At 63.3% G+C, this 56,325-nt stretch carries 57 protein-coding genes (2 of these 57 cut by a window edge); 39 read left to right on the top strand and 18 right to left on the bottom strand.

Annotated elements, in window-relative coordinates; genetic code table 11:
• A protein-coding gene (gene pyrC, locus SC1_RS12405; RefSeq protein WP_062182048.1) for a dihydroorotase crosses the window boundary here: on the bottom strand, window positions 1-140 show its 5' end (the start). 883 nt of this gene lie to the left of the window's left edge; the window shows 140 of its 1,023 coding nt (coding positions 1-140); its start codon is at window positions 138-140; the stop codon falls past the left edge of the window.
• A gap of 57 nt (window positions 141-197) precedes the next feature.
• Here pyrC and SC1_RS12400 point away from each other — a divergent pair, with 57 nt between their 5' ends.
• The 4 genes from SC1_RS12400 to SC1_RS12385 all read left to right on the top strand — a co-directional run bounded on the left by SC1_RS12400 (window position 198) and on the right by SC1_RS12385 (window position 3,045).
• Window positions 198-923: a folate-binding protein YgfZ gene (locus tag SC1_RS12400; protein ID WP_062182045.1), complete on the top strand. Its 726-nt coding sequence runs from the start codon at window positions 198-200 to the stop codon at window positions 921-923.
• Window positions 924-955: 32 nt separating this feature from the next.
• Window positions 956-1,543 (top strand): hypothetical protein, encoded by a 588-nt coding sequence (locus SC1_RS12395; RefSeq protein ID WP_152682383.1) that lies wholly within the window; start codon window positions 956-958, stop codon window positions 1,541-1,543.
• A gap of 35 nt (window positions 1,544-1,578) precedes the next feature.
• Window positions 1,579-2,145, top strand: a complete 567-nt coding sequence (locus SC1_RS12390; RefSeq protein WP_062182040.1) for a TIGR02281 family clan AA aspartic protease — start codon at window positions 1,579-1,581, stop codon at window positions 2,143-2,145.
• A gap of 228 nt (window positions 2,146-2,373) precedes the next feature.
• Window positions 2,374-3,045, top strand: coding sequence for an MBL fold metallo-hydrolase (locus tag SC1_RS12385; protein WP_062182038.1), 672 nt, complete (start codon window positions 2,374-2,376; stop codon window positions 3,043-3,045).
• A gap of 96 nt (window positions 3,046-3,141) precedes the next feature.
• On the opposite strand, the gene SC1_RS12380 is transcribed toward SC1_RS12385, so the two are convergent.
• Window positions 3,142-3,582 (bottom strand): MAPEG family protein, encoded by a 441-nt coding sequence (locus SC1_RS12380; RefSeq protein WP_083435818.1) that lies wholly within the window; start codon window positions 3,580-3,582, stop codon window positions 3,142-3,144.
• Between the two features lie 315 nt (window positions 3,583-3,897).
• Here SC1_RS12380 and rpmF point away from each other — a divergent pair, with 315 nt between their 5' ends.
• From rpmF to SC1_RS12355, 5 genes are all read left to right on the top strand, one after another.
• Window positions 3,898-4,077 carry a 50S ribosomal protein L32 gene (gene rpmF / locus SC1_RS12375; RefSeq protein ID WP_011541714.1) on the top strand — a complete coding sequence of 60 codons (180 nt, stop codon included), beginning with the start codon at window positions 3,898-3,900 and terminating at the stop codon, window positions 4,075-4,077.
• A gap of 22 nt (window positions 4,078-4,099) precedes the next feature.
• Window positions 4,100-5,134 carry a phosphate acyltransferase PlsX gene (plsX, locus tag SC1_RS12370; RefSeq protein ID WP_062182035.1) on the top strand — a complete coding sequence of 345 codons (1,035 nt, stop codon included), beginning with the start codon at window positions 4,100-4,102 and terminating at the stop codon, window positions 5,132-5,134.
• Entirely contained in the window at window positions 5,131-6,096 is a 966-nt protein-coding gene (locus SC1_RS12365; protein ID WP_062182032.1) for a beta-ketoacyl-ACP synthase III, read from the top strand. Before plsX ends, SC1_RS12365 begins: the two co-directional genes overlap by 4 nt.
• 154 nt (window positions 6,097-6,250) lie before the next feature.
• Entirely contained in the window at window positions 6,251-6,544 is a 294-nt protein-coding gene (locus SC1_RS12360; RefSeq protein ID WP_056373946.1) for an integration host factor subunit alpha, read from the top strand.
• Window positions 6,545-6,558: 14 nt separating this feature from the next.
• A complete protein-coding gene (locus SC1_RS12355) occupies window positions 6,559-6,960 on the top strand; it encodes a MerR family transcriptional regulator (protein ID WP_062182030.1) in 402 nt (133 codons plus the stop codon).
• A gap of 15 nt (window positions 6,961-6,975) precedes the next feature.
• Here the strand turns inward: SC1_RS12355 and SC1_RS12350 are convergent, their stop codons facing one another.
• Both SC1_RS12350 and SC1_RS12345 read right to left on the bottom strand, forming a co-directional pair.
• Window positions 6,976-7,527, bottom strand: a complete 552-nt coding sequence (locus SC1_RS12350) for a histidine phosphatase family protein (RefSeq protein WP_062182027.1) — start codon at window positions 7,525-7,527, stop codon at window positions 6,976-6,978.
• A 57-nt stretch (window positions 7,528-7,584) separates the two neighbouring features.
• Window positions 7,585-10,320 carry an ATP-dependent DNA helicase gene (locus SC1_RS12345; protein ID WP_062182024.1) on the bottom strand — a complete coding sequence of 912 codons (2,736 nt, stop codon included), beginning with the start codon at window positions 10,318-10,320 and terminating at the stop codon, window positions 7,585-7,587.
• Between the two features lie 295 nt (window positions 10,321-10,615).
• Between SC1_RS12345 and SC1_RS12340 the strand changes: the two genes are divergently transcribed.
• Window positions 10,616-11,050, top strand: a complete 435-nt coding sequence (locus SC1_RS12340; protein WP_062182022.1) for a hypothetical protein — start codon at window positions 10,616-10,618, stop codon at window positions 11,048-11,050.
• A 3-nt stretch (window positions 11,051-11,053) separates the two neighbouring features.
• Here SC1_RS12340 and SC1_RS12335 read toward each other — a convergent pair whose 3' ends face one another.
• Window positions 11,054-11,422 (bottom strand): PilZ domain-containing protein, encoded by a 369-nt coding sequence (locus tag SC1_RS12335; protein ID WP_062182019.1) that lies wholly within the window; start codon window positions 11,420-11,422, stop codon window positions 11,054-11,056.
• A 101-nt stretch (window positions 11,423-11,523) separates the two neighbouring features.
• Here SC1_RS12335 and SC1_RS12330 point away from each other — a divergent pair, with 101 nt between their 5' ends.
• Window positions 11,524-11,934, top strand: coding sequence for a response regulator transcription factor (locus SC1_RS12330; RefSeq protein WP_062184072.1), 411 nt, complete (start codon window positions 11,524-11,526; stop codon window positions 11,932-11,934).
• A gap of 138 nt (window positions 11,935-12,072) precedes the next feature.
• Here the strand turns inward: SC1_RS12330 and SC1_RS22265 are convergent, their stop codons facing one another.
• Entirely contained in the window at window positions 12,073-12,405 is a 333-nt protein-coding gene (locus tag SC1_RS22265; protein ID WP_238586673.1) for a hypothetical protein, read from the bottom strand.
• Here SC1_RS22265 and SC1_RS12325 point away from each other — a divergent pair.
• From SC1_RS12325 to SC1_RS12310, 4 genes are all read left to right on the top strand, one after another.
• Complete coding sequence (locus tag SC1_RS12325; protein ID WP_238586672.1) at window positions 12,373-12,852, top strand: DUF4199 domain-containing protein; 480 nt, start codon at window positions 12,373-12,375, stop codon at window positions 12,850-12,852. The genes SC1_RS22265 and SC1_RS12325 overlap by 33 nt on opposite strands.
• 261 nt (window positions 12,853-13,113) lie before the next feature.
• Window positions 13,114-14,715, top strand: coding sequence for a lysine--tRNA ligase (locus SC1_RS12320; protein WP_062182013.1), 1,602 nt, complete (start codon window positions 13,114-13,116; stop codon window positions 14,713-14,715).
• A 10-nt stretch (window positions 14,716-14,725) separates the two neighbouring features.
• A complete protein-coding gene (locus tag SC1_RS12315; protein WP_062184069.1) occupies window positions 14,726-15,211 on the top strand; it encodes a DUF3291 domain-containing protein in 486 nt (161 codons plus the stop codon).
• A 5-nt stretch (window positions 15,212-15,216) separates the two neighbouring features.
• Complete coding sequence (locus SC1_RS12310) at window positions 15,217-15,699, top strand: asparaginase domain-containing protein (protein WP_062182010.1); 483 nt, start codon at window positions 15,217-15,219, stop codon at window positions 15,697-15,699.
• On the opposite strand, the gene SC1_RS12305 is transcribed toward SC1_RS12310, so the two are convergent.
• A complete protein-coding gene (locus tag SC1_RS12305; protein WP_062182007.1) occupies window positions 15,700-16,731 on the bottom strand; it encodes a fatty acid desaturase family protein in 1,032 nt (343 codons plus the stop codon). It lies immediately after the preceding gene.
• 147 nt (window positions 16,732-16,878) lie between these two features.
• Here SC1_RS12305 and SC1_RS12300 point away from each other — a divergent pair, with 147 nt between their 5' ends.
• Window positions 16,879-19,518 (top strand): EAL domain-containing protein, encoded by a 2,640-nt coding sequence (locus SC1_RS12300; RefSeq protein ID WP_062182004.1) that lies wholly within the window; start codon window positions 16,879-16,881, stop codon window positions 19,516-19,518.
• Between the two features lie 9 nt (window positions 19,519-19,527).
• Here SC1_RS12300 and SC1_RS12295 read toward each other — a convergent pair whose 3' ends face one another.
• The 4 genes from SC1_RS12295 to SC1_RS12280 form a co-directional block, all read right to left on the bottom strand.
• Window positions 19,528-20,799 carry an amidohydrolase family protein gene (locus tag SC1_RS12295; protein WP_062182002.1) on the bottom strand — a complete coding sequence of 424 codons (1,272 nt, stop codon included), beginning with the start codon at window positions 20,797-20,799 and terminating at the stop codon, window positions 19,528-19,530.
• Window positions 20,800-21,284: 485 nt separating this feature from the next.
• The gene (locus SC1_RS21615; protein ID WP_238586671.1) at window positions 21,285-22,256 is read right to left on the bottom strand and encodes an RcnB family protein; all 972 of its coding nucleotides are present in this window, start codon (window positions 22,254-22,256) and stop codon (window positions 21,285-21,287) included.
• A 133-nt stretch (window positions 22,257-22,389) separates the two neighbouring features.
• Window positions 22,390-22,935 (bottom strand): (2Fe-2S)-binding protein, encoded by a 546-nt coding sequence (locus SC1_RS12285; protein WP_062181999.1) that lies wholly within the window; start codon window positions 22,933-22,935, stop codon window positions 22,390-22,392.
• Window positions 22,936-22,962: 27 nt separating this feature from the next.
• Window positions 22,963-23,727, bottom strand: coding sequence for a class II aldolase/adducin family protein (locus SC1_RS12280; protein ID WP_062181995.1), 765 nt, complete (start codon window positions 23,725-23,727; stop codon window positions 22,963-22,965).
• A 280-nt stretch (window positions 23,728-24,007) separates the two neighbouring features.
• Between SC1_RS12280 and rpsU the strand changes: the two genes are divergently transcribed.
• Both rpsU and SC1_RS12270 read left to right on the top strand, forming a co-directional pair.
• Window positions 24,008-24,214, top strand: coding sequence for a 30S ribosomal protein S21 (gene rpsU / locus SC1_RS12275; protein ID WP_037510267.1), 207 nt, complete (start codon window positions 24,008-24,010; stop codon window positions 24,212-24,214).
• A gap of 363 nt (window positions 24,215-24,577) precedes the next feature.
• Window positions 24,578-25,120, top strand: a complete 543-nt coding sequence (locus SC1_RS12270) for an FKBP-type peptidyl-prolyl cis-trans isomerase (RefSeq protein ID WP_062181992.1) — start codon at window positions 24,578-24,580, stop codon at window positions 25,118-25,120.
• Window positions 25,121-25,156: 36 nt separating this feature from the next.
• On the opposite strand, the gene SC1_RS12265 is transcribed toward SC1_RS12270, so the two are convergent.
• From SC1_RS12265 to pyrE, 5 genes are read right to left on the bottom strand one after another with little or no spacing between them, the layout of a single operon-like run.
• Entirely contained in the window at window positions 25,157-26,281 is a 1,125-nt protein-coding gene (locus SC1_RS12265; RefSeq protein ID WP_062181989.1) for an AI-2E family transporter, read from the bottom strand.
• A 17-nt stretch (window positions 26,282-26,298) separates the two neighbouring features.
• Window positions 26,299-27,135 (bottom strand): signal peptidase I, encoded by an 837-nt coding sequence (lepB, locus tag SC1_RS12260; protein ID WP_062181986.1) that lies wholly within the window; start codon window positions 27,133-27,135, stop codon window positions 26,299-26,301.
• Window positions 27,136-27,142: 7 nt separating this feature from the next.
• Window positions 27,143-27,544, bottom strand: a complete 402-nt coding sequence (gene acpS / locus SC1_RS12255; RefSeq protein ID WP_062181982.1) for a holo-ACP synthase — start codon at window positions 27,542-27,544, stop codon at window positions 27,143-27,145.
• Window positions 27,541-28,278, bottom strand: a complete 738-nt coding sequence (locus SC1_RS12250) for a pyridoxine 5'-phosphate synthase (protein ID WP_062181980.1) — start codon at window positions 28,276-28,278, stop codon at window positions 27,541-27,543. The genes acpS and SC1_RS12250 overlap by 4 nt, the downstream gene beginning before the upstream one ends.
• A gap of 23 nt (window positions 28,279-28,301) precedes the next feature.
• The gene (gene pyrE / locus SC1_RS12245; protein WP_062181977.1) at window positions 28,302-28,889 is read right to left on the bottom strand and encodes an orotate phosphoribosyltransferase; all 588 of its coding nucleotides are present in this window, start codon (window positions 28,887-28,889) and stop codon (window positions 28,302-28,304) included.
• A gap of 233 nt (window positions 28,890-29,122) precedes the next feature.
• Here pyrE and coxB point away from each other — a divergent pair, with 233 nt between their 5' ends.
• The 19 genes from coxB (at window position 29,123) to SC1_RS12155 (ending at window position 52,206) form a co-directional block, all read left to right on the top strand.
• Entirely contained in the window at window positions 29,123-30,223 is a 1,101-nt protein-coding gene (gene coxB / locus SC1_RS12240; RefSeq protein ID WP_062181974.1) for a cytochrome c oxidase subunit II, read from the top strand.
• A gap of 15 nt (window positions 30,224-30,238) precedes the next feature.
• A complete protein-coding gene (ctaD, locus tag SC1_RS12235) occupies window positions 30,239-31,909 on the top strand; it encodes a cytochrome c oxidase subunit I (RefSeq protein ID WP_062181971.1) in 1,671 nt (556 codons plus the stop codon).
• Window positions 31,910-31,981: 72 nt separating this feature from the next.
• On the top strand, window positions 31,982-32,893 hold the full coding sequence (locus SC1_RS12230; RefSeq protein ID WP_062181968.1) for a heme o synthase: 912 nt from the start codon (window positions 31,982-31,984) through the stop codon (window positions 32,891-32,893).
• Window positions 32,890-33,039 (top strand): hypothetical protein, encoded by a 150-nt coding sequence (locus SC1_RS22260; RefSeq protein ID WP_193749165.1) that lies wholly within the window; start codon window positions 32,890-32,892, stop codon window positions 33,037-33,039. Before SC1_RS12230 ends, SC1_RS22260 begins: the two co-directional genes overlap by 4 nt.
• Before the next feature lie 8 nt (window positions 33,040-33,047).
• On the top strand, window positions 33,048-33,596 hold the full coding sequence (locus SC1_RS12225) for a cytochrome c oxidase assembly protein (RefSeq protein ID WP_238586670.1): 549 nt from the start codon (window positions 33,048-33,050) through the stop codon (window positions 33,594-33,596).
• A gap of 80 nt (window positions 33,597-33,676) precedes the next feature.
• The gene (locus SC1_RS12220) at window positions 33,677-34,552 is read left to right on the top strand and encodes a cytochrome c oxidase subunit 3 (RefSeq protein ID WP_062181962.1); all 876 of its coding nucleotides are present in this window, start codon (window positions 33,677-33,679) and stop codon (window positions 34,550-34,552) included.
• Window positions 34,512-34,946, top strand: coding sequence for a DUF983 domain-containing protein (locus SC1_RS12215; RefSeq protein WP_062181960.1), 435 nt, complete (start codon window positions 34,512-34,514; stop codon window positions 34,944-34,946). The genes SC1_RS12220 and SC1_RS12215 overlap by 41 nt, the downstream gene beginning before the upstream one ends.
• On the top strand, window positions 34,939-35,583 hold the full coding sequence (locus SC1_RS12210; protein WP_062181957.1) for an SURF1 family protein: 645 nt from the start codon (window positions 34,939-34,941) through the stop codon (window positions 35,581-35,583). Before SC1_RS12215 ends, SC1_RS12210 begins: the two co-directional genes overlap by 8 nt.
• 27 nt (window positions 35,584-35,610) lie before the next feature.
• On the top strand, window positions 35,611-37,008 hold the full coding sequence (gene thrC / locus SC1_RS12205) for a threonine synthase (protein WP_062181954.1): 1,398 nt from the start codon (window positions 35,611-35,613) through the stop codon (window positions 37,006-37,008).
• A gap of 4 nt (window positions 37,009-37,012) precedes the next feature.
• Window positions 37,013-37,891, top strand: a complete 879-nt coding sequence (locus tag SC1_RS12200) for a class I SAM-dependent methyltransferase (RefSeq protein WP_062184065.1) — start codon at window positions 37,013-37,015, stop codon at window positions 37,889-37,891.
• A 168-nt stretch (window positions 37,892-38,059) separates the two neighbouring features.
• Window positions 38,060-41,044 (top strand): TonB-dependent receptor, encoded by a 2,985-nt coding sequence (locus SC1_RS12195; RefSeq protein WP_062184062.1) that lies wholly within the window; start codon window positions 38,060-38,062, stop codon window positions 41,042-41,044.
• A 105-nt stretch (window positions 41,045-41,149) separates the two neighbouring features.
• A complete protein-coding gene (locus SC1_RS12190; RefSeq protein WP_062181951.1) occupies window positions 41,150-42,679 on the top strand; it encodes a tryptophan halogenase family protein in 1,530 nt (509 codons plus the stop codon).
• A 12-nt stretch (window positions 42,680-42,691) separates the two neighbouring features.
• A complete protein-coding gene (locus SC1_RS12185; protein WP_062181948.1) occupies window positions 42,692-43,411 on the top strand; it encodes a SapC family protein in 720 nt (239 codons plus the stop codon).
• On the top strand, window positions 43,404-44,435 hold the full coding sequence (locus SC1_RS12180; RefSeq protein ID WP_062181945.1) for a cupin-like domain-containing protein: 1,032 nt from the start codon (window positions 43,404-43,406) through the stop codon (window positions 44,433-44,435). The genes SC1_RS12185 and SC1_RS12180 overlap by 8 nt, the downstream gene beginning before the upstream one ends.
• Complete coding sequence (locus SC1_RS12175; protein ID WP_062181942.1) at window positions 44,432-45,928, top strand: tryptophan halogenase family protein; 1,497 nt, start codon at window positions 44,432-44,434, stop codon at window positions 45,926-45,928. Before SC1_RS12180 ends, SC1_RS12175 begins: the two co-directional genes overlap by 4 nt.
• 112 nt (window positions 45,929-46,040) lie before the next feature.
• Complete coding sequence (locus tag SC1_RS12170) at window positions 46,041-47,105, top strand: LacI family DNA-binding transcriptional regulator (protein WP_062181939.1); 1,065 nt, start codon at window positions 46,041-46,043, stop codon at window positions 47,103-47,105.
• Window positions 47,098-48,291: an MFS transporter gene (locus SC1_RS12165; RefSeq protein ID WP_062181936.1), complete on the top strand. Its 1,194-nt coding sequence runs from the start codon at window positions 47,098-47,100 to the stop codon at window positions 48,289-48,291. The genes SC1_RS12170 and SC1_RS12165 overlap by 8 nt, the downstream gene beginning before the upstream one ends.
• Window positions 48,292-48,379: 88 nt before the next feature.
• Window positions 48,380-50,863, top strand: a complete 2,484-nt coding sequence (locus SC1_RS12160) for a glycoside hydrolase family 3 protein (protein ID WP_062184059.1) — start codon at window positions 48,380-48,382, stop codon at window positions 50,861-50,863.
• 47 nt (window positions 50,864-50,910) lie between these two features.
• Window positions 50,911-52,206, top strand: a complete 1,296-nt coding sequence (locus SC1_RS12155; RefSeq protein ID WP_062181935.1) for a sugar MFS transporter — start codon at window positions 50,911-50,913, stop codon at window positions 52,204-52,206.
• A gap of 73 nt (window positions 52,207-52,279) precedes the next feature.
• On the opposite strand, the gene SC1_RS12150 is transcribed toward SC1_RS12155, so the two are convergent.
• Window positions 52,280-53,413 (bottom strand): diguanylate cyclase, encoded by a 1,134-nt coding sequence (locus SC1_RS12150; RefSeq protein WP_083435816.1) that lies wholly within the window; start codon window positions 53,411-53,413, stop codon window positions 52,280-52,282.
• Window positions 53,414-53,617: 204 nt separating this feature from the next.
• Here SC1_RS12150 and SC1_RS12145 point away from each other — a divergent pair, with 204 nt between their 5' ends.
• Window positions 53,618-54,976, top strand: coding sequence for a RimK family alpha-L-glutamate ligase (locus SC1_RS12145; protein ID WP_062181933.1), 1,359 nt, complete (start codon window positions 53,618-53,620; stop codon window positions 54,974-54,976).
• Complete coding sequence (locus SC1_RS12140) at window positions 54,973-55,764, top strand: sulfite exporter TauE/SafE family protein (protein ID WP_062181930.1); 792 nt, start codon at window positions 54,973-54,975, stop codon at window positions 55,762-55,764. Before SC1_RS12145 ends, SC1_RS12140 begins: the two co-directional genes overlap by 4 nt.
• On the opposite strand, the gene SC1_RS12135 is transcribed toward SC1_RS12140, so the two are convergent.
• Window positions 55,761-56,325, bottom strand: the final stretch of a protein-coding gene (locus SC1_RS12135) for a S9 family peptidase (protein ID WP_202966797.1). Its footprint extends 1,568 nt past the window's final position; the window shows 565 of its 2,133 coding nt (coding positions 1,569-2,133); the start codon falls outside the window, past its right edge — the gene reads right to left on this strand; it ends in the stop codon at window positions 55,761-55,763. The two genes, SC1_RS12140 and SC1_RS12135, sit on opposite strands and share 4 nt — an antisense overlap.

The raw sequence follows: 56,325 nt of genomic DNA, 5'->3' as shown, positions 1-56,325 counted from the left end.
ACCGGCGGCGACAGGTTCGGCATGATGATCGCGCGCGCGAACTGACGCGCGGTATAGGGTGCGACATGTTGCAGCATCGCGCCGTCGCGCAGATGGACGTGCCAGTCGTCGGGGCGGCGGATCGTCAGGCGGTCGGTCATGCAGGGACTCATCAACTTGCGGGTTGGTTTTGGCTGCCGCGTCCCTAGATTATCGTCATGGCCAATACCACCCTGATCAATCGCGCCCTCATCCGTCTGTCGGGGGAGGATGTCCGCGGCTTCCTGCAAGGCCTTGTCACAAACGATACATCGGGCAGTCTTCCGGTATGGGCGGCGCTTTTGACGGCGCAGGGCAAGGCGCTGTTCGACTTCCTGATCTGGGGCGATGGCGATGATGTGCTGATCGACTGCGAACGCGAAGTGGCGGGCGACCTTGCCAAGCGGCTGACGCTCTATCGCCTGCGCCGCGCGATCACCATCGACCGCGAGGAGGAACTTTGTGTCCACTGGGCGCCGGAAGGCGACCTTGGCGTCGTCGATCCGCGACTGCCCGAACTTGGCCAGCGCTGGCTTGCGCCGGCTGACCCAGGCGATGGGGCCGATGCACGGTGGCAGGCGCACCGGCTGGCGCTCGGCGTTACCGAGGGGCGCGCCGAACTCGGCGACGGAACGACGCTATGGCTCGAATGCAATGCGGCCGAGCTGAACGGCGTCAGCTTCACCAAGGGCTGTTATGTCGGGCAGGAAAATACCGCGCGGATGAACTGGCGGCAAAAGGTCAATCGGCGGCTGGTCGTGGTGCCGATTGCCGAAGCTGACGAAAAGCGGCAGGTCGTCGGCTATCCCGACCTCGGCTGGTCGGTCGAGCATCGGCGGACCGAGAATGTCGACGCCGCCACCGCGCCCGCGTGGCTGCGCGAGGGGCTCGCCGCCGGTTCATGACAGGTGCAGCCTTTGCTGCTAGATTGTCGGCCATGCGCGCTATGCTGATTTCGTCGGCGCTTGTCGCCGTCCTCGCCGTGTCGGCTCCCGCATTTGCGATGCCGACATCGTTGCTGCCCATCGAACCCGAGGTGGCGGTGCCTGCTTCGGAACTCGCGCCGCTGGACGCCAACTCGGCGTGGGCGCCGCGCTTTGCGGCGGCAGCGGACGAGTTGGCGCGGGCGCTCCGCTCGCGCGACGAGGGGCAGTGGGCGCCGCTGCTCGGCGGGCAATGGCTATCCGCCGCGGACCGCGAACGGGTCGGCAATTTGCTCGTTGATCGGGACAGCCCGTTTCTGCCTGCGCTCTTTTCAAAGGCCTTTACCCATCGTGCAATCTTCGGCTGGACTGCGCCAGCCTCGCTCAGCGCCGAAGAACGCGCTGCGGTCGAGGGAGGCCAAGAGGCCGAGGCGCTTGTCTGTTGGTCAGCGGGAGGTGACGGGACGGGGCCTTGGCCGACGACGGCGATCGAGGCCGACAATCGGCCGGGCCTGCGCTATGCCTGCGCCCGGATCGCCTATAGCATTCGCGGCGGGACGCCGACTTGGCGCGCATTCATCGATCAGGGCGCGCCCGCTTAACCAATCTCCAACTTTCTTCTGCAAAAAAGCGGTTCATGTTGGGGCGCTTTCTTGGTTTGGCGGTGGTGATCGTGGTGGGTTCGGTCGGCTTGGCGGGTATCGCCAGCCGATCTTCTTCCAACGAGGTTGTCGAAACGCCTCCCGTCGTTTCGGGCAATCACGACAATTGGACGACGCACAAGCTACGCAAGGAGCGGTCTTTGGCTGCGGCCGAAGCCCGTGGCGACTCGGGCCGCCCGAGTGAAGTGTTGCTCGCTCGTTCGCGCGATTCGCATTTCTATGCCGACACCAGGATCGACGGGCGGAACGTTCGTATGCTCGTCGACAGCGGCGCGTCGGTTGTCGCGCTGACCCGCAGCGATGCCGAGGCGATCGGGATCAACGTCGACGATCTTCCGGTCGGCGGGACCGCAAGCACCGCGGGCGGCGACGTGCCGATGCGGATGATCACACTCGACAGTGTCGAGGTTGAAGGGATCAAGATACGGGATGTTCAGGCGGCCGTAATCGACTCCGACATGGGCATCTCGCTGCTCGGGCAGAGCTTCCTGTCGAAGCTCGCGGCGGTGAATGTCGAAGGCGATACGATGACGCTACGCTGAGGCTTGTGCGCCTCTACGGGGGCGACGCCCTGCTGTTTGTTGTGGTCGTTTCCTTCCGTCCGTCACCCCGGACTTGATCCTGGGTCCCGCTTGCTCTTGAAACCGGCGAGTGCGTCAAAAAAGCGGGATCCCGGGTCAAGCCCCGGATGACGAAGCATAGGGCCGCGTCCAGCCGCGACCCACAGCCCACACTTGCCATTCCCGCCACATTTCCCCACATCGGCCACCATGAACGCTCCCAATCCTCCGATGCGCGCGGCGATCGTGCCGGTTACCGCCTTTCAGCAGAATTGCACCTTGCTGTGGTGCACCGCGACCAACAAGGCGGCTTTCGTCGATCCCGGCGGTGACCTGCCCAAGCTGAAGGAAGCGGTGAAACAGACGGGAGTCGAGGTCGAGAAGATCCTCGTCACCCATGGCCATATGGATCACTGCGGACAGGCGGGAATGCTCGCGAAGGAACTTGGCGTGCCGATCGAGGGGCCGCACGAGGACGACCGCTTCTGGATCGAGGCTTTCGCCGAGGATGGCGCGCGCTTCGGCATGGTGGGCGAAGCGTTCGAGCCCGATCGCTGGCTCGTCGACGGCGACAAGGTCACCGTCGGTAATCTCGAGATCGACGTCATCCATTGTCCGGGCCACACGCCGGGGCATGTCGTCTTTCATCATGGACCGTCGAAGCTCGCGATCGTCGGCGACGTGATCTTCCAGGGTTCGATCGGGCGCACAGACTTTCCGCGCGGAAATCATCAGCAGCTTCTTGATTCTATCACGCAGAAACTGTGGCCGCTCGGCGGCGACACGACCTTCCTGCCCGGGCACGGGGCACACAGCAATTTTGCCCACGAACGGCGTACGAACCCGTTCGTGAGCGATATGGCGCTTGGAACTGCGGACTAGGTTTAGATCGTCATTGCGAGCAAAGCGAAGCAATCCAGAGCGGCTTGTCACACTCTGGATTGCTTCGCTTCGCTCGCAATGACGGAAGAAGGAGGCCTATCGTGGCGCCGCTGCTTCGGTTTCGACGACCTCGGTCGTGGTGAAGCTGGTCGGCGTCAGATAGACGACCGCGAGTGCGCCGATCGCCAGGCCGAGCTGAGTGAGCATGGTGATGATCGTGCCGACCATGCGGCCCCACATCATCCCGTCCATTCCCATCGCGTGCAGGATGCGCCCGACGAGATAGAGCGCGCCGACACCCCACAGCCAGAGCGAGGAGCCGAGGCCGAGTTCGACGAGTGCGAGCAGGATCAGGACGAAGGCGGTATTCTCGACGAAATTGCTATGCGCGCGCATACGGCGCGTCAGCAGGTCGTTGCCGCCGTCGCCGATAAAGACCTTTTCCTTCGTGCGGACGCGGCCAACACGGATTGAGAGCCACAGATTGAGCAGCGCCGCCCCCGCGGCGATCGTCAGGCTGATCGGCAAGATTATCATTTTGTGTCCCCCTCGTTTGCCGCCTCATTGTCATGATCGGACTGGTGTAGCTGTGGCATCCCCCGACCGGGGCGGCAAGTCTGCGCGACGATGGGCGCAATGGGCTTGCCTTTACGGGCAAAAACGCTATAGCCGCGCCCGATCCGGCACCCGACACCATCTGGCGTTGAGGCACCCTCCGGCGGAAGATTTTCCTGGCCTTTTTTGGCCGGGAACAGCCTTCGGCTTGGCGGGCGGGCCAGTTATTTCCGGCAACGGGAATGACAAATCCGGGTAGCCGATTCGTGACACACTATTTAGAATGCAGGAAATATCATGGCCGTTCCCAAGCGAAAAACCTCGCCCTCGAAGCGCGGCATGCGTCGCAGCCACGACAGCCTGAAGGTTGAAGCCTTTCAGGAATGCCCGAACTGCGGCGAGCTGAAGCGCCCGCACAACCTTTGCAACGCCTGCGGCCACTATAATGGCCGTGAAGTGGTGTCGGTCGGCGCATAAGCATTAGCCGGAGGGCGTCACGATGGCACTGACACCGCGAATCGCAATTGATGCGATGGGCGGTGACGTCGGCGTGCGCATGATGCTCGCCGGCGCCGCGATGGCGCGCCACAAGCACGACGGCCTCCGCTTCATCCTCGTCGGCGACGAGGTGCAGATCAAGGCTGCGCTCGAAAATCACCCGAATCTGCGCGCGGCGTCGGATATTCTCCACACCGATGGCGTGGTGTCGGGTGAGGACAAGCCGAGCCAGGCGCTGCGCAAGGCAAAGAGCACCTCGATGGGGCTTGCGATCGACGCGGTGAAGCGCGGCGATGCCGGCGGCGCCGTGTCGGCGGGAAACACCGGTGCGCTGATGGCGATGGCCAAGCTCGCGCTGCGTACGATGCCGGGAATCGACCGCCCCGCGCTTGCGGCGCTGTTGCCGACGCTCGGCGATAATGACGTCGTGATGCTCGACCTTGGCGCCAACACCGATTGCGACGCCAACAACCTGATCCAGTTCGCCGTGATGGGTGCGGCCTATGCGCGTACGGCGATGGGGCTCGAAAAACCCCGCGTTGCGCTGCTCAACATCGGTACCGAGGAACTGAAGGGCACCGACGAGATTCGCGATGCCGCGGCGCGCCTGCGTGAAGTGCAAGGCCTGCCGATGGAATTCACGGGCTTTATCGAGGGCGACAAATTGTCGCGCGGCAATGTCGATGTGATCGTGCACGACGGTTTTTCGGGCAATATCGCGCTGAAGACGATCGAAGGGACGGCGCGTTTCGTCACCGACCTCTTGCGCCGCGCCTTTACGTCGTCGGTTCGCTCAAAGATCGGCTTCCTGATCTCGCGCCCCGCGACCGAATTGCTCAAGCATCACCTCGACCCCAATAATCACAATGGCGCGGTGTTCCTCGGCCTGAACGGGGTGGTACTCAAAAGTCATGGCAGCGCCGATGCGAAGGGGGTCGCGAACTGCGTCCATCTTTGCGCCGAGCTGATCGAGAAGGATATCACGCGTCAGGTGACCGAAGATCTCGCGAATTTCCGCAGCGGCGCCGCAGCATGACGCTTCGTGCCATATTGGCCGGCACCGGTTCGGCCTTGCCGCGTACGCGCGTATCGAACGCCGAACTCGCCGAGCGTGTCGACACCAGCGACGAGTGGATCGTCGAGCGCACGGGCATCCGGTTTCGCCATATCGCCGAACCCGACGAGACGACCGCGACGCTGGGCGCCGACGCCGCAAAACAGGCATTGGCGGCGGCCGGGCTTGAGCCTGCCGACATCGGCCTGATCATCGTCGCCACGGCGACGCCCGACAATACGTTCCCGGCAAGCGCCACCAAGGTACAGGCGCTGCTCGACGTCCCCGATTGCATCGCATTCGACGTTGCGGCGGTCTGCTCCGGCTTCCTTTACGCGGTGTCGGTCGCCGATTCGATGCTGCGCACCGGTGCCGCCAAACATGCGCTGGTGATCGGTTCGGAAACCTTCAGCCGCATTCTCGACTGGGAAGATCGCACGACCTGCGTCCTGTTCGGTGACGGCGCGGGCGCCATCGTGCTGTCGGCGCAGGATGTCGACGACGATCAGGGCATCCTGGCGACGCGCCTGCATGCCGAGGGAAAATACGCAGGCATGCTGTATGTCGACGGCGGGCCGTCGACGACGGGGACCGTCGGCCACGTCCGGATGCAGGGCCGCGAAGTCTTTCGCCACGCGGTCACCAACCTCGCATCGGTGCTTGCCGAAGTGATGGAAGATGTCGGGCTGTCGGCCGAGTCGATCGACTGGGTCGTGCCGCATCAGGCGAACAAGCGGATCATCGACGCAACCGCGAAAAAGCTTGGTTTGCCGGCCGAACGCGTCGTGCTGACGGTCGACCAACACGCCAATACGTCGGCCGCCTCGGTGCCGCTGGCGCTGGACCTTGCGGTGCGCGACGGTCGGATCAAGCGCGGCGACCTTGTCGTGCTGGAGGCGATGGGTGGCGGTTTCACCTGGGGCGCTGCCGTTCTGCGCGTCTGACGTTTCGCTCCGGCGCGTCAACTTCTCGCTCCATCCGTTTCAGTTTGGCGGATTAATTAGCATTTGTTACATATGGCAACGGGACTCGTGACGGTGGGGGCTGTCAGGGACTCAATTGTCTATATTTCGCTTCAGTGAGGGGGAAGGGATCATCATGGCAGCAGGGACACTCACCCGGGCCGACATCGCGACGCGGATCAACCAGCAGATCGGCCTGTCGCGCAACGAATCGGCCGCAATCGTCGAATCGATTCTCGATCATATGTCGGACGCACTGGCGGTCGGGCAGAATGTGAAAATCTCCGGCTTTGGCACCTTCGTGCTGCGCGACAAGGCGCAGCGGATCGGTCGCAACCCAAAGACCGGCATCGAGGTGCCGATCCTGCCGCGACGCGTGATGACCTTTCGCGCCAGCCAAACAATGCGAGCCCGCGTTGCCGGCAAATAGGCCGGACCTGACTCATGTCGGGTTTTGACATGACCGACGATGGCGGCAAGGCGTCGGGCGCCATGCTCGCCATCGGCGAACTGGCGGAACGCATCGGCGTTCCGACACATGTCCTGCGCTATTGGGAAACGCGTTTCCCGCAGTTGAAGCCGCTCCAGCGGTCGGGGCGTCGCCGTTATTACCGCGCCGAGGATGTCGCGCTCGCCGAACGCATCCACGATCTGCTGCATGTCCAGGGCTTTACGGTCGAGGGCGCGCGCAAGGCGCTGTCCCAGCGGGGCGCCGCGGTGCCGACAGCGGCGCGGCCGCCGGTGGTCCGCGAGACGCCCGTCAGCAGCGCTCCGGCGCGAAGGGGCGGCATTCCGGTCGAGGCGCTGGTTGCGCTTCGCCAGCGGCTCGCAGCCGCGATCGGCTAAGACAGGTTTAGGGTTTCAGTCGTTGTCCATCGCCGGCGCGAGTGCCGGGTCGAGGTCGCGCGGACGGATGAAGTCCCTGAAGCGCGCGCTGTTCGTATCGAGGTCGTGCCAGTCGGTGATGTCGAGTTCCAGCCGGGCCAGCGCCGAGGTCGGCAGCTTTTCCTCGACCTTCGCCCGCAATTCGTCGCCTGCCGATTCGGGGACGAGCATCAGGATCAGGTCTTCCAGCCCCGGATTATGTCCCGAAATCAGCAGATGTTCGGAATTCTTGCCGGTGTCGCGGATGACATCGATCAGCGTCGCGGCAGAGGCGAGATAGATACGCCGGTCCCAATGGGGTTCGAGCGCGTCGAGGTCGGCGGCGGGCTGAAAGATGTCGAGCGTTTCGGTCACGCGAACCGCGGGCGAGGCGATTATGCGGTCGACCGGCAGCTTCTGCCGTTTCAGCCACTGGCCGATCAGTTCGGCACCGCGTGCGCCGCGCTTGTTGATCGGGCGGTCGAAATCGCGCTCGACCTGAACGTCCCAACCCGATTTGGCATGGCGCAGGATGGTCAAAGTCTTCAAAATTTCTCCCCGCGCCGCTGCGCTATCCCTCAATTTCGCAGGCCTTGTGCCGGAAACTTATGACGGTGAAAAGGCTGGAAAGGCGGTTTTTCTGCGTTCGACATTCGCCGCGGCCACGTGATTGACCGCTTCGTCGAGCGGCAGGCGGCGGATCGGGGTGCCCTGGGGGAAAGCGCTGAGCAGGCGCGAGGGGAAACTCGGCGAGAGCATCACGAACTGGCCGAAATCGTCGGCACGCCGGATAAGGCGGCCGAAGGCCTGCCCGATGCGGCCGCGGATGACCATATCGTCATAGGCGCTGCCGCCCTGCGCCGCGCGCCGCGCCGCGTGCAGGATCGTCGGGCGCGGCCAGGGCACGCCCTCCATCACCACGAGCCGCAGCGAATCGCCCGGAACGTCGACCCCGTCGCGCAGCGCATCGGTACCGAGCAGCGAAGCGTGCGGGTCGGCGCGAAAGATGTCGACGAGCGTTCCGGTGTCGAGCGGATCGACATGCTGCGCGAACAGCGGCAGCCCTGCGCGCGCCAGCCGGTCGGCGATGCGCGAATGGACGATGCGAAGCCGCCGGATCGCGCTGAACAGCCCCAGCGCGCCGCCGCCCGACGCTTCGATCAGCCGGCTATAGGCGCCGGCAAGGGCAGGGAGGTCGCCGCGCGCGATATCGGTAACGATCAGCACTTCCGACTGGCGCGCATAGTCGAAGGGGCTCGGCACCGCGAAATGCTGGACGCCGCTGTCCATGTGCCGCGCGCCCGTGCGGATATCGGCATCGGTCCAGCCGCCGCTGCCATGGCCGCCGTTGCGCAGGGTCGCGGACGTGACGAGCACGCCCTGCGCGGGGCGATAGACGACCTCGGCGATCGGTTTTGCCGGGTCGAGCCAGTGGCGATGCAATCCGGTGTCGAACTCGCGCCCGTCATAGCGGTCGACCGGGAGCCAGTCGACGAAATCGGGATCGGCGGGACCGCCCACGCGGCCGAGCAAGGACAGCCAGCCGCCGAGCGTATCGATGCGCGTGCCCAGACTGTGGCGCGCGCCGTCGACGCGTGCGCGGGCCTGGCCGTCGAGCCAGTCGGGCGGGTCGTCGATCAAGGCTTCAAGCCGTTTGCCGAGCGCCATCAGCGGGCGCAGCAGCGCCTCGACCGCGTCGCTTGCCCCGGCCGCCGCCGTGACGAGTGCGTGCTCGGGATCGGCAAGTTCGGTTTCGAGACCATAGCCTGCATCGGCGGTGCGCGTGTCGATGCTGCGCGCATAGACCATGGCGCGCACCGCGACGAGCAGCCGCTCGATCGCCCCCCATGGGTCGTTTTCGGACAGGCGGCCGAGCCAGCCGTCGCCGGGCAGTTCGGCGGCCGCGGTGATCGCGGCCTGGATCGCGCGATCGCCCGCCTCGTCATAGCTTGCGACATCGGCGAGGCGCGCGGCGAGCCCGCGGCGGCGCCCGCGCGACTTGCCTTCGGGGCCGAGCACCCAGCGGCGAATCTCGACGGCTTCCTGTCCGGTCAGCGCGGCCGCGAACATGCTGTCGGCCGCGTCCCACAGATGATGACCCTCGTCAAAGATCAGCCGCGTCGCGGGGGCTCCGCTATCGCGCGGGCGTGCGGCCTGAACCATCGTCAGCGCGTGATTGGCGATGACGATATCGGCCTGCGTCGCAGCGCGCGCCGAATGTTCGATGAAGCATTTCCTGAAATGCGGACAGCCCGCATAGATGCATTCGCCGCGGCGGTCGGTCAGCGCGGTTGTGCCGTTGCGGCGGAAGAGCGCGGGGAGCCAGCCGGGCAGGTCGCCGCCGATCATGTCGCCGTCGCGCGTATAGGCAGCCCAGCGCGCAACGAGCTGCGCAAGGATCGCCGCGCGCCCCGAAAATCCGCCCTGCAGCGCGTCTTCGAGGTTGAGGAGGCAGAGATAATTTTCGCGCCCCTTACGCACGACGACCTTTTCGCGGTGGGTCGCGGCGTCGGGGTAAAGCTTCTCGGTCTCGCGTGAGAGCTGGCGCTGCAGCGCCTTGGTGTAGGTCGAGATGCAGATGCTTCCCGCCGACTGGTCGATCCACTGCTTGGCCGGGGCAAGATAGCCCAGGGTCTTGCCGATGCCCGTTCCGGCCTCCGCCACCAGCATCTGCGGAGCGTCCTTGCGATCGCGCGGGGCAAAGATCGCCGCGGTTGCGCGCGCATAATCCTGCTGTCCCGGGCGGCGTTCGGCGCCGTCGCCGGTCAGGCGGTCGAGCCGCGCCGACACGTCGTCCTCGTTGATGGACACCTGACGCGGCGCACCGCGCGGCGGCTGTTCCTCCCACTCGGGCAGCCGCGCGAACAGCCAGCGTTCGTTCGCATCGGGCTGCGACAGCCGCGGCTGGACGAGCGGCGACCATGACCAACGCTGGCGCGACAAGGCTTGGACGCCATGCCACGCGCCTTCGCGTTCGGGCCAAAGGGGATCGTCGAGGCTGGCGAGCATCGCTGCCGCCGCCTTGGGCAAAAAGGCGGCGATATCCTCTTCGCCTTTCGGCGGGATCAGGCCGATGGCGGCCGCGATGCCGGCCGGCGTCGGCACCGCGAAACGGGCCGGATAGAGAAAGGCAAAGAGTTCGAGCAGGTCGAGTCCCGACAACTCGGGGTATCCCAGCCGATCGCCGGTCAGCGTTGCGTTGAGCAGCAGATGCGGAGTGGCCGCGACGGCGGCAATCGCCTCTCCACGCCCGACACGTTGTACGCGGCCGTGCGTGTCGGCGATCCAGATGCCGATATGGCTCGCATGGATCGCGGGCAGGGAAAGCGGGTCGGGAGCCATGACGGCAAACTAGGGACAAAAGGCGAACGCGGCAAGGTTGATGGCGGCCGTTTTGCTTTCCTCTCGCGATACTACGGAAATCGGGGATGGTTCGATCGATTGGAGCGAAGGGCGGATGATCGCCCTAAATCTACCCCTCATCCGTTCGTCCTGAGCTTGTCGAAGCCTGTCCCGAACGCCTGCAAGGCAGTTGAAGGGGACCGTTCTTCCCTTTTGCCAAAGCCGAATTCTTGTCCCAAGCTCAGGGCGAACGGAGGGGGCAAAGTTCCCTCCATGATGCGAAAGGAAAATCCGGATGAGCGAAGAGCACTCGATCGGCAGCGTGATCGATGAGATGTATGCGATGATTTCCGGGCCGAAGGGCCCGCGCGACTGGTCGCGGCAGGCCAATTGTTTTCATCCCGGCGCGCGGCAGATTCGCACATGGATCGGCGAAGACGGACGCGCGACCTTCCGGAGCATGGCGCTCGACGATTATGCGCGCGACACCACGCCCTTCTTTGCCGCGAATGATTTTTTCGAGATCGAGATCGGGCGGCGGATCGATGTGATGGGGAATATCGCGCATGTCTGGAGCGCCTATGAAGCGCGCAGTTCGCTGGGCGACGCCGTGCCCGAGCGGCGCGGGGTCAATTCGATTCAGCTATTCAAAGACCCGGACCTTGGCTGGCGGATCATGGCGATGATCTGGGACAATGAGCGCGAGGGTGTGGCCATCGCGCCGTTCTGAAGATCAGCTCAGGCCGCGACGCCCGAAGCTTGGCGCGCGATTCTTCAGGAAAATCTGCGCGGGCTCGACCATCGATGCATTCTGGGCGAGCTTCAACGCATTGAAGAGCGGCCCGTGCGTCAATTCATAGGGGAATCGAACGCCCATGCGGTCGAACTCGGACCACATCACGACGGCATAGGTCACCTGTCCGCCATAATGGATTTCACAGCGCGAGCGCGCCGGCATGCTCGCCCCGTCGATCCGCGCGCCGCCTTCCGACAGGTCGGTGATGCGCCCGTCGACAAAGTTCAGGACGCCGTTGACGGTGACGTCGATCGATACCGGAGTACGTTTGTGGCCGCGGGCGGTGGGGGTGCGAAAATTGTCCATGGCGGGGACGCTACGCCCGCATGGTAAATTTTCCGGTAACGATATTGGATCGCCTTGGGACAATGTTGCAAGCGGTCGCCGATAATGATCTATCATGGATCATGGCCCGCTCGGTCTTCCTTTATGGTATCGCGCTTGCGGCTGCGGCTTTTCTCCTCGAGTGGCTTAATTATAAACATGCCGTGCATCGCTGGTCGGGCGAGTTCTACATCATCTGTATTGCACTTGTTTGCGTTGCGCTCGGCATCTGGGTCGGCAACCGGCTTACTGCGAAACCGCGCCAGCCCTTCGTGCGCAACGACGCCGCGATTGCGGCTCTGGGGCTCAGTGGGCGCGAGTGCGAGGTTCTGGAAATGCTGGCGGCGGGGCATGCCAACAAGGTCATCGCGCGCCGGCTCGAAATCTCCCCCAACACGGTGAAGACGCATATCGCGCGCGTGTATGAAAAGCTGGCTGTCGCCAGCCGGACGCAGGCGGTGCAGAAAGCGCGGACGCTCGACATCCTGCCGTAAGATCGGGCTTGAGCGTGATGACGTCGAATGAACTCGTCATTGCGAGCGGCGAAGCCGCGCGGCAATCCAGAGCGTGCGCAAACCGCCCTGGATTGCTTCGCTCCGCTCGCAATGGCGAAGTGGGTCAATCCAAGGTTATCAGACTCTAGAGCGTGATCGTTTTTGGATGAAGCTGCCCTGTTCCCGCTTCGTCATCCCGGCGAAGGCCGGGATCTCATCCGTGCTCCATGTTGCAAGGTTGAGACCCCGGCCGTCGCCGGGATGACGATTCAAACAAGAAAGATCATGTTCTAAAACCGCCAAATCACCCGTTTGGGCGATGGATTCCGGCCGTTGTTTCTGCCCATCCCGCATGGCATTCACCATTTGGGGAGACAGGATATGGGCAGGATCATTGCAGTCTACGGCGCCATCGCGGGCGTCATCGTCGTCATCGGCATGTTCATCAATATCAGCTTTGTCGCCGATCATGGCGCGATGGGGATGGTCGCCGGCTATCTGTCGATGCTGGTCGCGCTGATCTTCGTCTTCGTCGGTGTCAAACGCTATCGCGACGTCAATCTCGGCGGGGTGATAGGCTTCTGGAAAGCGGTCGGGGTCGGCCTCTGCATCGGCCTTGTCGCATCGCTTTTTTATATATTCGGCTGGGAGCTCTATATGTGGCGCACCGGCGGGACCTTCATGGCCGAATATATCGCCAACAGCGTCGCGGACATGCGCGCGGCCGGCAAGCCGGCGGCCGAGATCGCGAAATTCTCGTCAGAGATGGGCGCGCTGGCTGAGCAATATAAAAATCCGCTCTTTCGCATGGCGCTTACGCTGACCGAGATATTGCCGGTCGCGCTGCTGGTATCGATCGTGTCGGCGGCGCTGCTGCGCCGAAGCAGCTTCATGCCCGCGACGCAGCCGCGCGGTTGAACAGAGAGGGGGCGGGAACGGCAGGAGCCTGCCGATATATGGGCTTTCCTACATTGCACCGGCATGCTTGATGATGTCCGATGCGATCGACCGCCGCCCCTCTCGCTAAAGCGACAAAGGACACAAAATGGATGCGCGTGTCCGTGTCCTTTGTCGCTTTAAGCGCGGAGGGCCGAAGCGCTATTCGTGATTTGCGAGTGAAGTTGCGCAGTTTTCCGGGTTTCTTTCCATCGGCGCCTCTTGCCGCTATGGGGCGCAGCTATGACTGACTTGCACCTTCACCCTTCGCTGCGCGAACCCGCGCAAACCTCCAAGGCCTGGCCGTTCGAGGAAGCGCGCAAGCTGGTGAAACGTTATCCGGACGGAAAGCCCGGCGGTGAGGCCGTGCTGTTCGAGACGGGCTATGGTCCGTCGGGCCTGCCGCATATCGGCACGTTCAACGAAGTGCTGCGCACGACGATGGTCCGCCGCGCCTATGAGGCGCTGACCGGCGGCGCGGCTACGCGGCTCGTTGCGTTCAGTGACGACATGGATGGGCTCCGCAAGGTTCCCGACAATGTGCCGAACGGCGACATGTTACGCGAATATCTGGGCAAGCCGCTGACTGCGATCCCCGATCCGTTCGAAAAATATGAGAGTTTTGCGCATCATAACAATGCGATGCTGCGCGAGTTTCTCGACCGTTTCGGTTTCGAATATGAATTCGTCAGTTCGACCGAGCGCTACAGGTCGGGCGCGTTCGACGATGCCTTGAAGAATGTCCTGCGCCACAATCAGGACATTCTTGACATCATGCTGCCGACGCTGCGTGCCGAGCGCGCCGCGACCTATTCGCCGATCCTGCCGGTCAGCCCGAAGTCGGGGATCGTGCTGCAGGTGCCGGTGACGGTGGTCGATGCCGACAAGGGCCTTGTTTCGTTCGAAGACGAAGGCGAGACGATTACTCACTCGGTCCTCGGCGGCGGCGCAAAGCTGCAATGGAAGGTCGACTGGGCGATGCGCTGGGTTGCGCTGGGTGTCGACTATGAAATGTACGGCAAGGATCTGACCGACAGCGGTATCCAGTCGGGCAAGATCGCCAAGGCGTTGGGCGGGCGCAAGCCCGAGGGGCTGATCTACGAAATGTTCCTCGACGAAAAGGGCGAGAAGATTTCGAAGTCGAAGGGCAACGGGCTGAGCCTCGAGCAGTGGCTCGACTATGGCAGCGAGGAAAGTCTGGCTTTTTTCGCGTACCGCGAGCCCAAGGCGGCGAAGCAGCTTCATATCGGCGTGATCCCGAAGGCGGTCGACGAATATCTGCAGATGCGCGGCAATTATGCGGCGCAGGAGCCCGACAAGAAGCTCGGTAATCCGGTGCACCACGTCCATGTGGCGCGCGGCGAGGATATGCCGAGTGCCGAACTGCCGGTGACCTTCGGGTTGCTACTGAACCTTGTCGGGGTGATGGGCGCCGATGCCTCGAAGGACCAGATCTGGCGCTACCTTGGCCAATATGTCGATGGCGCGAATGCGGAAAACTATCCCGAGCTCGACCGGCTGATCGACAATGCGATGGCGTATAACCGCGATTATGTCGCGCCCACGCTCAATCGCCGCAAGCCGCAAGGGGGTGAGGGCGCGGCGCTGAAGGAACTCGACGACAAGCTCGCCGCGCTCCCCGCCGACGCCTCGGCCGACGATATCCAGAATATCGTCTACGAGATCGGCAAGAACGAGGCCTATGGCTTTGAAAACCTGCGCGATTGGTTCAAGGCGCTGTACGAGACGCTGCTCGGATCGAGCGCCGGCCCGCGCATGGGCAGCTTTATCGCGCTGTTCGGGATCGACAATACGCGGCGGCTGATTGCCGAGGCACTTGCCTGAGGAGGCGCATATGGCGGACTATGAGCTGGCGCAGATCAACATCGGGCGCTTTCGCCTGCCGCCCGACCATGTCGCCAATCGCGACTTCATGGACGCGCTCGACCATGTGAATGCGGTGGCAGAGGCAGCCGACGGCTTTGTCTGGCGGCTGACGGGCGAGGGCAATAATGCGACCGACGTGCCGGTGACCGACGATCCGCACCTGATCGCGAACATGTCGGTGTGGCGCGATATCGATGCGCTCGCCGCTTATGTCTATCGCACGCCCGATCATCTGACGATCATGAAGCGGCGCAAGGAGTGGTTCGAGCATATGGCGCTCTATCAGGCGTTGTGGTGGGTGCCGGCGGGCCATCGTCCGACGGTCGCCGAGGGCATGGCGCGGATCGCGATGATCGAGGCGAGCGGGCCGACGGCCGAGGCCTTCACTTTCAAAAGCCCCTTCGCGGCTCCCGACGGGACTCCCGCGTCGCCGGTTCAGGACGAATGCGCGTGACAGACATGATCGACATTTTCACCACCGGCGGGACCATCGACAAAGTCTATTTCGATGCGCTTTCGGAATTCCAGATCGGCCCAGCGGCGATCCCCGACATGCTGCGCGAGAATAACGTCCATGTCCCGCACCGCGTCACGCAACTGATGCGCAAGGATAGCCTGGAACTCGACGACGCCGATCGCGAGACGATCCGCGCTGCGGTCGCCGCGAGCGATGCGCCGCGCATTCTCGTCACGCACGGGACCGACACGATGGTCGTTACCGGGCGCGTGCTGGCGGGCGTTGCGGGCAAGACGATCGTGATGACGGGCGCGATGCAGCCTGCGTCGGTGCGCGCGAGCGATGCCGAATTCAACGTCGGCTTTGCGCTGGCGGCGGTGCAGACGCTGCCGCCCGGGGTCTATGTCGCGATGAACGGGATGATCTTCGACCCCGAAAAGACGGTCAAGGACCGCGCCGGCGCGCGTTTCGTTCAGGAAGGCTGATCAGCCCGCCGCGGTGACCTGCCGCAGCACGGCGGCATAGTTCGGCGCGATCGTCATCGACTCGTGCCGACCCGCGCGTCCCAGGGCAGCATGAACCGCGGGCAGGCGATAGCAGGGCACGCCCATGAACAGATGATGCTCGGCGTGATAATTCACCCAATATGGAGCAACCGTCGCGCGGGCGAGCCAGCCGGCGTGGGTTGTCCGGGCATGGGTAAAGGGATCGTCGCTGCCCGTCGTCGTGCATGCATGTTCGGCGATGTTGCGGATGCGCAGATATAGCTGGAAAGTCGTGGCCAGACCCGCGAGCCAGAGCAGGTAGGGCGTCCAGCCATAGAGCGTCAGCGAGGCGGCGAGGAGCACCGCCTGGACGACGAGGAAGCGCCCGACGGCGCGCGCCACGGTCATTGCCCCGGCGATGTCGATCGTCGGTGACGTCATGCCGTCGTCGGACTGCTTGTTGAACGGCGTCCCGGCCTTGGTGCTAGCGCCACTTTTCTGACCTTGTTCGCCGCGCAACATCGCTCTCAGGCCGACAAAGGCAAAGCCGAATTGTGCCATGCGCTGCTTGAAGAAGGTCTGCCCGGTCATATCGCGCAGCACCTTGCGTCCCAGGCTGGCGCGGGTGGTGGGAAAGGGTTTCGACAACGACAGGTCTGGGTCTTCGGGCTGCTGCGTGAACTTGTGGTGCTGAAGATGATAGGTGCGATAGGCGATGAGGTCCGACCCGACTGCGGCGCCGGTCAGCCATTGGCCGAGGAAATTGTTGATTTTCCGGTTGGGGTGGAGCGCGCCGTGCGCGGCGTCGTGCATCAGGATCGCAAGCCCGAGTTGGCGGCCGCCGACAAAGATGATCGCGAGCAGCCATGCGAGCGGGTTCTGCGACCAGGCGGCGATGCCGACGAGTGCGATGCTGATGATCCATGCATGGGCAACCAGCCAGATGCCGCGCCAGGACGACGCGCGAGTGATCGCCGACCATTCGGCGCGGTCGAAAAAGCGGTCGGGCGGGAACAGGCGGACGGCGGGCATTGGTGCAATATAACAAGTTGCGAACCGAAACGTAACCCCTTCCGTTTTGGCACAATGTCGGCGGAAATCACGCGCTTGCGGTAAGGATTTGGTAACTCTTTCACGGCCAGTGACGACGGCGATCAGAAGAGCGGGAAGTTCAGGAAATTGGGGGTTCGGCGTAACATCATCCGACCGGGAGGCGGCGATCTTTCCGCAGGCGAATCGCTGTTCGATTCGCCGGAATTCGTCACGCATCTGATGCGCGTGGCGAAGCTGTGGCACTATGTTCTGATCGGCCGCGTCCTTGCATTTCTGACCTTCGTTTTCTTGCCTGGAGTTGCAGGCTTTCTCGATCAACCCTCGCTCTGGCTGGTCATGGCGGTAGGCTTGCCATGCGACGTCGCACTGACGGTGATCGGGCAGGCGATGCGCAAACCGCGCCTGATCGGGAACAGTCAAGTGCGGCTTATGGCGATGCTGTGTATGGCGCTGATCGTGCTTGGCACATTGCTCAACGCGGCAGCGATGTTCAATGCCATCGCAATCCCTGACGGCAGCCGCCACTTCGATGCCTTTACCGCGATTCATATTGGCTCGCTTCTCGTCGCGGCGGCGGCGGTCGCGGTCGTTCGTCCCGCCTTTTTCGCCTTCGCCGGTGCGACCGCGCTGGGCGGTGCTATCGGTGCGGCGTCTTGGCCTTTTGCTGTTGCCGGCCTCGTCTTTCTTGGCCTGTTGATCGTGATGATGCGCGAGGATGTCCGCCACCAGCGGCGTGCGACGCGTGCGGCGCGGCTCGGCGTCAGCGAACAGCAGCGTGCACTGAACCTGATGCGCGATTTCGAGCGTGCGGGGCGCGGCTGGTTCTGGGAAACCGATCGCGATGGCCATCTCGTCTATATTTCGCCGACCGTGGCGGCGCGGCTCGAACGGCCGCTGTCGGATCTGCTCGGTCATCCCTTTACCGACATCATCCGCAAGCGGATCGGCAAGGACGAGAGCGAGGAGCGTACGCTCGGTTTCAGCCTCTCGTCGCGTACGCCGTTCAAGGAGCTGACGGTACAGGCCTCGGTTCCGGGCGAGGAGCGCTGGTGGTCGATTTCGGGCCAGCCGATTAGCAACGAACTAGGCAATTTTCAGGGATTTCGCGGCAGCGGTACCGACCTGACCGACAAAAAGAGGTCGGAGCGTGAGATCAACCAGCTTGCGCGATACGACACGCTGACGGGGCTTGCGAACCGGCGCCATATCACCGACCTGCTCGAGCGCGCGCTCAAGAGCCATGGCGGCCAGCCGCAACCATGTGCCTTGCTGCTGATGGACCTCGACCGCTTCAAAGCGGTCAACGACACGCTCGGCCATCCGGTGGGCGACCAATTGTTGCAGCAGGTCGCAGGACGATTGACGCAGATCGTCGGCGACAAAGGACAGGTCGGGCGGCTTGGCGGCGACGAATTCCAGATCGTCGTGCCGCAGATGAGTCAGCCCGAAAAGCTGGCGGGTATTGCCAATGCGATCATCCTCAGCCTTGCCAAGCCCTTTGCGATCGAGGGCGAACAGGTCCGCATCGGATCGTCGATCGGTATTGCCGTTTCTGACGGAGAGGGTGCAACCGCATCCGCGCTCGTCCGCAATGCCGATCTTGCGCTTTACGCGGCGAAGGATGCCGGGCGCGGCGTCTATCGCTTCTATGCCGATGCGATGCACAATCAGGCGAGCGAGCGCAAGGCGATCGAAGATGCGCTGCGCGACGCGCTGGCGAGGGACGAACTCAAGCTTCTCTATCAGCCGATCGTCGATGTGGCGAGCGAACGGATCACCGGGTTCGAAGCGCTGATCCGCTGGCATCATGCGACCCGTGGGTTGATCAGCCCCTCGAAATTCATCCCCGTGGCCGAAGAGTCGAACCTGATCGTTCCGATCGGCGAGTGGATCATCCGGTCGGCCTGCGCGGCGATCGCGCGCCTCGGCCCAGGATACCGCGTCGCGGTCAATGTGTCGCCGCGCCAGTTCGCGAACGAAAAGCTGCCTGCGACGGTCTTGAGTGCGGTTTCGGCGGCGGGTATCCGCCCCGAGCAGCTCGAACTAGAGATCACCGAAGGCGTATTCCTCGACGAGAGTCCCGAGACTCTCGCGATGTTCCAGAAGTTGAAGCGGACTGGCGTGCGGCTGGCACTCGACGATTTCGGTACTGGCTATTCGGCACTGGGCTATCTGAAAAAAGCGCCGTTCGACAAGATCAAGATAGATCAGAGTTTCGTCCTCGGCGCCGCCGATCCCAGCAGCATGAATGCGGCGATCATCTCGTCGATCGTCGGCCTAGCGAGCGCGCTCGACATGGAAACGACCGCCGAGGGCGTTGAAACGCACGACGACCTTGCGCTGATCCGCGGACTCGGATGCAGCCATGTGCAGGGCTATATCTATGGCAAGCCGATGGATCTGGTCGAAGTGCTGGCATTGCTTCGCGAAGGCGGCGGACGCGCTGAGGCCAAGGGATACAAGAGCGTTCGCGAACCGCGGCTTACGACCTTCCGTACGATCCAGATCGGCAGCGGCGACCATCGATATGAGGCGATCATCCGCAACATGTCGTCGCGCGGGGCGCTGATCGAGGGGTTGTGGAATGTCCCGCCGGGCACCCTGCTGAGGCTCGAATTCGGTTCCGACCAGATACTCGACGCCGAAGCGCGTTGGTCGGCGGGCAACCGTGTCGGAGTCAAATTTGCCGAAGCGATTGAAGTCGAAGCGTTGATCGGTCCAAAGGCCGCCACGCCGGCGCGGGGACGGGTCCGCCGCGCCGCGTGACGACGCCGTTCAATCGGCGATGCGGCCGCGTGCCATCACCCAGTCGACCTTTTCCAACACTGTGACGTCGGTCAGCGGGTCGCCGCTGACCGCGATCATGTCGGCCGACATCCCGGGCGCGATCCGTCCAATCTCGTTTTCGAGCGACAGCAGCTTTGCGGCGACCGTCGTCGCGCTCGCCAGCGCCTCGCGCGGGGTCAGCCCATATTTGACGAGCAGCGCGAACTCGCCGCCGTTGCGGCCATGTTCGAACACGCCGGCATCGGTGCCGAAGGCGATCGGCACGCCCAGCGCCTTGGCGCGGGTTACCGCCTTGCCGACGTCGTTCAGCGTCATGCGCACCTTGTTTTCGACCGTCGGCGTGTAGATGCCCTTGCCGAGCCGTTCGCGAATACCCTCAAACGCCATCAACGTCGGGACGAGATAGGTGCCCTTGGCCTTCATGACCTGGAGCGTTGCGTCGTCGGCGAAGGTGCCATGTTCGATGCTGTCGATGCCGGCCACGGCCGAGGATTTGATCCCGCCCGCGCCGTGCGCATGCGCCATCACCTTGAGCCCCAGCGAATGGGCGGTGTCCGCGATGCTCTGCAGTTCGGGGCTAGTGAAATGCCCCTCGAGCCCGCGCGCCTGCTGCGACAGTACGCCGCCGGTCGCAGTGATCTTGATGACGTCGGCGCCGGCGCGAGAGGCCTTGCGGACCTTCTCGGCGCACTCGACCGCACCGGTGCAGGTATAGCCTTCATCGAGAACGGCATGAATGTCCTCGCGAAAGCCCGTGACGTCGCCATGCCCGCCGATGATCGACAGCGCCGGGCCGGCGGCGACGATGCGCGGGCCTTCGATGAAGCCGTTCGCGGTACCGCGGCGGAGAGAAAAAGCGGTATATTGCGCGGACCCCGCCTCGCGCACCGTGGTGAAGCCCGCGCGCAGCGTGATTGCGGCATTTTTAGCGCCGACGACGACGCCCCATTCGTCGGGATCGACCGCCGCGGCGCGATAATCGTCGCCGGGGTCGCCGGTCAGATGGACGTGAAGGTCGACAAGGCCGGGGAGCAACGTCTTGTCGCCGAGGTCGACGACTTCGGCGCCAGTCGGAGCTGCGGTGCGGCCGGGCGTGATCGAGGTGATGCGATCGTCGGTGATGGTGACCGTCGAGGGGCCTTGCGCGGGCTGGCCGGCGTCGGTGATGACGCGGCCGGCATAGATAACGGTGGTTTTCGCATATGCCGTCGTACCGAGCAGCGCGAGCGTCGCGGCTGCGACCATTCCCAATTTACGCATGAAGTCTCCCCTGTTTGTTTCAGCCACCGTGGCGCGGCGGGCGGGGGAGGGCAAGTGGCGAGTGGCGTAGCAAGAGGCCGTTGTTCGATTCGGTCATGCTTAAGGCGACAAAAGTTGCGGACATACGCGTCGAAAATGTCTCCTTTGTCGCTTTAAGACCGGTTTTGCGAAGCCGACGATTTCAAAGAGCGAACGCGAGGCTGGCACGGTGCGATGATGTAGGACAGCGGTATTTTGCTAATCGGGTGATGTCTGTTTTGGGGTGGTGAGCGGACGTTGCCCGATTTTCCTTCGTCATCCCGGACTTGATCCGGGATCCCGCTTTTTGAAGGCACCGGCACGCTTCACGAAATAGCGGGACCCCGGATCAAGTCCGGGGTGACGATGATGGAGAGGTCCGCTCCCGGTCGACTCCTGCCCCCGCACAAAAAAAGGGGGCCGGCGAACCGGCCCCTCAGTTTGTCATCTGATAACCGAAAGGAATATTACCAGAAGAAATCGTAGATCACGTCGATCACTTCACCCGAGTAGGTGTCGACCAGAAGCGCATCGTTGTAGTAGCGGATCCAGCGCGTGCCTCCGTAAGCCGGTGGCAGGCGGTAGTAGCCCGGATCGTTTATCCAGTAGCGCGAGCTGTAGAACAGCGAGTTCAGCGAGAAACCGATGCTGAAGCGCGTGTAGCCATAGCCGCGATACGGGTTGTAATAGCGGGGCATCCGGTAATGGCTGCGGTTCCGCTCACGATAGCTGCGCCAGTCGTAACGGCGGTCGCTGCGCCAATCGCGGTTCCACCGGTTGTTACGGTCGCCCCGGTCCCAGCGGTCGTTTCGGCCGTCGCGATAGCGGCGATCGACATAGCCGTTGCGATTATTGTCCCAGCGACGGTCGACGCGGTTGTTGTCGTTCCGGTCCCAGCGGCGGTCGAGATCACCGTTGCGATTGCGGTCGTAGCGGCGATCAACCTGGCCGTTGCGGTTGCGGTCCCACTGGCGATCGACCTGACCGTCACGATTGCGGTCCCACTGGCGGTCGGTGCGACCGTCGCGGTTGCGGTCATAGGTGCCGCCGCGCTGACGCTGTTCGGCCTGCCGCTGCTGCCATTGCTGGCGCTGCGCCTGCCGCTGCTGATCGTTGCCGCGCTGCTGCTGCCATTGCTGACGCTGCGCGTCGTTGCCACGCTGCTGGCGCCACTGCTCGCGCTGGGCCTGTCGTTGCTGATCATTGCCGCGTTGCTGCCACTGCTGCTGGCGCATTTCGCCGCGCTGCTGGCGTTCAGGTCGTGCCTGGCCATCGCCGTTACCACCACCGCGGCGCACTTCGGGTCCGCGTGGCCCGCGGTCTCCACGGTCGCCGCGCTGTGCGATCTGCACCCGTTCACCTGACGCCTGTGCGGCGGCCGGGGCGATGGGTGTCAGGATCGTCGCAGCGATCAGCAACCCTCCGAACATCTTTTTCATCTCGCCATTCTCCAACTCATGTCCCGTGTGCTGGAGACGCCAGCCGGGATGATGAATCGATTCTTACCAGTGGCAAGATGATCGATGGCTGACCGCGCTGTTGCCTGCGGTTCAGCTAGATGAACGGCCCCGTTCAGCTTCCCGGCGGCAGACGTAGCGCCGGGACGGCCTGTGCCGCGTCCTCGGGACGGATACCGGGCGGCGGCGCGGCCGCGATGCGTTCCTCGCCGCGGATCACGCGCCCGGCGAGGCGGATCGCGGTCCGGATGCGGGGGTAGGTGCCGCAGCGGCAGATATTGGTCATCGCCGCGTCGATTTCGGCATCGCTTGGGTTGCTGTTCGATCGGAGGAGCGCGGCGGCGGCCATGATCATCCCCGACTGGCAGAAACCGCATTGCGGTACCTGCTCGGCGACCCACGCCTGCTGAACCGCATGGCTGCGGTCACGCGCCAGGCCCTCGATCGTCGTAACGAAGCGGCCCTCGCATTCGGCGATCGTGACCATGCAACTGCGAATCGCCTCGCCATCGATATCGACGGTGCACGCGCCGCACTCGCCGGTGCCGCAGCCATATTTGGTGCCCGTCAGGTTCGACGCGTCGCGAAGCGCCCACAGCAGGGGCGTTTCGGGTTCCATGCGATATTCGACCGGGCGGTCGTTGACCGAGAATCGCGTCATGCGGTTCCTGTTAGCGCAACGGCCGGATTAGTCACGCCAGCTCGTGTCGATCTTGTCGACCTTGCGCACCATCGCGTCGAATTCGGCCTTGCCCGCCTGGCCGGGGATCGAAGCCATGAAAAGGTCGCGCTGATGAACGGCGATCACTTCCTGCGGGACGGTGATCGGCTTGCCCATGCTCATCGTCGCCATCTGGATTTCGCATGCGCGCTGAAGCGCCCAATATTTGATGAAGGCTTCGGTCAGCGTCTTGCCCATCACGACGGGGCCGTGGTTCTTGAGCATCAGGATACGCTTGTCGCCGAGGTTCTGGACGAGGCGTTCGCCTTCCTCCTCGCGCACCGTCACACCTTCGAAATCATGATAGGCGAGCTGGCCGGCGAAGTTGCAGGCATAGAAGTTCACCGGCTGCAGGCCGCCCTCGAGCGCGCAGACCGCGACCGTCGCGGTGGTATGCGTGTGGATGATCGCATGCGCGTCAGGGAGGACGCGGTGGAACAGGCTGTGCTGGACGAAACCCGCCTTGTTGACGTGCCAGGGATTGTCTTCGTCGACCTTGTTGCCGTCGATGTCGATCTTGATGAGGGTAGAGGCGGTCACCTCGCTGAAATGCATGCCATAGGGGTTGATGAGGTAGCTGCCTTCCTCGTCGGGGACCTTCACCGTGATGTGGTTGAAGATCATCTCGTCCCAGCCCATCATTGCGAAGATGCGGTAGCATGCGGCGAGCTCCTGCCGCGCTGTCCATTCGGCTTCACTATATTTGCTGTTGCGCTTGAGCTGGGTCGCCATGGCCTGTCCCTCATTATGATGTTAGTTTCGTCCTGCTACCTATGCCATAAGGATAGGGCGCGGCACAATCCCGGCAGAGGGCAGGGCGGTCTCGCGGCGTGGCGGGCGCGGTTCGCCGCGTTGGGGCTTGCATTTCGGCGCGAATCTCTCTAGTTGGCGCTTCATCGGAACGTCGCGTGATCGCGGCGCTCTTTTTATTGCCCGAATATCGGCGATTTACGGCAAACCGGGTTGCCCGGTGGCCCCAAATCGTTTTGACGAACAGGAGACGACACGGCGTATGCAGATCATCGTTCGCGACAATAATGTCGACCAGGCCCTTCGCGCGCTCAAGAAGAAGCTGCAGCGTGAGGGCGTGTATCGCGAAATGAAGCTGCGCCGTCACTACGAGAAGCCCAGCGAAAAGCGTGCGCGCGAGCATGCTGCCGCTGTCCGCCGCGCCCGCAAGATGGAGCGCAAGCGGATGGAGCGTGACGGTATCAAGTAAGACCGTCTCCCGTTCGGGATCCTGATCGAGAAAAGGGCGCCGCGGCAACGCGGCGCCCTTTTTCGTCTGTGTGGAACGGGGCGGGCGCTTTCGACCGGAAACTGCCCTGCGTTTCATCGTCACCCCGGACTTGATCCGGGGTCCCGCTTGAAGTCGAATCCGGTGAGTGCCTTCAAAAAGCGGGATCCCGGGTCAAGCCCGGGATGACGGAAGTTGGGGACGGGATGTCCGCTCCCCAACCCAAAGCGGACTCGGCAGATAAGCGTCGGCGTGCATATTGCCTCTGGACCGCTCCGCGCCGCTCCGCCTATAGGCCTCGCCAGCATTTTCGCCCCGGCCGGGGCAGCGGAAGGATTAGCCAAGATGAGCGTAACGACGGTTCCATTGCGTCCGGTGAGCAAGGGCGGGCTGTGGCTGATGTGGTTCGGCCTTGCCGCATTGCTGGTCGCCGGGGCGGCCTTTGCCTGGCATATGACCCCGCGCATCGGGTTCGAGGTCGTCAAGGAAGGCACCGGGCCGAGCCCGACCAAGGCCGATGTCGTGCTCGTGAAATATGAGGGCAAGCTGGACGACGGCACTGTCTTCGACGCCAATGAACAGGCGCCGATGCAGGTCGCGCAGGTCGTTCCGGGCTTTTCGGAAGCGCTGACCCGCATGAAGAAGGGCGGCGAGTACAAGATCACCATTCCCGCGCAGCTCGGCTATGGCGACCGCGCCGTCGGGCCGATCCCCGCCGGCAGCACGCTCCACTTCGCCGTCACGCTGCTCGACTTCCGCTCGGAAGCCGAAGTTCGCGCGATGCAGCAGCAGATGCAGCAACAACAACAGATGATGCAGCAGCAACAGATGCAGGGTGGCGCTCCCGGCGGCCCGGCCGGTCCTCCGCCCGGTGCGCCGCAGCCGTAAGGCCGGCAAGCCGACGAGACAGAAGCGGCGGCGGGCTTAGGTGCCCGCCGCCGTTTTCGTATTGGCGGCGCCGGCGTTGCGCTCGGCCTCGCGTTCCAGCGCGACCTTGATCATCGCGACGATCGGGTCGGCGAGGAACAGGCCCATCAGGCCCAGGAGCGCGCCGAAGAGGATTTGCGCGCCGAGGACAAGGGCGGGGGCGAGGTCGACGGTCTTTTTGGCGACCATCGGAACGATCAGATAGCCGTCGACCGTCTGCACGATGAAATAGATGGCGATCGCCCAGAGCCCGGTATCTGTCCCCGCCGAAAAGCCGACGAGGACGAGCAGTACGCCCGACACGATCGCGCCAATGTTGGGAATGAAGGCGAGCAGGCCGGTGAGCAGGCCCATCAGCGCCGCCATCGGAATGCCGACGGCAAGGCAGGCGAGCCAGGTGCCAATCCCTTCGACGAGCATGCCGAGCAAACGTCCCGCCATCAGGCGGCGCAGCGTGAAGCCCATGCGCGCGGTCGTGATGTAGAAATTTTCGCGGCTCTTCATCGGCAGCATCCATGCGACGCCGCGTTCATACAGGCGCGGCTCGATCGCGATGAAGATACCGAGGACGAGAATCATGACGAGGCTGGTGAGGCCGCCGAGCACTGTGCCGACGGCAGCGGTGACGCGGCCCACGGTACCAGCGATATTATCGGTGATCGTCTTGGTATCGAGCTGGAAATTGCCCATGCCATGATCGCTCGCCCACTCGGCGATGCGTTCGATCTGCGCCATCACGACGGTCTGCAAGGTCGCGGCCTGGTCGGCGATCTGCGAACCCGCGAACATGATGGTCCAAATCAGAAAGGCGAGGAGCGACAGGCAGACGATCAAAAGCCGCCAGCCGCGCGCGATCGGAAGCACGCGGCCGAGCAGGCGCGTTCCGCCATCGAGCATCGACGCCATGACAATCCCTGCGAAGATCAGCAGGATCGGCTGGATCAGGACAATGCATACGCCGATGAGCAGCGCGAGGCCGATCCAGACACCGGCCTTCAGCAGTTCGGTGCGGACAAGCTGGCTGCGAATCTCGGTCGGCCCGGGGGCTTCCTTGTGCGCCTCGGCCTTGGCGGCGGCGGAGGCAGCGGTTCGCGTTGCTGCCGGTTTTCGTGTCGCCGCCATATTTGTTTCCTGTTCTACTAGTTGCCCTGACGCTGCGGTCGCAGGTCGGTTCCCGCGCGCCCGGACCGCAGAGCGTTAAACCAGCTCAATGGGTTATACCACTCGGCAGTTCCATCAGTCGAAAAGCTGATGATCTCTGCTCGCCCTGCAATCGCGTCGAATGGAACGGGGCCGCCGAGGCCTTTCTGGCTGGTGTCGACGCGGCTGTCGGCGCTGCCGTCGCGATTGTCGCCCATCAGGAAGACATGATCGGCGGGTACGGTGACAGGGCCGTAATCGTCCGTCGTGTAGCCCGGGCCCATATCGATCGTGTCGAAGGTCGCGCCGCCAGGCAGCGTTTCGCGAACGATCGGCAGTTCGAGCACTTCCTTGCCCTTTGCATCGCGGTTCACGAAACGGAACAGGCTGCTGTCAGGGCCGGGCAGGTTGGGATCGACGGGGATCGACAGCATCGGCTGGACTTCGCGCTTCACCGGCTTGCCGTTGATGCTGAGTTCGCCATTGGTGAGCTGGATCGTGTCGCCGGGCAGGCCGATCACGCGCTTGATATAGTCGATGCGCGTCACCGGATGCTCGAGCACGACGATATCGCCGCGTTCGGGAAGCTTGCCGAACAGCCGGCCTGCGACCTTGGGTGCGAGGTGGAAGCTCACTGACGAATAGGACCAGCCATAAGGATATTTGCTGACGATCAGCCGATCGCCGTTGCGCAGCACCGGCATCATCGAATCGGACGGGATATAGAATGGCTTGGCGACGCAGCTATGGATACCGAGCACAAGCAGCAGGATGACCACGATATCGCGGATCAGCTTACCCCAGCCTTCGTCACCCTTCGTCCTGTCCTTCGGCATGTTTTTGTCAGTCCTTGATTGCTTCGATGATGACGAAAGCCTGCGCCCAGGGGTGGTCGTCGGTCAGCGTCAGATGGATATGCGCGGTATGGCCGGGCGGGATCATCTGCGCGAGCCGTTCGGCCGCCCCTCCGGTGAGGGCGAGCGTCGGGGCGCCCGAGGGCGCGTTGACGACGCCGATGTCTTTCATGAAGACGCCGCGCTTGAAACCGGTGCCGACGGCTTTGGAGAAGGCCTCCTTGGCGGCGAAGCGTTTCGCGTAGGTGCCGGCGCGGGTGAACGGCCGCCGTGCCGCCTTGGCCTTTTCGACATCGGTAAAGACGCGATTTTCGAAGCGCTCGCCGAAGCGGTCGAGCGATGCCTGGATGCGCTCTATGTTACAAAGGTCGGAGCCGAGCCCGATGATCACAGCGCGCCTCGCGCCTCGTCCATCAGCGCGCGCATCCGGCGCACCGCCGGGTCGAGCCCGGTGAAAATCGCCTCGCCGATCAGGTAATGGCCGATGTTCAGTTCGGCGAGTTGCGGAATCGCTGCCACCGGAACGACATTGTCATAGGTGAGGCCGTGACCGGCGTGGGGTTCGATCCCGTTCTTCCACGCGAGCGCCGCTGCGTCGGCGAGGCGGCGGAGTTCCGCGGCGCGTTCCTCACCCTCGACATGCGCATAACGCCCGGTGTGGAATTCGACGACGGGCGCGCGAAGGCGCATTGCCGCCTCGATCTGCCGCGCGTCGGGTTCGATGAACAGGCTGACGCGGATACCAGCATCGTTCAGCCGCGCGACGATGGGCGCGAGGTGATTATGCTGTCCCGCGGCATCGAGGCCGCCTTCAGTCGTGCGCTCTTCGCGCTTTTCGGGAACGATGCACGCGGCGTGCGGTTTGTGCCGCAGCGCGATCTCAAGCATCTCGTCGGTCGCCGCCATTTCCAGATTGAGCGGCAGGTCGGTCGCGGCCTGGATGCGCGCCAGGTCGTCGTCGCGGATATGACGCCGGTCTTCACGCAGATGTGCGGTGATGCCGTCGCCGCCGACCGCGGCGACGATTTCGGCCGCGCGCACCGGGTCGGGATGCTCGCCTCCACGAGCGTTGCGGATCGTCGCGACATGGTCGATGTTGACGCCGAGCCGCAGGCGCGAAGCCAAGGGGAGGGAAGACGTCGGACCGGTCAAGCCGCTTTGCTCCGGCTGCCGGGCTTCACTGCTTCGGTCGCGGCGAGTTCGGGCGGCAGTTCATTATCGGCATAGGTCGGGAAGTTGATCGCCACGAGCGGATAGAAGGGCACGCCGAGTTCGACATTGCCCGCCGAGCGGTCGACGAGCGCGGCCTCCGCGATTACATCGCCGCCCGCGGCGCGCACCGCATCCATCGCTTCGCGCGATGACAAGCCGGTGGTCACGACATCCTCGACCATCAGCACTTTCGCGCCGGGCTCGATCGTAAAGCCGCGGCGCAGTTCGAAGGTGCCGGTCGGGCGCTCGACGAAAATTGCCGGCTTGCCGAGCGCGCGGCCCATTTCATGGCCGATGATGACGCCGCCCATGGCCGGCGACACAACGATGTCGATCGCCTGTTTCAGGTCGCGCGGCAGTTTGGCAGCGAGCGCCACGGCGAGCCGGCCGGCGCGCTCTGTGTCCATCAGCACCCGCGCGCACTGCAGATAATATTCGCTGTGACGGCCTGAGGAGAGCAGGAAATGGCCCTGCAGCAGGGCGTCGGCAGCGCGGAACTCGGCCAGGATTTCGTCATCGGTCATGGGAGATTTATTCTTTTGTCCTGTGCTTCGCCCATGATGGGCGAGCGGGTTTGAGCGGCGAAGATTATCCAGCCGCAAAATAGTGTTAGAGATGCTTGAGGCAAGCGGCAAGCGGGTCTATAGCGCCCGCGAGATTCAGCCTGTCCGATGGCTGCGTGGACCTGTGTCCAGCAGTGGGGAAAGGCCGGCTGGGGCATCAATAAGAACAACAGGCAACGGGCGGCACTATCCTTATGAAGAGCTTGAAAACCCTTGTAATTGCGGCGGCTTTGTCGCTCGGCGCGGTGGGCGCCGGTCATGCGCAGGCACCTGCTGCGGCTCCGGCCGAAGCACCCGCCGCGACGGCTCCGGCGAATCCGGCTCCGGCCACCGCCGATGCGGCTGCTCCGGCAGCGACGCCGGTCGCGACGACCGCCGCGGCACCGGCTGGCGATGCGACTTATGTCCCGATGAAGCCGACCCCCGGGGTTGGTCAACCGGTCGACGCGGGCATCGATTTCCAGCCGCAGGTCAGCCCGGTCGGCGAACAGGCTTACTGGTTCAACCATGTCATCCTGCTGCCCGTCATCACGGTGATCACGCTGATCGTCCTCGGGCTTCTGCTCTGGGTGATGTTCCGCTTTCGCGCCAAGGCGAACCCGGTGCCGTCGAAGACGACGCACAACACCTTCATCGAAATCATCTGGACCGCAATTCCGGTGCTGATCCTCGCGGTGATCGCGGTGCCGTCGATCCGGCTGCTGGCCCAGCAATATGAGCCGCCGAAGAAGGACGCGCTGACGATCAAGGTCACGGGTTACCAATGGTATTGGGGCTATGCCTATCCCGACCAGGGTATTGGCGAATATGTCTCGAAGATCCTGCCCGAGAAGGATGCCGTCGCGCGCGGCGAGCCCTATCACCTCGCCGTCGACAACCGTATGGTCGTCCCCGTCGGTCGTCAGGTGAAGCTGATCATCACGGGCGCCGATGTGATCCACAGCTTCGCGGTCCCGGCCTTCTGGACCAAGATGGATGCGGTCCCCGGCCGCGCCAACGAAACGACGTTCACCGCGAACAAGGTCGGCGTTTACTACGGTCAGTGTTCGGAACTGTGCGGCGTCGATCATGGCTATATGCCGATCGCTGTCGAGGTGCTTCCGGTCGACAAGTGGGAAGCCTGGGTCCGCTCGAAGGGCGGCAATCCCAAGGGCCCTGAAGCCGCCGCGCCTGCCGCTGCTGCTCCGGCACCCGCCGCCGCTCCGGCTGCTGCGCCTGCCGCGGCCCCTGCTGCCGCCACGACCGAAGCTGCACCGGCAGCGGCGCCCGCCGCCGCGCCGGCCGCAAAGAATTAACAAGGGGTCCGACAGATGACCGATATCGCAGCGACTGCACCCGCGCACGGCCACGACCATGCGCATGACGACCACGATCACGACACGCCCAGCTTTTTTGTCCGCTGGTTCATGTCGACGAACCACAAGGACATCGGCACGCTCTATCTGATCTTCGCGATTATCGCGGGAATCGTGGGCGGCGCGCTTTCGGGCATGATGCGCCTCGAACTCGCGCATCCCGGTATCCAGTATCTCGGTACCTGGGCACAGGCGCTCGGCGGCGCGCAGGACCTGACGGCCGCGAAGCATTTCTGGAACGTGATGATCACCGCGCACGGCCTGATCATGGTGTTCTTCATGGTCATGCCCGCCATGATCGGCGGCTTCGGCAACTGGTTCGTTCCGCTGATGATCGGCGCGCCTGACATGGCGTTCCCGCGCATGAACAACGTCAGCTTCTGGCTCACCGCCGTTGCTTTCGTGATGCTCGTTGGATCGATGTTCGTTCCGGGCGGTAGCGGCAATGGCGCCGGCACCGGTTGGACGGTCTATGCGCCGCTGTCGACCAGCGGTTCGGTTGGACCGGCCGTCGATATGGCGATCTTCTCGCTCCACCTTGCGGGCGCGGCATCGATCCTCGGTGCGATCAACTTCATCACCACCATCTTCAACATGCGCGCGCCGGGCATGACCCTGCACAAGATGCCGCTGTTCGTGTGGTCGGTGCTCGTTACCGCCTTCCTGCTGCTGCTCGCGCTGCCGGTTCTTGCCGCGGCGATCACGATGCTGCTGACCGATCGCAACTTCGGCACCACCTTCTATGATGCGGCAGGCGGCGGCGACCCCGTCCTCTATCAGCATCTCTTCTGGTTCTTTGGTCACCCCGAAGTGTACATCATGATTCTGCCGGGCTTCGGCATCGTCAGCCAGATCATCTCGACCTTCAGCAAGAAGCCGGTGTTCGGTTACCTGGGCATGGCTTACGCGATGGTCGCGATCGGCGTCGTCGGCTTCATCGTGTGGGCGCACCACATGTTCACGGTCGGCATGAGCGTGAACCTCAAGATGTACTTCACCGCTGCGACGATGGTCATCGCGGTCCCGACGGGCATCAAGATCTTCAGCTGGATCGCCACCATGTGGGGCGGCTCGATGACGTTCAAGACGCCGATGATGTGGTCGCTCGGCTTCATCTTCATGTTCACCGTTGGCGGCGTGACCGGCGTCGTGCTCGCCAATGGCGGCGTCGACACCAACCTGCACGACACTTATTATGTCGTCGCGCACTTCCACTATGTGCTGTCGCTGGGCGCGGTCTTCTCGCTCTTCGCCGGCTTCTATTACTGGTTCCCGAAGATGTCGGGCCGGATGTACAGCGAAGCGCTTGGCCAGCTGCACTTCTGGGTCTTCTTCATCGGCGTGAACGTCATGTTCTTCCCCCAGCACTTCCTGGGTCAGCAGGGCATGCCGCGCCGTTACCCCGACTATGCGGAAGCCTATGCGCATTGGCACCTGATCTCGTCGTACGGCTATGTGATCATGGGCGTCGGCATGCTCTTCTTCTTCGCGAACATTCTTTACTCGCTGTTCGCCGGCAAGAAGGCCGCCGACAATCCGTGGGGCGAAGGCGCAACGACGCTCGAATGGACGTTGTCGAGCCCGCCGCCGTTCCACCAGTTCAACGAACTGCCCCGGATCGCGTAACGTTATCGCCTGATCGGTTTCGCCCCCTGCTGACATTCGGCAGGGGGCGTAGCCTTTCCGGCTGGAGTAAATATGGCGCAGAGCCTGACCCATGGCGAAACGGCGCTTCCCGCCGATTGGCGCGACCTGTTCGCGCTGACGAAGCCGCGCGTGATGTCGCTGGTCGTGTTCACCGCGCTGTGCGGTCTGCTCGCGGCGCCGGTCGACGTGCCGCCGGTGCTCGCTTTCTCTTCCATCCTCGCGATTGCGTTGGGGGCAGGGGCTTCGGGCGCGCTCAATCAATGGTATGAAGCCGGGCTCGACGCCAAGATGAAGCGGACGGCGGGACGGCCGCTTCCGGCCGGGCGCCTCGATCCGCAGACCGCGTTGCAGTTCGGGGTGGGGCTTGCCGCCTTCTCCTTGTTCCTGATGCTGTTCGCGTCGAACTGGCAGGCGACTTTGCTGCTCGCCGTCTCGATCCTGTTCTACGTCTTCGTCTATACGATGTGGCTGAAGCCGCGGACGCCCCAGAATATCGTCATTGGCGGTGCTGCGGGCGCCTTTCCGCCGCTGATCGGCTGGGTCGCCGCGACGGGTTCGGTCGCGCCGCTGCCGGTGCTGCTGTTCCTGCTGATTTTCCTGTGGACGCCGCCGCATTTCTGGGCGCTCGCGCTGTTCGTCCGTTCGGACTATGCCGCCGCGGGCATCCCGATGATGCCCGTCGTTGCTGGCGAGAAATCGACGCGGCGCCAGATTCTGTTTTATGCCATCATCATGGCGGTTGGCGCCATTGCGCCCTGGCCGCTCGGTTACACCGGCGCGCTCTACGGCTGGACGGCGGCAGTGCTGTCGGCGATCTTTGTGCTGTTTTCGGTTCAGGTCGGCACGCGCTCGACGGGTGAGGGCGATACGATGCGTCCCGAAAAACGCCTGTTCGCTTATTCAATCGCCTATCTTTTCATTCTGTTCGGCGCGGTTGTCGCCGACCATTGGTGGCCGCTATGACCGACGAACCGACGCAGGAACCCTTTGACGAGGCCGAATATCGCCGTCGTCAGCGCAGCCGCGCGAACCTGATGGCCTGGATGCTCGGTGGTCTCGCGGTCCTGTTCTTCTTCATCACCATCGCCAAGATGCAGATTTTCTCATGATCCGGCGCATGTCCCCGAACGCGAAGACCGCGAGCCTCGCCGCCTTGATGGCGCTCGCGATGACCGCTCTCGGGTTCGCGGCCGTGCCGCTCTATGATCTTTTCTGCCGCGTCACCGGTTTTGGCGGAACGACCCAGCGTTACGATCCGGTCGCGGCGGCAGCCGAGCCGGAGATTCTGTCGAACACGATCTCGGTTCGTTTCGACGCCAATGTTTCGCCGAATCTGCCTTGGAAATTCTATCCCGAGCATCCGACCGATACGGTGAGCATCGGCGCACGCGACATGGCGATCTTCATCGCCGAGAATAATTCGACCCATCCCGTCGTGGGGACCGCCAGCTTCAACGTCACGCCGGATCAGGCGGGCAAATATTTCACCAAGATCCAATGTTTCTGCTTCACCCAACAACGGTTGGAGCCGGGGCAGCAGATGCGCATGCCGGTGTTGTTCTTCGTCGATCCGAAGATCATGGACGACCCCGATGCGCGCGACGTGCAGGAAATCACCTTGAGCTACACCTTCCACCCTGTAGACGAGGGTAAAAAGGCGAGCTAAGGCCGCGAACAAGAGTCTAACAAGACCGGCAGATGATGGGGAATCATCATGCTGGGGCTGCTAAAAACGGGAAACACGCCATGTCCGGTGCGAAACATCATGACTACCACCTCGTAAACCCCAGCGTCTGGCCGCTCATCGGCTCGGTCGCTGCGCTCGTGATGTTCTTCGGTCTGGTGATGGCGATGCACGCCGACCATTTCGGCGGCATCGGCAAGTGGGTCCTCGGCCTCGGTTTCATGGGCGTGATCGCCACCTTCTTTAGCTGGTGGTCGGACGTCATCAACGAAGCGCATGCCGGCGACCATACTCCGGTCGTCCAATTGCACCTGCGTTACGGCATGATCCTGTTCATCGCGTCGGAAGTCATGTTCTTCGTCGGCTGGTTCTGGGCTTGGTTCGACTTCTCGCTCTTCCCGGTTCCGATCGAATATGCCGAAGGCGCGGTAACCTCGCTGTTCGGCCAGGATGGCGCCGCGGCGATCACCATGTGGCCGCCGAAGGGCATCGAAGTCATCGATCCCTTTTCGCTGCCGCTTCTCAACACGCTGATCCTGCTCTGCTCGGGCACGACGATCACCTGGGCGCACCATGCGCTTATCCACGGCGATCGCGAAGGTCTGAAAAAGGGCCTGTGGCTGACGATCATCCTTGGTGCGGTCTTCTCGACCATCCAGGCCTATGAATATATGCACGCGCCGTGGGGCTTCGGTCAGAGCAACTATAGCTCGGCTTTCTACATGGCGACCGGCTTTCACGGTTTCCACGTCCTCGTGGGCACGATCTTCCTGATCGTTTGCCTTGTCCGTACCTACAAGGGTCACTTCACCCCGACGCAGCATTTCGGTTTCGAAGCGGCGGCCTGGTACTGGCACTTCGTCGACGTCGTGTGGCTGTTCCTCTTCATCATCGTCTATGTCTGGGGCGGCTGGGGCGCGCCGATCGCCGCGCACTAAATTGCCGGCTGGCGACAACATTCAAAAGGGGCAGCCGCCGGTCTGGCGCGCTGCCCTTTTTGGTCTCTGCCCCGATTGCGGCGCGAAGACGCTGTTCGACGGGCCGGTGAGGTTTCGCGCGAAATGCGCGAGCTGCGGGCTCGACTATGGCCGCTATAATGTCGGCGATGGTCCTGCGGCCTTCCTGACCTTGATCATCGGCGCGCTGCTGATCGCGATTGCGTTGACGCTCGATGCCATGGTGCGGCCGCCCTTATGGGTGCATGTCATCCTATGGGTGCCGGTCACGGCCGCGGCAGTCGTTTATGGCCTGCGCGTCGGCAAGGGCGCATTGCTGGCGAGCGAGCACCAGCGTCAGGCAGCCGAAGGCCGCAAGGTGGACAAGAATGACTGAACCTGTCGAACAGCCAACGCAGCGCTGGCCTGTGATTCCCACGATCCTCGTGCTCGTCGCGGTCGCGGTAATGATCGCGCTCGGCGTATGGCAACTTCAGCGTAAGAGCGAGAAGGAAGCGCTGATCGCGCTTTACCAGCGCAACACGGCGATGTCGTCGATGGTCGCCTATCCGGAGTTGCCGCCTGTTCCCGACGAGTTGCTGTATCGCAAGAGCAGCGTCGTATGCCTCGAACCGGTGCGTTGGGATCCGCGCAGCGGTACCGACCGCAGGGGCAAGTCGGGCATCCGAATGATCGCCGACTGCCGGACCGGCGCCGAAGGGCCGGGCGTGCTTGTCGACGTCGGCATCGGCGATGATTTTGCGCCACCCAAATGGACCGGTGGAACGGTGCAGGGAACGATCGTTCCGGGCCCCGAGCAGCCGACGGTGATGGAGCGCGCGATGGGCAAGGCCACGCCCGCGCGAGCGATGCTGATCGCGGATGCGCCCGTGGCCGGATTGCGTGCCAGCGCAGTGCCGTCGGCCGACGACACGCCGAACAATCATCTTGCCTATGCAGGGCAATGGTTCCTGTTTGCGGCCGCGGCGCTCATCATCTATATATTGGCCGTTCGTCGCCGCTTGCGGCCTTGAGCCTCCACCGCTAGGCGCATTTGCGTCATGGAATATATCAGCACCCGCGGCTCTGCGCCGACCCTCGACTTTCGTGCCGCGACGCTTGCCGGCCTTGCCAGCGACGGCGGCCTTTATGTGCCGGCGAAATGGCCGCAGATGTCGGTCGAGGATATTCGCGCGCTTGCAGGTCTTGATTATGCCGAGACCGCAGTGCGCGTCATGCGGCCTTTTATTGAGGGCGTGCTCACCGAGGACGAACTGCGCGAACTTTGCCGTGCCGCTTACGGGCGCTTCAGCCATGATGCGGTGACGCCGCTTGTCCAGCTCGATCATCGCCATTGGCTGCTCGAACTGTTCCACGGCCCGACGCTCGCGTTCAAGGATGTCGCGCTGCAATTGCTCGGCCAATTGTTCGAGAAGTTCCTCGCGGGTGGCGACACCGACATCACGATCGTCGGCGCGACCTCCGGCGATACCGGGTCGGCAGCGATCGAAGCTGTCGCAGGCCGCGAGCATATTCAGATATTCATGCTGCACCCCGAAGGCCGCGTCAGCGACGTCCAGCGGCGTCAGATGACGACGGTGCTCGCCCCCAACGTCCACAACATCGCGATCGACGGCAGTTTCGATGACGCGCAGGCGATGGTGAAGCGGTTGTTCGGCGACGAAGAGGCGCGCGCCCGGGTGACGCTGTCGGCGGTGAACAGCATCAATTGGGCGCGGCTGATGGCGCAGGTCGTCTATTATTTCTACGCGGCCGTCCGGCTCGGCGGTCCTGACCGTCCGGTGGCGTTCAGCGTACCCACGGGCAATTTCGGCGATGTGTTCGCAGGCTATGTCGCGGCGCAGATGGGGCTGCCGATCGCGAAGCTTGTCGTCGCGACGAACGTCAACGACATCCTCCACCGCGCGTTGACCAGCGGCGATTACAGCGCGGGCACGGTGACGCCGACCGCAACGCCAAGCATGGATATTCAGGTCAGCAGCAATTTCGAACGGCTGCTGTTCGACCTTGCCGGCCGCGACGGCGCGGCAATCACCGGAATGATGGGCGAGTTCGACAAGAATCGCGCGATGACGATTCCCGCAGATATGCTTGCGGGCGCGCGCGGCCTCTTCTCGAGCGCCAGCATCGATGGCGATGCGATGGCGCTGGCCCTCCGCTGGGCGCAGGAGCATGGCGGGCAGATCATAGATCCGCACAGTGCCGTCGGCCTTGCCGCCGCACGCGCGCTTGAGATCGATGCCGATATTCCCGTCGTCACGCTGGCGACCGCGCATCCGGCTAAGTTCCGCGAAGCCGTCGAGCGCGCGACCGGCGTGCGCCCGCCGCTGCCCGCGCGGCTCGGCAATCTCTTCGATCGCGAGGAACGATATACGCGCCTGCCCGGCGACTATGACGCGGTAAAGGCCTTCGTGCTCGCGGAAGCGGCGCGTGGCTGAGCTTTTGCCCCTCGTCACGCTCGTGGGTGAGGCGTGGGACGATTATGGGCTGATCGATAGCGGGGGCGGGCGCAAGCTCGAACGCTATGGCAAATATCGCTTCATCCGTCCCGAGCCGCAGGCGATGTGGGCGCCGGCGCTGCCCGCCAGCGAGTGGGATAAGGCCGATGGCGAATTCATCCCCGCGTCTGACGACGATGGTGGTGGACGCTGGTACTATAATAAGCCTGTACCTGCCGAAGGCTGGCCGCTCGCCTGGCGCGAAACGCGCTTCACCGCGTCGTGCACACCCTTTCGTCACCTAGGCTTTTTCCCCGACATGGCACCGGTGTGGGATTGGCTGCGCGACCGCGTTGCCGACAAGCCCGACCCCGCCTTTCTGAACCTGTTCGGCTATACCGGCGTCGGCAGCCAGGCGCTCGCCGCGGTGGGCGCATCCGTGACCCATGTCGATGCGTCGAAGAAATCGGTAGGGCAGGCGCGTGAAAATGCCGCGCTTGCCGGAATGGCCGACAAGCCGGTGCGCTGGATCCTGGACGATGCGGGCAAATTTACCGCGCGCGAAGTCCGCCGCGAAAAGCGTTATGACGCGATCCTCCTCGATCCGCCCAAATTCGGTCGGGGCCCGACAGGCGAGCGCTGGCAGCTTGAGGAGGGGCTTGCGCCATTGCTCACCGATTGCCGCCAATTGCTCGACGAGGAAAGTCGCGCGTTGTTTCTCACGGTCTACGCCGTGCGCATGTCGGCGCTCGCGATCGGGGAATTGCTCGCACAACTTTTCGCCGACCTGCCCGGCACCGTCGAATGCGGAGAGCTTGCCGTGCGCGAAGAGACGAGGGGATTGCTGCTACCCACCGCGATTTTCGCGCGCTGGAGCCGCTAAGACTGCTTTTCAGGCTTTTGCTGCATACGTTTGCTGCGCAAAATACCGCAATATTGTGACCCAAATGCAACGGTCGGCGCGTTGACAATGATAACGTTCCCATTTAGATAACGTTCACATTAAGCGAATGCCGCCATAAAAAGAGCGGTTGATCTGGGAGGAATGGGGATGCGGGCGTCTCAAAAGCAATGGCTTGCGAAATTTCTGGTCGGTACGTCGGCACTGTCCTTGATGGGCGTTGCGCAAGCGGCGGTCGCACAGGAAGCGCCAGCCGAGGGTGAGGTGAATGGCGACGAGATCGTCGTGACCGGCATTCGCGCCAGCCTTGCCGCATCGGCCGATATCAAGCGCGAGGCGCAGGGCGTCGTCGATGCGATTTCGGCCGAAGACATCGGCAAATTCCCTGACACCAACCTTGCTGAATCGCTGCAGCGTATTACCGGCGTGTCGATCGACCGTTCGAACGGCGAAGGCTCGCTCGTGACCGTCCGCGGCTTCGGTCCCGAATTCAACCTGGTTACCCTGAACGGTCGCCAGATGCCGACCGCGCTGATCGGCGATGGCGGCAGCGCGCCGTCGTCGCGCTCGTTCGACTTCGACAATATTGCGTCCGAAGGCATCGCGGGAGTCGAAGTCTATAAGAGCGGTCGCGTCACGATGGAATCGGGCGGGATCGGTTCGGTCATCAATCTCCGGACGCCGCGTCCGCTCGACAGGCCGGGGCTGCGCGGTAGCCTGGCGGTCAAGGGTGTGTATGATTCGTCGCGCAACCAAGGCAATCCGATCACGCCCGAAGTTTCGGGCATTCTCAGCACCACCTTTGCGAACGACACGATCGGCATTCTGATCACCGGTTCGTACCAGAAGCGCAAATCGAGCGAGAATAACGCCAATGTCGGCTGGCGTGACGGCTATCTGGGCAGCGAGAATAATTGGGGTTCGCTGGCGCAGCCGGGTACGCCGCGTGCGGCGAATATTACAAATCGGCCCGATCCGACCGATGTTTACCAGGTCCCGCAGAACGCGTCCTACGACCTCAACGACGTCAATCGCGAGCGCATCAACGGACAGGCAGTTCTGCAATTCCGACCCAGCGACGCATTTACCGCGACGATCGATTATACCTATGCACGCAACACCGTGGAAACGCGAAACAGCAATGTTGGCGTCTGGTTCAACCACGAAGATACGTCGAGTGCATGGACCGATGGACCCGTGGCTGGCCCGCTCTTCTACACCGAGCGGTTCGCCGCGCCGACCGGCGTTCCCGGACCGAACGCGCTCTATGGCGGCAAGGATCTGTCGTACAGCGGAGCGCTGACCGAGAATCGGGCGGAAAATAAGTCGCTCGGCGTGAACCTGGAATGGAACGGGCCCGGCGGCGTTACCTTCGAACTCGACGGCCACCATTCGACGGCGGCCGTCAATCCGGTCAATCGCTTCGGGTCGAGCATGTCGCTGGGCAATGCGGTATTCGGCGTCCAGAATCAGACGATCAATTTTGAGAACGACCTGCCGGTTATTTCTTACGGGATGTACCCGGGCATCGATCCGCTGAATGCCTCGCTGATTACGCCGACAGGCAATGCCTTCCGCAATGCCATTTTCCGCAACCGCATCAACCAGGTGCAGTTGCGCGGCAAATATGATCATGACGGCGGCTTCCTCGACAGCATCGATTTCGGCGTGTCCTATGTGGACAGCAAAGTGCGTTCGGCATTTGGTACAATCCAGAACGACGACACTTGGGGAGGCGCAGGTCCGGCATCGAGCATTCCGGACGATATTTTCTCCCTGGTGACGCTGCCGGACAAATTCCCTGGGCTTGCTCAGCCGGGGATGATCGGAAGTTTCTATACTTTCGATTTCGAGCGGATGGCCGATCTCGTCGAGCAGAATTTCCAGACGTGCAGCAACCCCGCGACGGGTTCGGCGCAGCCGGGCACATGTCTGGCGAACTTCAACACCGATCGGCGCATTTCCGAAAGGACGCTGGCGCCCTATCTGCAGGTCGCAACGGTATTCGACCTTTTCGAGAATCCGGCGCACCTCGTTGCAGGCATTCGTTACGAAACGACGGATATTTCCTCGTCAGCGCTGGTGCCGGTTCCCGTCACCACCACCTGGGTGGGCGACAATGAGTTCAACGTCGTATTTTCGGGCGACAGCGATTTCACCCGCTTCAAGGGATCCTATGATAATTGGCTGCCCGCAGTCGACTTCGACATCTCGCCTATGGAAGATGTCAAACTGCGTGCGTCGTACAGTCACACCATTGCACGCCCCAGCTATGACCTGATGCAGGGCGGGCGCACGATCGACACTTTGTTCCGCGTTGGCGGCGGTGGCGGCGCGCAGGGTAATCCAGGGCTGATCCCGTACAAGTCGAAGAATATCGACCTGTCTGCCGAATGGTATTATGCGCCCGACAGCTATATTTCGGCGGGCTATTTCCACAAGGATGTGAGCAACTTCATATCCTCGACCCGCATCGACAGCAGTGCGTTCGGATTGACCACGCCGGTGGAAGGACCGCGATGGAACGCCGCTTTGGCAGCATTGGGTGCGAATGCGACTGTGGCGCAAATCCGCCAATATATCATCACCAACTTCCCCAGCACGGTGACGGGCAATATCATCAACGCCGCGCCGGGCGATCCGCTGGTCAATTTCGAAATCACCACGCCGGTCAACAGCGATCAGACCGCCTCGCTCAACGGATGGGAGTTCGCGCTCCAACACAGCTTCTGGGAAACCGGTTTTGGTGTGATCCTGAACTATACCATCGTCAACGGCGATGCGACTTACGACAATACGCAGCCCTCTACGGTGGCGCAGTTCGCGCTGGTGGGTCTTAGCGATACGGCCAACGCCGTTGCCTTCTACGACAAGGGACCGATCCAGGCGCGCGTGGCGTGGAACTGGCGCGACAAGTTCCTTTCGGGAACGGGCCCCAATCCGACCTATACCGAGGCGTATTGGCAGATCGATGCAAGTGCGAGCTATGAATTCATCCCCGGGCTCACAGCGTTTGTCGAGGCGATCAACTTGACCGGCGAAGGGCAGCGTAAGCACCTGAGGCATGAAAATAACGTCACCTTCGTATCGCCCGGCTTCGCCCGCTATGCGGCAGGGGTCAGGTTCAGCTTCTAAGGCGGGTGGGCCATTTCCGCCGGGTCGCAGGCAAGAGGGTCGCGCCTTTCGGGGTGCGGCTCTTTTGCGTGACGGCGACGGCAAGCTGGCTTAGGATCGACGGTAATGAATAGCGCGATCGAGAGGGTTGTCATCGTGGGCGGCGGCACCGCCGGCTGGCTCGCGGCTTGCCGCCTCGCCAGTGCGCGACGTTCCGCAAAGATCGAAGTCACACTGATCGAGGCGCCCGACATTCCGACGATCGGCGTTGGGGAGGGGACCTGGCCGACGATGCGCGCGACGCTGTCGGCGATCGGAATCGGCGAGGCCGAGTTTCTCGCCGCCTGCGACGGATCGTTCAAGCAGGGATCGCGGTTCGACCGCTGGGTTACCGGGGCCGAGGGCGATAGCTATCTGCACCCGTTCACATCCCCGCCCGCCGCGCCTGTTGCCGAATTGCTCGCGGCGTGGCAGGCAGGCGCGCCGGACCTGCCGTTCGCGGCGGCAATGACGGCGCAGGCGCATGTGTGCGACCTGCACCTCGCGCCGCGTCAGCGCGCGATGCCCGACTATCAGGGCGCGGCGAATTACGCCTATCATCTCGATGCCGGAAAATTTGCGGCGCTGCTCGCGGCGCATGCGGTGCAGCGGCTTGGCGTGCGGCACATATCGGACCATGTCGTCGATGTGGCGCGCGACGATGATGGCGGCATCGCTTCGGTCGCGACGCGTCAGAACGGCGATATCGCTGGCGACCTGTTTATCGATTGCAGCGGGCATGCTGCGCTGCTGATCGGGGGGCATCTGGGCGTCGAGTGGATCGACCGCGGCGACACATTGTTCAACGATCGCGCGCTCGCGGCGCAGGTCCCGGTGGCCGCCGGCAGTCCGATCGCGTCGCAGACGGTTTCGACCGCCCATGCTGCAGGTTGGATCTGGGACATCGGTCTGCCGGGACGCCGCGGCGTAGGCTGCGTCTATTCCAGTCGCTTTATGACTGACGATGCGGCGGAGGCGACGTTGCGCGCCTATATCGCCCGCGTCCTGCCGGATGCGCCTGCGGTGCCGGCGCGGAGGCTAAGCTTTCCGACCGGGCATCGGGCGCGGTTCTGGGAGGGAAATTGCATTGCCGTCGGCCTGTCGGCGGGCTTTATCGAACCGCTCGAGGCATCCGCGATCGTGATGATCGAATTGTCGCTGAACGCGCTGATCGACAATTTCCCGGTACGCCGCGGCGCCATGCCGATTCACGCCGAACGCTTCAATGAATTATTCTGCTATCGCTGGGATCGCATCGTTGAATTCCTCAAGCTTCATTATGCGCTGAGCCGGCGCGAAGAACCCTATTGGCTCGCGCAGCGCGACCCGGCCCATATGCCGCCGAGCCTTTCCGCGATGCTGGAGCTGTGGCGCGACCAGCCACCGTCGCTATGGGATTTTCCGCGCGTTGACGAGATTTTCTCGGCCGAAAGTCACCAATATATTCTCTACGGCATGGGCTATCCGGTGCCGCCCGGTGTGCCCATGAGTGAGCGGGCGGTCGCCTTGCTTGCCGAAAATCGGCAGCGCGCGCGCGCGCTCGTCGCGGCGTTGCCCGCCAATCGCGATTATCTCGATGCCCTCGCGACGAGCGCACATAATGCCGCCGTGCGATAGGAAAGGAATTTGATGACCCGCCACGCCGTCCTCGACAACAAGACCCACCGCGACCTGCGCATCCGGACCGATGCGGGGGCGGAACTGGGCGACGACATCATGGCGACGCTGACGGTGCCGAGCGAATTCCGGCGCGTGCAGGCGCATTTCCCGATCCTGTTTCGCCGTGAAACCGGGCGCGAGGATTTCTCGGCGCTGGCGATGTTCGGCTTCCAGAATGGCGAAAATCTGTTCCTCGACGGCAAAGGGTGGGATGCGCGTTATCGCCCGCTGTCGGTCGCAATCCAGCCCTTTCTCATCGGGCGTCCAGCCAACGGCGACGGTCCGGCACAGGTGCATATAGACATGGGCCACCCGCGTATCGCTGCGGCGAGCGAGGGGGTTCGGCTGTTCGACGTCGATGGCAACGCGACGCCCTATCTCGACGAGGTCGTCGAGCGGCTCGGCGACCTCGACGAAGGCTATCGCGAGAGTGGCGCCTTCTATGACGCGCTGCTGGCGTATGACCTGCTCGAACCCTTCAGCCTTGAGGTGACCCTCGACGACGGATCGATCCATTCGCTCGTCGGCTTCCACATCATCGACGAGGCAAAGCTGCGCGCGCTCGATGGCGAGGCGCTCGGCAAGCTCCATGAGGCGGGGCACCTGATGCCGATGTTCATGGCGCTCGCGTCGCTGTCGCAGCTTTCGGAGCTCGTCGGACGCAAGAACCGCAGGCTGGCCGGTGGCTGAGCGCGACCGCGCCATTTACGACCGCCTCGCGCCCGTGCCCGAGCGCGAATGGAATAAGGGGGCGGGGCTCGACGCGTTGCTGGAAGGCGCGCGCGAGCCCTTTGTCCTTCGCGGGCTGGCGGTCGACTGGCCGCTGGTCGAAGCAGGCAAAAGGTCCGGTCGCGATGCCCGGCGCTATTTGCTGGAGCACGCGCGCGACCGTCCGTTCAAGGTGTCGATCGGCGCACCGGGGCACGACGGGCGGCTGTTCTACGACGCTGGGATGGAGATGAATTTCCGGATCGGGACGGGCAAGCTTGCCGACATCTTCGGCGGAATCGATACGGCCGAAGAGCGTGGCGAAAACCGCACAGTCTATCTCGCGTCCATCGACATACTCTCGCATTTCGACGGGCTCGATGAAGCGAATTCGGTCGATCTGGGTACGCGTGACCCGCTGAAGAGCATCTGGATCGGCACGCGCACCAAGATCGCCGCGCACAATGATTTTCCTGACAATCTTGCCTGCTGCGCGGTGGGCCGCCGCCGCTTTACGCTGTTCCCGCCGAGCGCCTTTCGCAACCTTTATCTGGGTCCCATCGACAATACGCCTGCGGGCCGCGTCGTCAGCATGGTCGATTTCGACGCCCCGGACCTGGCCGCGCACCCGCGCTTCGTCGATGCGATGGCCGAAGCGCAGACCGTCGAACTGGAACCCGGCGATGCGATCTTCATTCCATCGATGTGGTGGCACCATGTCGAGGGGCTCGCGGACTTCAACATCCTGGTCAATTATTGGTGGCGGCGTACGCCGGCCTGGCTCGGTCAACCGCAGGCCGCGCTCAATCACGCGATCCTCGCGATCCGCGACTTGCCGCCAGAGGACAAGGCGATCTGGCGCGAACAGTTCAACCATTATGTCTTCGACAATGACGCCAGCGTCACCGACCATATTCCCGAAACCGCGCGCAGCATCCTAGCCCCGCTCACGTCCGAGACGGCGGGCCGGCTGCGCGCCTTTTTGCTGAGGGCTTTGAGTAAATGAGCGACAAGAAACCTGTCCGCGTCGTCATCGCTGGCGGCGGCACCGCCGGCTGGATGATGGCGGCCGCGATCGCGCGCACGATGGGACAAACGGTCGACCTGACGCTCGTAGAATCCGAACAGATCGGGACGATCGGCGTGGGCGAGTCCACCATCCCGCCGCTCGTCAATTTCAACCGCATCCTTGGCATTCCCGAAACCGAATTCATGCGCGCGACGCAGGCGACCTTCAAACTGGGCATATTGTTCGACAATTGGAAGCATGACGGCGATAGTTATTTTCACAGCTTTGGTCTGTCGGGAAAGGATCATTGGTCGGCGGGCTTCCAGCATTTCTGGCTCAACGCGCGCGAGCGCGGGCATGAACAGCCCTACAGCGATTATTGCCTCGAACTCGTCGCAGGGATGGAAGGCAAGTTCGCACATCTGCCCGAAGAGCGGATGAACTATGCCTATCATGTCGACGCGACGCTTTACGGCCGCTTCCTGCGCAAGTTGGCCGAGACCGACGGTTGCAAGCGCGTCGAGGGCAAGATCGCGCGCGTCGAACTCGACGGCGAGAGCGGTGATATCGCGGCGCTGCATCTTGACGGCGACCGGCGCATCGAAGGCGACATGTTCGTCGATTGCACCGGCTTTCGCGGGCTGCTGATCGACGGCGCGCTGCATGCGGGGTTCGAGGATTGGAGCCACTGGCTGCCGAATGACAGCGCGATCGCCGTGCAGTCGAAGCATCTCGGCCCGCCGCAGCCCTATACGCAGGCGATCGCGCACGACGCCGGTTGGCAATGGCGCATTCCGCTGCAGCATCGCATGGGCGCGGGCATCGTTTATTCGAGCGGCTATCTGTCGCGTGACGAAGCCTATGACCGGCTGATGGGCAGCGTCGGCGAGCCGTTGATCGAACCGTTCGATATCAAGTTCAAGGGCGGCGTGCGGCGCAAGCAATGGTTCCGCAACTGCGTCGCCGTCGGGCTCGCGGGTGGCTTTGTCGAACCGCTGGAGGCGACGACGGTGCATCTGATCCAGCGCGCGGTGCTGCGCTTTATCCGCTTGATGCCGAACGGGCGCGTCAGCGAGCGCGACGCGCAGGAGTTCAACGATCAGCAGCGGCTCGATATCGAGCAGATCCGCGACTTCGTCGTGCTGCACTATAAGGCGACCAACCGTCGCGACAGCCCTTTCTGGCGCCACGTCGCGAATATGCCGATCCCGGATTCGCTGCAGCAAAAGATCGAGCTGTTCCGTGAAACCGGCCGCGTCTTCCGAAAATATGAGGAATTGTTCGCGGAGAATAGCTGGGTGCAGGTGATGATGGGGCAGGGGATCGAACCGCAAAGCTATCACCCGATCGCCGATAAGCTGCGTGACGATGAGGTCGAACGCCTGTTCCAGTCGATACGCGACAATATCGCCCAGACGGTGGCGACGCTGCCCGAGCATCACGCCTATGTCGCGCGCTATTGCGGCGCCGAGGAACCGAAGGCGGCATGAACGTCGCTCGCCGGGAATATCGGCAAATTATGGAAGCAGAATGGCTTCGCGGCTGGCATTGTGATGACGATGCGGTTAGCGGTTGCGACACGATAGGGGGCCGGGAAATATAATGGGGCGTCGGCGGCAGTCGGTTACGATCAAGCATGTTGCAGCCGATGCAGGGGTGTCGCTGCAGACGGTGAGCCGTGTTATCAACAACGAGCCCAACGTCCGGCCCGAGATGAAGGAACGCGTTCAGGCGTCGATCGACAAGCTTGGTTACGTCCCGTCGATCGCGGCGCAGCGGATGAGCGGGTCGCGGTCTTATCTGATCCTTGCGATCAACGATCGTGAACGCACGATCGCCGACTGGCAGGGGCGGCAGGGGGTCGACTGGGTCGACCAAATGCTGCTCGGCGGGATGCTGAAATGCGCCGAATATGGCTACCGCATGATCTTCGAGCTCGTCGACACGCACAATGATCATGTCGAACGCGAATTGCGCGCGGCAATCGCTGCGCTGCAGCCCGATGGAGTGATCCTGACCCCGCCGCATTCGGACAATCCGCTGATCGTCGGCCTGCTCGACCAGCAGAAAATCCCGTTCGCGCGCATCGGATCGCGCGGCGGCGTGGCGGGGATCGCGCTGACGATGGACGATGAAGGGTCAGCACGACGCGCGACGCGGCATCTGATCGATCTTGGTCATGAACGGATCGGCTTTATCGCTGGGTCGTCCGAATATAGCCTCAGCCGCTGGCGCATCGACGGCTGGCAGGGCGAAATGGCGGCCGCCGGCCTTGCTACCGACGGCCTGCTCGTCGAGGGCGACTTCACCTTTGCGTCGGGAAGCGTTGCAGCGCGGCAATTGCTTGGCGCGGCAAATCCGCCGACGGCAATCATCGCGAGCAGTGACCAGATGGCACTTGCGACGCTGGAGGTGGCGCGTGATCTGGGGTTCGATGTTCCCGGACAATTGTCGATCGTCAGTTTCGACAATACGCCGGTCGTGCGCTTTACCCAGCCCGCGCTGACCGCGGTAGACCAGCCGGTCGCCGAAACCGCGTCGCGCGCGGTCGAGCTGATTATCGCGGCGCAGCGAGGCGCTCCGCGCCCCACCGAACCGACGCGCGTGCAAGGCGGGCTTGTCCAGCGCGGGTCCACCGCAGCGCCGCCTGTCGTCGTCCATGGCTGACGCCGGGACCCCGCGCCGCCAGTCTCTCGTTTTCCTTCTGCTTTATGCGCTCGCGTCGGCGGGGGGCGCGATAGCCTATGTTCCCTTTCTGACCATCTGGCTGCCGGGGCGCATGACGCAATTGGCCGGGGCGGCCGATGTCCAGATGCTTGGATATGTCACCTTTTCTGGCGCGATCGCGGCGAGTGTGGGTGGTATCGGTTTTGGCTGGCTCAGTGACCGGACGGGCAATCGGCGCGGCTGGATTTTGACCGGGCTGGTGCTGACGATCGCCCTGCTGCTGGCCGTTCCACTGTCGCACGATATCTGGTCGCTGGTGGCGATGATCATTGCCTGGCAACTGACGCTCAACATGATGCTCGGGCCGCTTGCAGCGTGGGCAGGCGACTGTGTTCCCGACGAACAGAAGGGCCTGCTCGGCGGGCTGCTCGCCTTTTCGCCGGCGCTGGGCGGTTGGTCGGGATGGCTCGTCACCTGGCCGGGACTGGTGTCGGCGGAACAGCGGCTCATGGTCATTGCGTTGCTGGTGGCAGCCGCTGTCCTGCCGGTGCTGCTGCTCGGTCGTCCGCGTTCCTTCCCCGATCTTGTCGCGCCGCCGGTACGCGTTGCGCGCGAGAAGCGGCGGCGACTGAATGGCCCCGCGGTGCGGATGTGGCTTGCGCGCTTGCTCGTCCAGATCGCCGAGGCGGCGCTGTTCGCCTATCTTTATTTCTGGTTCCGTTCGATCGATCCCGGCATGCACGACAATGAAAAGGCGCGGCTGTTCGGCATGGCGCTGACGATCGCGATTCCGATCGCCTTGGCGAGCGGCCGATGGGCGGACCGTAATGATCGGCCGTTCGTGCCGCTGGTCGTTGCCGCAGCGGTGTCGAGCCTTGGCATGGTCGGTATGGCGCTGGCGACGGGGCTCGACGCGGCAAAGGCGAGCTATCTTGTCTTCGGCATCGCTACGACGGTGTTCCTGTCGCTCCATAGCAGCCAGACGCTGCGTATCCTGCCGCGTTCTGACCGGCGCGGCCGCGACCTTGGCATCTTCAATCTGACCAACACAGTACCGTCGCTGATCATGCCCTGGCTGACGATCTCGCTCGTCCCCGGTTTTGGTTTCGACGCGCTGTTCCTGTTGCTTGCGGCGCTCTCCGCGATCGCGGTGCTGCTGCTCGCGACGATGCCGCGTCTGCGCTGACAACTCCGAAAACAGAGCTCTTGCTTTCGTTCATCCACTATGCGAAGTGAACGTTGATAACGTTCACATACGAAGAATGGGAGAGACGATGCGCCGACAGGCAATGGTCATGGCGACCGCGCTGCTTCTGGCAGGAACGGCAGCCGCAACCGCACAAACCACGGACAAGGAAGCGGCCAAGGTCCATCCCGAACTATGGCCCGCCGCGAAAAGCCCTGCCGCGATCTCCGACGCCAAGACGGAAGCGCGGATCGACGCACTGATCAAAAAGATGACGGTCGAGCAGAAGGTCGGCCAATTGGTGCAGGCCGATATCAGCACGATCACACCCAAGGATCTTGAAACTTATCCCCTGGGCTCCATCCTTGCTGGCGGTAACAGCGGTCCTAATGGCAATGAACGTTCGACCGCGGCTGACTGGGCGAAGCTGGTCGGCGATTTTCGCGCGGTGTCGATGCGCCCGCAGGCGAATGGCGTCGCGATTCCGATCATCTTTGGCGTGGATGCGGTGCACGGGCACAACAATGTCCCCGGCGCGACGCTGTTTCCGCACAATATCGGCCTCGGCGCCGCGCGCGATCCCGAACTGATCCAGCGTATCGGCGCGGTCACCGCCGCCGAAATTGCGGGCAGCGGTATCGAATGGACCTTTGCTCCGACGCTTGCCGTGCCGCAGGATCTGCGCTGGGGCCGCAGCTATGAAGGCTATGCCTCCGACCCGAAGCTGATCGCCGAATATGCGAAGGCGATGGTGATTGGTCTGCAAGGACCACTGGTCGCGGGCAGGACGGTCGGTCCGCAACATGTTGCCGCGACCGCCAAACATTTCCTCGCCGACGGCGGGACGTTCGAGGGCAAGGATCAGGGCGACGCCAAGGTCGACGAAAAGGAACTGATCGCGAAACATGCGATGGGTTATCCTGCCGCGATCGATGCTGGCGCGCTGACCGTGATGGCCAGCTTCTCAAGCTGGCAGGGTGTCAAGCACCACGGCAACAAGGGGCTGCTCACTGACGCGCTAAAGGACAAGATGGGCTTTGCCGGTTTCGTCGTCGGCGACTGGAACGGGCATGGGCAGGTGGCCGGGTGCAGTGTCACCGATTGCGCGCAGTCGATCAACGCCGGGCTCGACATGTTCATGGCGCCGGACAGTTGGAAGGGGCTGTACGAAAGCACGCTGAAACATGCGAAGGATGGCACGATATCGGCGGCGCGGCTCGACGATGCGGTGCGCCGCATCCTGCGCGTCAAATATAAGCTTGGGCTGTTCCCCGAAGGCCATGTCGATCGCAGCGTAGTGAAAGCTGTCGGCACGCCGGAGCATCTGGCGGTCGCGCGCGAAGCGGTCGCCAAATCCCTCGTTTTGCTAAAGAATAATGGTAGCGTGCTGCCGATCAAGCCGGGCGCGCGCGTGCTCGTCACTGGTCCCGCGGCGGACAGCATGGCCATCCAGTCCGGCGGCTGGACCATCAGTTGGCAGGGGACCGATGTCACCCACGCCGACTTCCCCAATGGTCAGACGATCTGGGAAGCGCTGAACAAGTCGGTTCGTGATGCGGGCGGTGTCGCGACATTGTCCGAAGGTGGCGTGTACAAGGAAAAGCCCGACGTCGCGATCGTCGTGTTTGGCGAGGCGCCCTATGCCGAATTCCAGGGCGATGTGGCGACGCTCGACTATCAGCCGTCGGAAGCGACCGATCTCGCGACGCTCAAGAAGCTGAAGGCGGCGGGCATTCCAGTGGTCGCGCTGTTCCTGTCGGGACGCCCGATGTTCACCAACCCGGAAATCAACGCCGCCGATGCGTTCGTCGCAGGTTGGTTACCGGGATCGCAGGGCGCGGGCGTCGCCGACGTGCTCGTCGCGGGCAAGGACGGCAAGACGCCGCGCGCCTTCACCGGAACGCTGCCCTTTGCCTGGCCCGCCGATGCGCGATCGCCCGTCGAAAAGCCGCAGTTCGCCGTTGGTTATGGTCTGAAATATGGCGCAAACACGACGGTTCCGCAGCTATCCGAAGAGTTGGGAGTCGACATCACCGCGGCGCTTAACGTCGAGAATTTCTTCTCCGGCGGCCGAGCGCGCGCGCCTTGGGTGTTGACGGTCACCGACGCGGGCGGCGCTCGGCCGGTCGAGTCCGGGCCGGTTTCTAGCCCCGGCGGCCTGATCGCCGCGCGTTCGGTTGACGTTCGCGCGCAAGAGGATGGCAAATCCTTCGTCTGGACCGGCCCTGCCGCACTGCATCTCAGCGGCCCCTATGCCGACCTGTCGCGCCAGCTCAACAACAGCTTCGCGCTGCGCGTCGAATGGCGGGTCGATGCAATCGGCAGTGCGCCGGTAAGTCTCGCGCTGGGTGGCAAGGCGTTCGACATTTCGGCCCTGGTCAAGGCAGCGCCCAAGGGGCAGGTGTCGACGATCAAGGTGCCGCTCCGCTGTTTCGCCGATGCGGGCGCCAATCTGCGGCAAGTCGATTATGCCGTGTCGATCCAGAGCGACAAGGGCTTCGCCGCGACGCTGCTGAATACGAATGTCGAGGCGGTTGGCGAGAATCTGCCTTGCCCGCCAGCGGTAAAGTGACAAGACCTGTAGCTGGGTTAGCCTGAGATAAGGTCGGGGAGAGAGAAATGGCACTAGCGCCAGATTTAACGCCGGGCGGTGATACGCGCGCCGGCGATGGGCAGGGCGCGCATGTCGATGCGCCCGAACTACGGCTGTTCGTCATGGGGCTGTTCTTCATTTTCGGTGGCATCACCAGCCTGAACGATGTGATCATTCCCAAACTCAAGGAACTGTTCACGCTCAATTACACGCAGGCGATGCTGGTGCAGTTCTGCTTCTTCACCGCCTATTTGGTGATCGGTATTCCGGGCGCGAAGCTGGTCAAGAAGATCGGTTATATGCGCGGCGCGGTGGCGGGCTTGCTGACGATGATGGTCGGCTGCCTGCTGTTCATTCCGGCGTCGCAAAATGCCGTTTACGGCCTATTCCTGTTTGCACTGTTCGTCCTCGCGAGCGGGGTGGTGATCGTGCAGGTCGTTGCCAATCCGCTGATTTCGCTGCTCGGAAAACCCGAGACTGCGCACAGCCGGCTGACTTTCGCACAGGCGTTCAACTCGCTCGGCACGACGATCTTTCCGATCGCGGGTTCGGTCCTGATCCTCGGCAGCCTTGCGACGATGAAGGCCGAAGATCTGTCGGGCGCCGAGCTCGACGCCTATCGCACCGCCGAGAGCCAGGCGATCGTCCACGGCTATCTCGGCATCGCGGTTGCGCTGCTGGTGGTTGCTGGCGCGGTGTGGATGTTCCGCAACCGGCTGCAGGGTGAAAAACATGAGGCGAGTGCTGGCCTCGCCGGGTTCGACCTGCTGAAGCGTCCGCGCTTTGGTTTCGGCGCGCTGTGCATCTTCCTCTATGTCGGCGCCGAAGTGTCGATCGGTTCGCTGATCGTCAACTATCTGATGCAGCCGGGCGTCATGGGACTCGCCGAACAAGCTGCGGGCAAGCTGATCGGCCTGTATTGGGGCGGCGCGATGATCGGCCGCTTCATCGGTTCGGGCCTGATGCGCGTGGTCAGTCCTGGCAAGCTTCTGGCGTGCGTCGCGGTTGGCGCGATTGCGCTGATCCTGATCTCGACCAACACGAATGGCGTCGTCTCGGGCTATAGCCTGCTCGCGATCGGCCTGATGAACGCGATCATGTTCCCAACGATCTTCAGCCTCGCGTCCGAAAAGCTCGGCAGCCGCGCGGCCGACGGGTCGGGGATCATCAATGTCGCGATCTTCGGCGGCGCGGTCGTGCCGCTCGCGACCGGCGCGCTGGCCGACGTTACGGGCAGCCTCGCGACGGCGCTGCTGCTGCCGGCGCTCTGTTATGCGGTTATCGCGGGTTTCGGCGTCTATGCGCGTCGCCCTGTGGCCTGACTATGAAACCGCGGGCGATCGCGCTCTGGTGCGCGATCGCCCGCGACCTCCCGCCCCCCGCGGGAATAGGAATTCAGGCCGAACCGGCGACTTCGATCCGGTTTCGTCCGTTGGCCTTCGCTTGATAGAGCGCCGCATCGGCGGCCTTGAGCGCGGCGCGTGTGTCGCCATAGCCAAAGACATCCGCCACGCCACCGGAGAAGGTGATCTGGCCAAATGGCTCGTCGGTCTTGCGGTTGATCAGACGCCGGTCGGCGAGAGCTTCGCGCGCGTCGTCGAGCTTTTCGGCCGCCTGTGTCGGCGTCAGGCCGCGGAACAGCATGACGAATTCCTCGCCACCATGGCGGGCGACGTGGCAATGATCGTTTGAAATCCGCGCCAGCGTGTCGGCAATCGCCTTGATGACGCGGTCGCCGGCCTCGTGGCCGTGGATATCATTGACCTTCTTGAACTCGTCGATGTCGCAAAAGGCGATGCTCAGCGGTTCGACCGCTGCGCGCGCTTCCTTGTAATGCCGGTCGAGCAACGCTTCGAATGCGCGGCGGTTGGGCAGGCCGGTCAGATAGTCGAGTTCGGCGTCGCGCTTGGCGCGGTCGAGGCTGCGGCGCAGCGCCTTTGCTTCGTCCTCGCTCTTGCGCATGTCGTCCTCGGCCTTGCGCGTGCGTTCGAGCATGACCTTGGCAAGGTCGGCGAGGCTCGAGACAATGCGGCCCGTCTTCTGGAGTTGTTCGAGATCGACGACATGCTGTTCGAGCTCGGTGCCATAGTCGGTGGTGGCGCTTCGGGCTTCCTTCGTATTCGCCTGGAACGCCTCGATATTATTTTCGAGCCGGGTCATCAACTGGTCGAGCTCGACGCGATCGGGCTGGCTGCTTTCCTGTTCGTCGAGTTCGTTGAGCCATTTCTGGCTGATCCCATCGGGCGTCTGTGCCTGCGCGACGATCTGCCGTGCCAGTCGCGGGTTGCGACCCGAAAAGGCAGCATGGGCAAGCAGCAGGTTCGCCGGCGAGACATCGAGATCATTGTCGACGAGGAACGAAGTGATCGAAGCCGCGAGTTCGTAACGCGCCTCGCGCGCAAGATCGCGGGCGCCGCCGCCGGGTGGCGCCTGGCCTCCGTCGGGGGTGTCGCCGCGTGCATTGCGGAGCCCCAGCCAACCCAGGAGCCGTCCTACCGGCTCGTTCGATGCTGTCGCTTTAGTGGTCATGCGAGCTTTAACGAGCGAAATAGTGCAGGTTTAAGGCCGATTCACCTTGCCGCGGCAGGATTTTCGGGTCGAATTGTTGCCGTCTGTTAAAGCGGGACGCAATCGACGTGTCAAAACAGCGGCTTAACGTGCGGGCGCGCAGGAACGATTGCGCGAGCGGCACATTTTCTGGCACTGAGCAGAGCCAATATCGAGGAGCAACCTTTGCTGGGCTGGATTTTCTTCGCGCGCGATCTCGATCCCGCTTTGCCGGAGGTCCCCGAAATCCTGCGCTTTCAGGAAGCTGCGGCCGCGCGCGGGGTCGAACTGCACGTCCTGAAACCGCATAATTTCGATATCGTCGCGGCTCCGGTCGAGGGTTGGTCGGTGCATTATGAAGGCCATTCGCTCGAGCGGCCCGATTTCATCCTGTGCAGGACGGGTGCCGAGACCGATTATTTTACGCTCGCGGTGCTCCGCCATTTTGAGCGTCGTGGCGTGCGCCTGATCAACGGTCCCGAGGCGATCGACCTTGTTGCCGACAAGCTCCACACGATGCAGCGGCTTGCGCGTGCCGGGCTGCCGATTCCCGCGACCATTCTGGGTAAATTCCCGATCGGGGTCGATGTCGTCGAGGAGGAGCTGGGCTTTCCGCTGATCGTCAAGACGCTGCGCGGGACGCGCGGCACCGGCGTACTCAAATGCGAGGATCGCAGCCAGTTCGAGGATCTCGCCGGGCTGCTCGAAAGCGCGGATGCCAAGGCGGATTTCCTGTTCCAGCACTATGTGCGGTCCAGCCACGGGCGTGATGTTCGCGTGCTCGTGATCGGTGGTCGCGTGATCGCCGCGATGGAGCGGCGCTCCCCCGCGGGCCATTTTAAATCGAACGTGTCGCTTGGCGGTGTCGGTATCGCGTATACGCCGACCGGCGAGATGGCGGATCTGGCGGCGCGCGCCGCTGATACGCTGGGGCTGGAAGTTGCCGGGATCGACATATTGTTCGACGAAGAAGGTTACCGGATCTGTGAAGCGAATAGCGCGCCTGGTTTCCAAGGCCTGGAGCGCGCGTGCAGCATCGATGTTCCAAACGCGATCTTCGACTGGATCGAGGCGAGCCACGCTGTCGAAGCACGCCCGATCAAAGCATTGACGGGCGACGCCCTGATCGACCTCGTTTTCGGCGGCCGGCTCAGCCTGCGGTCGATCGGCGACCGGCTTGAGGAGCCGCGCGCCTTCGCTCGTGCGGTGGGTGTGCGGTTGGTCGGGGCAGGGCTCGGGTCGGTCATCTCTTCGTTGACGCCGGGGAGCCGTGCCGCGCCGCACAGCCCCGTCGCGCGGCGCCTTGAAGCGCTGCGCGCCGACGCGCGGGGCGTGCCGCTCGGCGTCGACACCGATATCGATCAGGAACAGACGCTGCTGACCGTGCTTGGCGTGTCGATCTGGGCGGCGGTGTTGCCCTGGCTGGCTGGAGGAGAGCCGATTTTTGCGGGCGCATTGTCGCTGATTGCTCTGGGCTTCCCCGCCGTGTTCCTGCTGACGCGCCGCAAGCCCAGACCGACCCACGCACGGAAAGCCGCGCAATGACGATATTCGACGGGCTGACGCTCTGGGCGTTACTGCCGTTCATCCTGATCGGCTTTGCCGCGCAACTGATCGACAGCGCTCTTGGCATGGCGTTCGGCGTCATCGGGACTGCGTTGCTGCTCGTGCTCGGATTGCCGCCGGTATCCGCGTCGGCAGCGGTGCATGTTGCCGAAAGCTTTACCGGCGGCGTGTCGGGGCTCGCGCATGCGATGCAGCGCAATGTCGACTGGCGGCTGTTCCGCCGGCTCGTGGTCCCGGGCATCGTTGGCGGGCTGATCGGCGTGTGGATATTGACCAATATCGACAACAGCATCGCGCGACCGGTCGTGCTCGCCTATCTCGGCGCCGTCGGTATCTATTTGCTCTGGCGCGGGGCGCGGCGACCGCAAACCTATCGCAGCTTGAAACTTGTGGGGCCGCTCGGGCTTGTCGGCGGGATTGCTGACGGGTCGGGCGGAGGCGGCTGGGGCCCGATCGTCAGCGCGAACTTGCTCGCGCAGGGCGCCGAGCCGCGAACCGTGATCGGCACGGTCAACGCATCTGAATTTTTCGTCACTGTCACGATCGCAGCCGGCTTCATCGGTACGATGGGCTGGCAAAGCTTCAGCACGGCGGCGATCGGCCTGCTAATCGGGGGCGTGATTGCCGCGCCGATTGGCGCTTGGCTCGTTCGCCGGCTGCGCGCCGACTGGCTGGTCGGCGGCGCGGGCGTGCTACTGCTGCTCGCAAGCGCCTATGGCTTTATCGCATTGATGTTTGCGCCGGTGCCGTCTTTTCGGGGCTTTTAGACGCAGCGTATGGCGAAGGCCCAGAACAGCGCCTTCTGTCCATATTCGCTGGCAAGGTCGGCGCTGCCCTGATGCCCGCTATCCATATCGGTGTGAAGCAGCGCAGGATTTCCGCTCGTCGAACGTCGCCGGACCTCGGCGACCAACTTGGCGGGCTCCCAATAGGCGACGCGATCGTCCTTCAGGCCCGCGGTGCAGAGCAGCGGCGGATAGGCGGCCGCCTGGACATTCTCATAGGGTGAGATCGAGGCGATATAGTCATAGGCCTTTGGGTCGGCGAGCGGGTCGCCCCAGTCGGGACGGAACAGCGGCACGAGCGGATGCGCGCCATCGCTCATCGTGTTGAGCATGTCGACGAACGGCACTTGTGCGATCACGCCGCCCCACAGGGTCGGCGCGATATTCATGCTGGCGCCAACAAGCAGCCCGCCCGCCGACAGGCCATAGGCGACGACTTTGCCCTTTGCGGTATAGTTCTCGGCGGCAAGATATTCGGCGCAGGCGATGAAGTCGGTGAAGCTGTTGCGCTTAGTGAACTTTCGCCCGCCGAGAAACCATTGG

Source organism: Sphingopyxis sp. C-1 (assembly GCF_001047015.1).
GTDB lineage: Bacteria > Pseudomonadota > Alphaproteobacteria > Sphingomonadales > Sphingomonadaceae > Sphingopyxis.
This window is presented reverse-complemented; position numbering and strand designations above follow the sequence as displayed.

Coding starts and splice junctions, on each gene's coding strand:
- SC1_RS12285 (WP_062181999.1), bottom strand. CDS start 22,935: ATGACGCGATTCTCGGTCAACGACCGCCCGGTCGAATATCGCATGGAA.
- SC1_RS21615 (WP_238586671.1), bottom strand. CDS start 22,256: ATGAAAAAGATGTTCGGAGGGTTGCTGATCGCTGCGACGATCCTGACA.
- ctaD (WP_062181971.1), top strand. CDS start 30,239: ATGACCGATATCGCAGCGACTGCACCCGCGCACGGCCACGACCATGCG.
- SC1_RS12175 (WP_062181942.1), top strand. CDS start 44,432: ATGAGCGACAAGAAACCTGTCCGCGTCGTCATCGCTGGCGGCGGCACC.
- SC1_RS12280 (WP_062181995.1), bottom strand. CDS start 23,727: ATGGCGACCCAGCTCAAGCGCAACAGCAAATATAGTGAAGCCGAATGG.
- SC1_RS12400 (WP_062182045.1), top strand. CDS start 198: ATGGCCAATACCACCCTGATCAATCGCGCCCTCATCCGTCTGTCGGGG.
- SC1_RS12165 (WP_062181936.1), top strand. CDS start 47,098: ATGGCTGACGCCGGGACCCCGCGCCGCCAGTCTCTCGTTTTCCTTCTG.
- SC1_RS12380 (WP_083435818.1), bottom strand. CDS start 3,582: ATGATAATCTTGCCGATCAGCCTGACGATCGCCGCGGGGGCGGCGCTG.
- SC1_RS12155 (WP_062181935.1), top strand. CDS start 50,911: ATGGCACTAGCGCCAGATTTAACGCCGGGCGGTGATACGCGCGCCGGC.
- rpmF (WP_011541714.1), top strand. CDS start 3,898: ATGGCCGTTCCCAAGCGAAAAACCTCGCCCTCGAAGCGCGGCATGCGT.
- SC1_RS12390 (WP_062182040.1), top strand. CDS start 1,579: ATGTTGGGGCGCTTTCTTGGTTTGGCGGTGGTGATCGTGGTGGGTTCG.
- SC1_RS12190 (WP_062181951.1), top strand. CDS start 41,150: ATGAATAGCGCGATCGAGAGGGTTGTCATCGTGGGCGGCGGCACCGCC.
- coxB (WP_062181974.1), top strand. CDS start 29,123: ATGAAGAGCTTGAAAACCCTTGTAATTGCGGCGGCTTTGTCGCTCGGC.
- SC1_RS12195 (WP_062184062.1), top strand. CDS start 38,060: ATGCGGGCGTCTCAAAAGCAATGGCTTGCGAAATTTCTGGTCGGTACG.
- SC1_RS12365 (WP_062182032.1), top strand. CDS start 5,131: ATGACGCTTCGTGCCATATTGGCCGGCACCGGTTCGGCCTTGCCGCGT.
- SC1_RS12320 (WP_062182013.1), top strand. CDS start 13,114: ATGACTGACTTGCACCTTCACCCTTCGCTGCGCGAACCCGCGCAAACC.
- SC1_RS12140 (WP_062181930.1), top strand. CDS start 54,973: ATGACGATATTCGACGGGCTGACGCTCTGGGCGTTACTGCCGTTCATC.
- SC1_RS22265 (WP_238586673.1), bottom strand. CDS start 12,405: ATGATCGGCGACAAAGCTGATATTGATGAACATGCCGATGACGACGAT.
- SC1_RS12160 (WP_062184059.1), top strand. CDS start 48,380: ATGCGCCGACAGGCAATGGTCATGGCGACCGCGCTGCTTCTGGCAGGA.
- SC1_RS12215 (WP_062181960.1), top strand. CDS start 34,512: ATGTCTGGGGCGGCTGGGGCGCGCCGATCGCCGCGCACTAAATTGCCG.
- SC1_RS12220 (WP_062181962.1), top strand. CDS start 33,677: ATGTCCGGTGCGAAACATCATGACTACCACCTCGTAAACCCCAGCGTC.
- SC1_RS12225 (WP_238586670.1), top strand. CDS start 33,048: ATGTCCCCGAACGCGAAGACCGCGAGCCTCGCCGCCTTGATGGCGCTC.
- lepB (WP_062181986.1), bottom strand. CDS start 27,135: ATGCCGAAGGACAGGACGAAGGGTGACGAAGGCTGGGGTAAGCTGATC.
- SC1_RS12360 (WP_056373946.1), top strand. CDS start 6,251: ATGGCAGCAGGGACACTCACCCGGGCCGACATCGCGACGCGGATCAAC.
- SC1_RS12170 (WP_062181939.1), top strand. CDS start 46,041: ATGGGGCGTCGGCGGCAGTCGGTTACGATCAAGCATGTTGCAGCCGAT.
- SC1_RS12210 (WP_062181957.1), top strand. CDS start 34,939: ATGACTGAACCTGTCGAACAGCCAACGCAGCGCTGGCCTGTGATTCCC.
- SC1_RS12335 (WP_062182019.1), bottom strand. CDS start 11,422: ATGGACAATTTTCGCACCCCCACCGCCCGCGGCCACAAACGTACTCCG.
- SC1_RS12355 (WP_062182030.1), top strand. CDS start 6,559: ATGTCGGGTTTTGACATGACCGACGATGGCGGCAAGGCGTCGGGCGCC.
- SC1_RS12325 (WP_238586672.1), top strand. CDS start 12,373: ATGTTCATCAATATCAGCTTTGTCGCCGATCATGGCGCGATGGGGATG.
- SC1_RS12345 (WP_062182024.1), bottom strand. CDS start 10,320: ATGGCTCCCGACCCGCTTTCCCTGCCCGCGATCCATGCGAGCCATATC.
- SC1_RS12305 (WP_062182007.1), bottom strand. CDS start 16,731: ATGCCCGCCGTCCGCCTGTTCCCGCCCGACCGCTTTTTCGACCGCGCC.
- SC1_RS12310 (WP_062182010.1), top strand. CDS start 15,217: ATGATCGACATTTTCACCACCGGCGGGACCATCGACAAAGTCTATTTC.
- thrC (WP_062181954.1), top strand. CDS start 35,611: ATGGAATATATCAGCACCCGCGGCTCTGCGCCGACCCTCGACTTTCGT.
- SC1_RS12270 (WP_062181992.1), top strand. CDS start 24,578: ATGAGCGTAACGACGGTTCCATTGCGTCCGGTGAGCAAGGGCGGGCTG.
- rpsU (WP_037510267.1), top strand. CDS start 24,008: ATGCAGATCATCGTTCGCGACAATAATGTCGACCAGGCCCTTCGCGCG.
- plsX (WP_062182035.1), top strand. CDS start 4,100: ATGGCACTGACACCGCGAATCGCAATTGATGCGATGGGCGGTGACGTC.
- SC1_RS12395 (WP_152682383.1), top strand. CDS start 956: ATGCGCGCTATGCTGATTTCGTCGGCGCTTGTCGCCGTCCTCGCCGTG.
- SC1_RS12265 (WP_062181989.1), bottom strand. CDS start 26,281: ATGGCGGCGACACGAAAACCGGCAGCAACGCGAACCGCTGCCTCCGCC.
- SC1_RS12295 (WP_062182002.1), bottom strand. CDS start 20,799: ATGCGTAAATTGGGAATGGTCGCAGCCGCGACGCTCGCGCTGCTCGGT.
- SC1_RS12330 (WP_062184072.1), top strand. CDS start 11,524: ATGGCCCGCTCGGTCTTCCTTTATGGTATCGCGCTTGCGGCTGCGGCT.
- SC1_RS22260 (WP_193749165.1), top strand. CDS start 32,890: ATGACCGACGAACCGACGCAGGAACCCTTTGACGAGGCCGAATATCGC.
- SC1_RS12315 (WP_062184069.1), top strand. CDS start 14,726: ATGGCGGACTATGAGCTGGCGCAGATCAACATCGGGCGCTTTCGCCTG.
- SC1_RS12150 (WP_083435816.1), bottom strand. CDS start 53,413: ATGACCACTAAAGCGACAGCATCGAACGAGCCGGTAGGACGGCTCCTG.
- SC1_RS12340 (WP_062182022.1), top strand. CDS start 10,616: ATGAGCGAAGAGCACTCGATCGGCAGCGTGATCGATGAGATGTATGCG.
- SC1_RS12185 (WP_062181948.1), top strand. CDS start 42,692: ATGACCCGCCACGCCGTCCTCGACAACAAGACCCACCGCGACCTGCGC.
- SC1_RS12230 (WP_062181968.1), top strand. CDS start 31,982: ATGGCGCAGAGCCTGACCCATGGCGAAACGGCGCTTCCCGCCGATTGG.
- SC1_RS12385 (WP_062182038.1), top strand. CDS start 2,374: ATGAACGCTCCCAATCCTCCGATGCGCGCGGCGATCGTGCCGGTTACC.
- pyrE (WP_062181977.1), bottom strand. CDS start 28,889: ATGACCGATGACGAAATCCTGGCCGAGTTCCGCGCTGCCGACGCCCTG.